The following is a 57,495-nucleotide window of genomic DNA, read 5'->3' as shown; positions in this document are numbered from 1 at the left end:
AAAGATAGCTAATAAAAATAAATTAAGGATATTTTTTACCTCATAATACATTCCCCTATTTAATTTACTCCTACTCAAGGATATCCTCTTCAGGAGTAGGTATCTCTACCTTTCCTCTAAAAATGAATATATCTGTTAATAACACATTATTGTTATTTTCTGTTAGATGATTATTTCTTTAATAAGGTTGAAGACACGTTTTCCTAATGAAACACTCTCTTCGATTATTCAGAACGGACTTGATTAGTTATAAGATTTTTGATATGTATTAATTCTCCATATTCCAAACGTCACTCCCGTCAGAATAAAGACAATACTTACCATTTCCAACACGGAAGGAAATGTAGACTGATAGAAATATGAATAAAGTAAGCCAAAGATTGTTTCAAAAACGATCATCATACCTGCAATGGAGACAGTTAATCGTATAGACGTTTGATTCCATGCCCATGTTGCTACCCATGAAGCAATAACTCCCAAAACAATAATTCCAAGCAAATAATGATAAAAGTAGTCTTTCCCTAAAAGGTTACCGATTATTTGCTGATTTGTTAGCTTACTAATAAGCAGGGCAATAAAAACTAATGTTAGCGTTTGGACACCAACGATAGTGGAGAAAAGGTCAGGAGAAACTTCAGACTCTTTTTTGAGGAAATTAGCATTAGAGATTCCATACCACGTCCACAAGGCAAGAGCTATAATACAACATAGCAACCCAAACAAAACACTACTTTTTGATACAGTTATACTACTTATGTCTCCTTGTTCATTGCTATATAACAAATAGATACCTACTAATATTAAAAATGCAGGAATCACCATTACTTTAAATGGAAATTCTTTATGTAAAAGGTTCCCAACAATACTAATAATTATAGGTAAAGTTCCGATTATCAACGTGGTAATAGTCGCACCGGTATATTTAATAGCTAATACTAGAAAAAAGAAGTAACCTATATTACCAGTGAAAGCATAAAGCATTGCTCTATACCAAACTCTTGGCGGAATATGCAAAGGGTTCTTTTTGTAAATTATAAATAATAAAAGTGAATATAATCCATACATAAGGTAGCGCCCTAAAGTAATTTCCAATGATGAAAAGTTAGAGAGCATACTTGGTATAAGAAATGCTAGCCCCCAAGCTGCTCCTGCTATCATACCAAATATTACACCAAGAATTGGTGAAGCATTATTATTACTCATTTTAGTTTACCTCCCCGCAGCAGTGTTATGACGTCTTTCTCCCTTGTGGTATTTCCCATTTGACCTTGTAATTTACTCTGTCATGCATAGTTACAAATATAAGATATTTTATTGCTATTTGTGCATATAAAAAAGACCTTTCCGTGGAAAGAGCCTTTGAACGTCTGAAATTATCGTTTTGAGAAGTATCCAGTTAAATTCCGAGTATATCGAATACCTCATAAGCCATTTATATCAACGTCTTGCGGAATTGCAAATGGATAAAAACGTATGAAAAAATATCGAAAATGATATTACTTGAACTAATCCGAACCAAAGTAATAGATGTTAGTTGAATACAATATTAACATTTTGATAACTCTCAGGCATAGTAAATGATATTTTCAGTTTTAAGGAATTTCACACAGTCACAGCTATAAGAGGTATTATCTTTTATTTAGAATTAAACCTACTTTGGAGAGGACACTGAAAATCTTACAATACTTTGTTTGCGATAAACATTCAATAAAAAAGGTGGCTAAAATTTCGGAGTTGAAATTTTAGCCATCTTTTTGTTGTCCAATGTAACCATACAAAGACTTTATTTACGATAATTGGATTTTCTTTAGAAGTTTTATTGTTAGAACTTCTTTTGTCTCTTATGCGTCTTCTTCTGGTTAAATAAAAATTCACTTTTTTATTTTCTTGCTCTTTCAATTAACAATTAAAAGTTATTATTATCCTTACCTTCAAGGAGAAACACTTTTAAGCAAAAGAATGCTGTTATTACATTCCATATGCTCTAGTGAATGCTCTACCTACCTCGAACAGTAGACTTTTGTCATCTTGTGTGAACGTAGGTTTATCCATCGGTCCAATCACTTGATATGAGATATTATTGGGATGACTTACATAGTAACTAGCTATGAAGCTGTTGCCATCATTATCTGTACCTACCATCGTTGCACTACCACCATAATCGGAAGATACGTCAACTTTAGTAATTGAACCTCCACCAGGAAGTGACCTATTGTAACTGTACATGTGAAAACTCGGTAATAATTCTTGGGTCAATGTTGCACCACTTGGAATCCCACTAGGACTTTTTAACGGTGGAGCACCAGTGTCTAATACCGGAGGCTGTTTTTCTTCTTTAGGTTCTTCCGTTTTAGCCTTTTCCTGCTTTGGTTTTTCTTGCTTTGGCTCTTTCTTTGCTACCTCTTGTTTAGGCTCTTGTTTCTTTGGTACCTCTTGTTTAGTTTTTTCCTGTTTAGGAATTTCTTCCTTAGGTTTTTCCTGTTTAGGTTTTGACGTGTCATTTTCCGACTTAGAAGCTATAGAAGACGACTTATTTTCCTCATCCTTCTTGTCAACTTTTTCTTCCTTCACCACTACCTTTACAACTACTTCAAATCTTTCAGTTGTTTTGTTGCCATTTTCATCTGTCGCTTCAGCCGTCACATTATAATTATTTTCTTTATCCTTATCTTCTTCAATCTCGAACACTATGTCTAATTCTCCGTCAACTGGGTCTTCTGCAGTAATCAATTTCTTCAATTCTTCCTCTATATCTACTTCTTCCCCTTCAAAATCAATGACATCCTTAACACCTTTAATCACTGGCTTTTGAGTATCTTCAACGACAACTGTCACATCGAAAATTTCATCTTCCAACTCTAACCTATGTTCAGTATTACCAACCGTCATTGTGTCAACCTCTGGGTCTAAGTCAACAAAGTTTGCTTCCTTTGTCTCATCTTCCATATGTATTGTAAATGTTTTATCCCCAATGTCATCTCCGTATTCAACCTTTTGCTCAATTGAAACTTTAGTAGGTTCTTTAGTGTCCAGATCCTCATTTGACTCTTCTGCCTTTCCTTTACTCATAAGAATCCCTACAGTACCTGCAACAATTAATACAACAATTCCAACGATCATCATTAGAACCTTTTTAGAATTTTTATTTGGCGTTCTCGAATTCACATTTTTTCACCTTCTGTTTTTTATATTTGCTTAGCTTTATTTTTGAAATTGGTAACCAAGCCATCGGTATACTATATCGGTTGAATACAAGAAGTTTGAAGTTTCATATAAATTGAGTAAGAAACCAGAAAACAAAATCCTCAGAACTACTAAATAAAGATCCTCTATTTGAATTGTTCTTCTAAATTAACATAATGAGATGTCGTACCAAAAAAGTAAAACCATACTGAGTTATTTAAACTTAATGGTTCTGAACAAAAAGTGAGATATATTGCTCGTATATCCGAAGGTTTAGTTCACGTGTGGTCAAAAAAGATTTTTGTGCATATAAAAAAGACCCTTTCCACAAAAGCGGAAAGAGCCTTTGAACGTCTGAAATTAACGTTTTGAGAACTGAGGTGCACGACGAGCGCCTTTAAGACCGTATTTTTTACGCTCTTTCATACGTGGGTCACGAGTTAATAGACCTGCACGCTTAAGAGTGCCACGGTATTCAGGATCTACTTCAAGCAATGCACGAGCGATACCATGACGGATTGCTCCTGCTTGTCCTGTGTAGCCGCCACCTTTAACTGATACTAATACATTATAGCTATTTACTGTTTCAGTTGCAGTAAGTGGTTGTTTGATTACTTCGCGTAATGCAGCAAATGGAATATAATCTTCTACATCACGGTTATTTATAACGATACGGCCTTCACCAGGTACTAAACGTACACGGGCAACAGAGCTTTTACGACGACCTGTACCATAATATTGAACTTGTGCCAATATAATTCCCTCCCTTTAGTGATTATCCGCGAAGTTCGTAAACTTCTGGTTTTTGTGCTTCGTGTGGATGTTCCGCTCCAGCATATACATGCAATTTCTTGAACATTTGACGTCCTAAAGATCCTTTTGGAAGCATGCCTTTGATTGCAAGCTCAAGCATTTTCTCAGGATATTTTGTACGCATTTCAAGAGCTGTTCTAGATTTAATACCACCTGCATAACCTGTGTGGCGGTAGTAGATTTTATCAGATAACTTTTTACCTGTTAATTCGATTTTTTCAGCATTAATTAAAATTACATGATCTCCAGTGTCAACATGCGGTGTGAAAGTTGGTTTATGTTTACCGCGTAAGATGGACGCTACTTCTGTTGAAAGACGACCAAGAGTCTTGCCTTCAGCGTCTACAACGTACCATTTACGTTCGATTTCGCTGGCTTTAGCCATATACGTAGTACGCATTTGTTACCCTCCAATTTTTAAAAGAAATTCAAAGTTCGTTTTATTTAATCACAATAAGTTCCGGGGCTTATCGTGGGATTAAAAACAATACCATAGGATATAATATCGTTTTTGAGAAGCAAAGTCAAGGATTTTTTAAACACCAGGTGAAGTTGTTAGGAAGAAATTAATCATAAAATACTTCCCACAAATACAAGCCTTGAGCAGGTGCTGTTTTACCAGCAAGCGCACGATCACGACCATTTACGATCGATTCTACTTGTTGAGGCGTAATCTTGCCGATACCTACATCTAATAAAGTTCCTACTAGAATTCGCACCATATTATATAGGAATCCATTTCCGGTGAAGGAAAAAACTACCTCATTTTCATTCTCGACTACTTCAATTTTATAGATGGTTCTAATTCTATTGTCGGTGTCTGTTTTTGCAGAACAAAAACTTGTAAAGTCATGTGCTCCAAGCAAATAGCTAGTTGCTGCTCGAACTAATTCTACATCTAGATCATATGGAAAGTGAGTAGCATAATTTCTTTTAAATGGCTCTCTTACCTTACTCTTATATAGAAAATATTTATATGTTTTTCCAGTCACATCAAAGCGAGCATGAAAGTCTGATGGTACTGAATCAATTTCTACAACAGCTATATCTGCTGGTAGTAAGCCATTTAATGCTTTTAACCATCTCTCAGGAGGAAGTTGCAGTGGTGAATCAAAATGAATAACCTGTCCCCTAGCATGAACACCTGCATCTGTTCTACCAGAAGCAGTTACTTTCACTTCTTCACTCTTATGCATCATTCCCAATGCACGTTCTAGCTCACCTTGAACAGTTCTTGCCTTAGGTTGAATTTGATATCCCGAAAAAGTTGAACCGTCGTAAGAAACAATTGCTTTATAACGTTGCATATATTTCATTCCTTATTATGATCTCAATAAAATTAGTCCACTTGTAAGTATTATCAATACAAATAAAACCATTGTATCCCTAAATTTCCATCTTAACAGTCGATACTTTGTTCTTCCTTCTCCACCACGATAACCTCTTGCTTCCATTGCAATCGCTAAATCCTCGGCTCTTTTAAAGGAACTAATAAATAATGGAATTAATAGTGGGAGTACTGCTTGAATTCTTTCTTTGATTGTCCCACTAGAAAAGTCCACACCCCGAGCCATTTGTGCTTTCATAATTCTATCTGTTTCATCTATTAAGGTTGGGATGAATCGAAGAGAAATTGACATCATTAGAGCTAGTTCATGTACAGGAAACCGTATTTTCTTTAATGGGTGTAATACATTTTCTAACCCATCTGTTAATTCTATTGGTGTTGTTGTAAGGGTTAATAATGATGATACAAATACTAATAAAAAGAAGCGTATAGATATATAAATCCCCTGTTTTAAGCCTTCTTCATAAATATTGACAAATCCAAGGGAATAAATAACTTCTCCTTCTTTGTTAAATAAAATTTGCAATACAAAGGTGAAAAGAACAAGAAATAAAACTGGTTTTAGTCCATTAAAAAGAAATGTAACTTTGATTTTGGTAAGCATAATCAAAAATGCAACAAAGACAAATAAAAATCCATATGTTGCTATATTATTGGCGATGAAAATAATACAAATAAACCCAAATACAAATAGTAATTTTGAACGTGGGTCTAGCTTATGAATAACAGAATCTCCAGGAATATAACGACCAAATATCATTTTTTCCATCATGATGTTTCACCGTGTCGCATCATTTTTTCAATTGCTTCCGCCAGTTCCTCTATCGTTAAACAAGTCTTTCCAATTTTTTTTGCAAATTTCTTTTCAAACATATACTGAAACTTTACAACATCCGGGATATCTAATCCTAATGTAAGCAATTCTTCTGGATCGGAGAAAATATCGCGAGGTTTCCCTTGTTTCCTTACTTGACCTTTATGCATCACAACAATTTCATCTGCATATTTTGCCGCAGTATCCATGCTATGAGTTACTAATATTGTAGAAAGATTCTTTTCTTTATGAAGCTGGTGGAACATTTCCATTATTTCCGTCCGACCTCGTGGATCTAAACCTGCAGCAGGTTCATCCAATACCAATACTTCGGGCTCCATTGCTAGTACACCAGCAATTGCAACTCTTCTCATTTGACCACCAGACAAATCAAATGGGGATTTATGAAGTACATCCTCTGTCAGTCCTACATCTACAATTAATTTTCGTGCACGTGCTTTTGCTTCCTCTTCAGAAACACCAAAATTCATCGGACCAAAACAAATATCCTTCTCCACTGTTTCTTCAAATAGTTGGTGTTCAGGAAACTGGAACACAATCCCTACCTTCTGACGAATAGGGCGTAGCTTTTTTTCCTTTTTCTCAGCATTTATTACACGATCGCCGATGATGACACGTCCCTTTGTCGGTTGTAATAACGCATTTAAATGTTGGAGCAGGGTTGATTTGCCAGAACCAGTATGTCCAATCAATGCCATGAATGTGCCATGTGGTATCGAAAAATCAACATTTTGTATAGCCATCCTTTCAAAAGGGGTATTGGCCTGATATTTATATTCTACTTGTTGTAGTGTAATGTCCATAGCTCATTCACCAACTCAATATCTGTCAGAAAGTTTTTAGGGACTAGAATCCCTCTATCTCTTAAAGCATTTGCCATTTTAATCGGAAAAGGTATATCTAAACCTAATGATATTAACTCCTCTTCTAGTTGGAATATCTCACTAGGTGTACCTTCTTTGTAAAATTGTCCTTTATTCATCACAATAACTCGATCTGCTTTTGCAGCTTCTTCTAAGTCATGAGTTATCGATATGACAGTTAAACCTTGCTCATCCTTTAAATCTTTCACGGTCTTCAAGACTTCTTCACGCCCTAAAGGATCCAACATAGATGTAGCTTCATCTAATATGATTACTTTCGGGCTTAGTGCAATGATACCAGCTATTGCAACCCTCTGTTTTTGTCCACCTGAAAGATGGTGTGGCTCTTGATTAAGAAAATCGGACATGTGTACACGGTTAAGAGCATCCTCTACCCTTAATACCATATCATCATGAAGAATACCGTTATTCTCTAAACCAAAAGCCACATCATCTTGTACAGTTGATCCAACAAATTGATTATCAGGATTTTGAAATACCATCCCTACCACTCTGCGGATATCCCAAATGGTTTCTTCTGTTAATACTTTATTATCAACCATGACAGTACCACTATTGGGAAATTGAAGTCCTAATAATATTCTTGCTAAAGTCGATTTGCCAGAACCGTTATGACCAACAACCGCAAGCCATTCACCTTTTGTAACAGTAAGGGAGACATTCTGTAAAGCAAACGAATCCTGACCTTCATATGTAAAGGAAATATCTTTAATATCGATAATAGACTCGTGTTCACTCATGTTAATTCCCCCTCTGTTAATGTATTAACTATGTATTATTAAAAAAGTCTGTAAATAGAAAAAAAGCCTGCACCTCACTCCGAAGAACTGACAATCAGTTACTATCATTTATCACTAGTATTTCCTAGAGTGTGAGGAGGAGGCGCTTGAGCTAGACAGGATCACACAAAAGCTGATGTATATAAAAGTATGGATGGCTTAATATTAACCCCCCAGTACTCGCACCAGCGGCCCTCAAACAAGCAAACTTTCTGAAATGAATTAGTCTGTCTTTTGACATTTATTGATTCAGTCAATTCTACTTCGAGGAGCTAGGTCTGTACTAGACAAAACCTATGTGCCTATCGTAACGCTCTTTTTTAGCTTTATTCGTTTACATTTTAGTTGTTGAAAAAGGGCAGAAGAAGTCAGTGCGTTACCAACTACCTCGCCCTTCTCTGAAAGAAATATTATACTAACTCGATAACTACCATTGGAGCACCATCACCGCGACGAGGTCCAAGTTTCATGATGCGAGTGTATCCGCCTTGACGTTCAGCGTAACGTGGAGCGATATCTGCAAAAAGTTTTTGCACTGCATCTTGTTTAGTTTCTGCATTAGCAACTTCATTACGTACAAAAGCAGCAGCTTGACGGCGTGCATGTATATCACCGCGTTTACCAAGCGTAATCATTTTCTCCACTACAGAGCGAAGTTCCTTAGCACGAGCTTCAGTTGTTTCGATGCGTTCGCTAATAATTAAATCAGTAGCTAAGTCACGAAGCAATGCTTTACGTTGAGAGCTAGTACGTCCTAGTTTTCTATAACCCATTCTAGTTTCCCTCCTTTGTTGATAAAAAGTACTATACTTTACGCATATAAAAGGTTCATAACCCTTTAATGTTGATGTTTAGGTCAGTCATCTTTTCGGAGGCCTAGTCCAAGATCATCAAGTTTCGCTTTGACTTCTTCCAAAGATTTTCTTCCTAAGTTACGTACTTTCATCATGTCCTCTTCTGTCTTATTAGCCAGTTCTTGAACAGTATTGATTCCAGCACGCTTTAAGCAGTTATAAGAACGAACGGAAAGGTCAAGTTCTTCAATTGTCATTTCTAGTACTTTTTCTTTCTGATCTTCTTCTTTTTCTACCATTATTTCAGCATGTTGAGCTTCATCTGTCATACCAACAAAGATGTTCAAATGCTCAGTTAAGATTTTTGCACCTAATGAAATAGCTTCTTTCGGTCCAATGCTTCCATCTGTCCATACGTCTAGAGAAAGCTTATCATAATTTGTCATCTGTCCAACACGTGTATTTTCCACTTGGTAATTTACACGTGAAACCGGAGTATAGATTGAATCAATAGGAATAACACCGATTGGCAGATCATCACGCTTATTAAGGTCAGCCGGCGTATAACCACGGCCACGTTTAACAGTCATGCGCATACGGAAATTAGCATTTTCTCCTAGAGTTGCAATGTGTAAATCAGGATTTAAAATTTCCACATCACTATCGTGCATAATATCAGACGCCTTAACTACGCCTTCGCCCTGTACATCAATTTCTAAAGTCTTTTCTTCGTCAGAGTAAACTTTCAAAGCTAGTTTCTTTATATTAAGAATGATAGAGGTAACATCTTCAACAACACCTTCAATAGTTGAAAATTCATGTTGAACACCTTCCACTTGGATAGATGTAACAGCAGCACCTGGAAGTGAAGACAATAGAATACGACGCAGGGAATTCCCTAGAGTAGTTCCATATCCACGCTCAAGTGGTTCTACAACGAACTTTCCATGTTTGGCATCATTGCTGATCTCAATCGTTTCAATTTTCGGCTTTTCCATTTCGATCATTCAAATATACCCTCCTTCAAAACGTCTAAGTTCGGAAAGTATCCGAAACTCCCCATGTTACAAACTCATTTGTGCAACAACTGGATGAAGAATAGATCCTTTCGAGCATAAATTAACATATTACCCCATTATAACCAGGTAATAGTAATTTTATACAAGAGAATCATTATACACGACGACGTTTAGGTGGACGGCATCCGTTATGTGGTACAGGTGTTACATCTCTAATAGCTGTAACTTCAAGTCCTGCAGCTTGTAATGCACGAATAGCAGCTTCACGTCCGCCACCTGGGCCTTTAACAGTTACTTCAAGACTTCTCATACCATGTTCCATTGATGTTTTTGCAGCAGTCTCAGCAGCCATCTGTGCAGCATATGGAGTGGATTTACGAGAACCTTTAAAACCAAGAGCTCCAGCTGAAGACCAAGAAATAGCATTCCCTTGTGCATCAGTAATAGTAACAATTGTGTTATTGAAAGTAGAACGAATGTGAGCAATACCATTTTCAATATTCTTTTTCACACGACGTTTACGAGTATTTGTTTTACGTGCCATTTTAATCAGTTACCTCCTTTACCTATTATTTTTTCTTACCTGCAACTGTTTTACGTGGTCCCTTACGAGTACGAGCATTGTTCTTCGTATTTTGACCGCGAACAGGTAATCCACGACGGTGACGAAGACCGCGATATGAACCAATTTCCATTAGACGCTTAATGTTAAGGGATATTTCACGACGAAGGTCACCTTCAACTTTTAATTTGTCAATGATGTTACGAATATTATTTAGTTCATCATCTGTAAGATCGCGTACACGTGTATCCTCAGAAACACCTGCCTCAGCTAGGACCTTAGATGCTGTATTTTTACCAATACCATAAATATATGTTAATGAAATGACTACACGTTTTTCACGTGGAATGTCAACACCAGCAATACGTGCCATAAATGTTGTGCACCTCCTTATTATCCTTGTTTTTGTTTATGTTTAGGGTTTTCGCAAATAACCATAACTTTCCCTTTTCTGCGAATTACTTTACACTTTTCACAGATGGGTTTCACTGATGGTCTTACTTTCATCTTTTAAAACCTCCTTAGTAGTCCGGAGTGCATGATTTATTTAAAACGATATGTGATTCTTCCTCGTGTCAAATCATACGGAGAAAGTTCTACAGTTACTTTGTCACCTGGAAGAATACGAATAAAATGCATACGGATTTTGCCTGATACATGAGCAAGTACCGTGTGCCCATTTTCCAATTCTACCTTAAACATTGCGTTTGGCAATGTATCCACGATTGTACCTTCTACTTCAATTACATCTTCTTTCGCCATCAAGTTGTTCTCCCTTCTCTATAACTTTCAAAACCTCTTCTACTAAAATTTAAACTGCCTAACGTATTTTTCCGTTATACTATAGCCCAATTTGGTAATACTTTAATCACAGCTTTGTTAAAATTTCGTAACCAGCTTCAGTAATTGCAATTGTATGTTCGAAATGGGCACACTTTTTACCATCCACTGTTACTACTGTCCAATTATCTGCCAGTGTTTTAACATAACGACTTCCAGCATTAACCATTGGTTCAATGGCTAAAACCATACCGGGTTTCAAACGGGGTCCTGTGTTAGGCGGACCGTAGTGAGGAATTTGAGGATCCTCATGTAAATTCTGACCAACTCCATGTCCTACATATTCCCTAACAATGGAAAAGCCATTGGATTCAACGTAAGTTTGAATAGCATGAGATATATTAGAAAGACGTACTCCCGGTTTAGCCTCTTCCAAGCCTAGATAGAGAGATTTCTCTGTGACGTCAAGAAGTTTTTGTGTTTCCATATCAATATTACCGACAGAGTAAGTCCAAGCTGAATCACCATGGTAGCCGTTTACTTTAGCACCAATATCGATACTAATAATATCCCCATCTTTAAGAATACGGTCTCCAGGTATACCGTGTACAAGTTCCTCATTAACTGATACACATACGCTGCCGGGAAAGCCATTATACCCTTTAAAAGACGGGTATGCACCATGTTGTTTAATAAAACTCTCAGCAATGGTATCTAGTTCTCTTGTCGTAATCCCCGGTTGAAGTGTTTTGCGTAACTCTTGATGAGTTAAAGCAACAATTCTACCAGCTTCTCTCATGATTTCTAGTTCACGAGGTGTTTTACAAATAATCATTATACCAAACCTTTGAGCAATGAATCAATATCTTGATATACATCGTCGATATCTTGCTGCCCGTTAATATTTGTCAAATACCCTTTTTCGCTATAGAAATCAAGAAGAGGTTGTGTTTGTTTCATATTTACCTCAAGTCTATTTTGAACGGTTTCCTCATTGTCATCAGGACGTTGGTAAAGTTCCCCACCACAACGATCACAAACACCTGTCTCTGTAGGTGGATTAAATACTAGGTGATAAGTGGCACCACAGTTCTTACAAATTCTGCGACCTGTAAGACGTTCCATCAATATATTTTGATTAACTTCAATGTTAATCACATAATCGATTTTTTTGCCAATCTCAGCTAATATACCTTCCAATGCGTCAGCTTGTGCGACAGTTCTTGGAAAACCATCTAGTAAAAAGCCTTGTTTACAATCTTCTTTATTTAGACGTTCACGGACAATGCCAATTGTAACCTCATCGGGAACTAACTCACCTTTATCCATGAATGATTTTGCTTTTAAGCCAAGCTCCGTACCTTCAGCCATTGCAGCGCGGAACATGTCTCCTGTAGAAATATGAGGAATCCCATATTTTTCAACAATTTTATCGGCCTGTGTACCTTTACCGGCACCGGGTAGGCCCATTAAAACTAAATTCATTTGTATGCCCCCGTGCATCGAAATGGATTTAGGAACAATCAGCTTGTTCCCAATTCCATCTTGATTATTTAATGAAGCCTTTGTAGTGACGCTTCACCAGTTGGGCTTCCAGTTGCTTCATTGTTTCGAGCGCAACACCGACTACAATTAGAAGGCTAGTACCTCCAATTTGAGCCGATTGTGGTAGCCCTGCAAATTTAATAAAGAATACAGGTAAAATTGATATAGCAGCAAGGAATATAGATCCAACAAAAGTTAAGCGATAGAGAACCTTTGTTAAGTACTCTTGCGTGTTCTTCCCTGGACGAATCCCTGGAATATACCCACCCTGTTTCTTCAGATTATCAGCAACTTGTTCAGGGTTGAACTGAACAAAAGCATAGAAATAAGTAAATGCAATAGTTAACACAACGAAAATGACCATTCCAATAGGTTGTGTATGATCAAATATAGATTGTATTTTACTTGCTACATTTCCTGAACCGAAAAACGCAGCGATTGTTTGTGGAGTCATCATAAATGCACTTGAGAAGATTACCGGGATAACACCAGCAGCATTAACTTTTAATGGTAAGTGTGTATTTTGTCCACCAACCGGGCTACGACCATCCATGCGTTTAGCATATTGAATTGGAATTTTACGAAGTGCTTGTTGAACAAACACTACACCAACTACTAAAGCGATAGTAGCTAAAACAATTAGTAACAAGATAACAATACGGATGAAAAGTTGATCTCCCGCACCTTCAAGCATTTGTGCGTAAATCTGGTTTACTGCCGTTGGTATACCAGCAACAATTCCTGCAAAGATGATAATCGATATACCGTTACCGACACCTTTAGAAGTAATTTCTTCCCCAAGCCACATTAAGAATGCAGTACCAGCCGTTAAAACAATTGCAATAACAGCATAAGTACCAAAGCTAGGGTTCTCAATAAGTTGCAATCCAAACATTCTATTAAAACCATAGGACATTCCAACTGCTTGGATTATAGCAAGAACAATAGTGAAGTAGCGTGTAAACTGTGCAAGCTTACGTCGACCAACTTCTCCTTGTTTTGCCCATTCCGTAAATTTCGGAACAACATCCATTTGTAACAATTGAATAATAATCGAAGCAGTAATATAAGGCATGATACCCATTGCTAAAATAGAGAAGTTTTGAAGAGCTCCACCACCGAAAATATTCATGAATCCGAGCAGGCTCGCTTGATCCTGCATTTTTAGAACATCTGCGTCTACAAAAGGAACAGGAATGAAAGCTCCAAGACGGAAGATGACTAAGGTTAATAAGGTGAATAAGATTTTTCGTCTAATATCACCTACGCGCATAAAATTGGAGATTGTCTGAAACATAAATTAGATCACCTCAGTTTTACCGCCGGCAGCTTCTATCGCCTCTTGTGCAGCAGAGGAGAATTTGTTCGCTTTTACAGTAAGCTTCTTCTCGATGTTGCCTTTAGCAAGAATTTTAATTCCCGATTTCTCGTTGCGTACAACACCAGTTTCGATAAGAAGTTCTGGAGTTACTTCTGTACCATCTTCGAAGCGATTTAATGCATCTAAGTTAACTACTGCATATTCTTTACGATTGATATTAGTGAATCCACGTTTAGGTAAACGTTGGAACAAAGGAGTTTGACCACCTTCAAATCCTAAACGAACACCACCGCCTGAACGGGCCTTTTGACCTTTGTGACCTTTACCAGCAGTTTTTCCGTTACCGGAACCAGTTCCACGACCTAAGCGATTACGTTCTTTACGGGAACCTTCAGCAGGCTTTAGCTCATGAAGTTTCATCGTTAGCACCTCCTTAATATTCAAAATGGATTATTGTTCTTTAACAGTGACAAGATGGGAAACTTTATTAATCATTCCGCGAATAGCTTGGTTGTCATCATGTTCAACTGTTTGATGCAATTTACGGAGTCCAAGTGCTTTCACAGTTTCACGTTGGCCTTCAGTACGACCAATTAAGCTCTTTGTGAGGGTAATTGCTAATTTATTTGCCATTATGATTCCCTCCTTAACCTAACAGTTCTTCTACTGTTTTATTACGTAGTTTTGCTACGTCCTCAGCACGTTTAAGATTTTTAATTCCTTCGATTGTTGCACGAACCATGTTAATTGGTGTGCTTGATCCAAGTGATTTAGATGTAATATCAGCAATACCAGCAAGTTCAAGGACCGCACGAACAGGTCCACCAGCGATAACACCAGTACCTTCACTAGCAGGTTTAATTAAGATTTGTCCGCCACCGAAACGGCCGATAATTTCATGTGGAACAGTTGTTCCAACGATAGGTACTGAAATAAGGTTTTTCTTAGCATCCTCAATTGCTTTACGGATTGCATCTGGAACCTCTTGTGCTTTCCCTGTACCAAATCCAACATGACCATTTTTATCTCCAACTACAACTAATGCAGTAAAGCGGAAGCGACGTCCACCCTTTACAACTTTAGCTACACGGTTAACTGTAACTACGCGTTCTTCAAGTTCAAGTTTGTTAGCATCGATTTGACGCATCTATTATGTCCCTCCTTTTTCGATTAAAATTCAAGGCCGTTTTCACGTGCAGCATCTGCAAGTGCTTTAACACGTCCATGGTATAAATATCCTCCACGGTCAAACACTACCTTGTTGAAACCTTTTTCAGCTGCACGTTTTGCAACTAGTTCTCCTACTTTATGAGCCGCTTCAACATTGCCTGCAGACTCGATGTTCAATTCTTTATCTAGAGTTGATGCACTAACTAAAGTTACGCCATTCTCATCATCGATCAATTGAGCGTAAATGTTTTTGTTAGAACGATATACGTTCAAACGTGGACGAATTGCAGTTCCGCTTAACTTAGCTCGAACACGCACGTGTCTTTTTTTACGCACTTTGTTCTTATCTTGCTTAGTGATCATTACGAGTCACTCCTTTCAGTGCCTAAGCGGCATTATTTACCTGTTTTACCTTCTTTACGACGTACATTTTCGCCTTCATAACGAATACCTTTACCTTTATATGGCTCAGGTGGGCGTACCGCACGAATGTTAGATGCTAAAGCACCAACCATTTCTTTATTGTAGCCTTTTACGATAATCTTTGTATTTGCTGGAACTTCGATTTCTACGCCTTCTTCAGCTTCGAATTCAACTGGATGTGAATAACCTACGTTTAAAACAAGTTTATTACCTTGTTTTTGTGCACGGTACCCAACCCCAACAAGTTCAAGAGATTTTTCAAAACCTTTAGATACACCTTCCACCATGTTAGAAATTAAAGAACGAGTTGTTCCGTGAAGGGAACGGTGTTCTTTCGCATCAGATGGACGAGTAACTGTAATTACGTTATCCTCTATATTAATTGCCATTTCAGCATTAAATGAATTTGTTAATTCACCTTTAGGTCCTTTAACAGTAACAGTATTTCCGTTTTGAGTAACTGTCACTCCTGCAGGGATTTCGATAGGTTTCTTACCAATACGAGACATTATGTTGCACCTCCGTTCTTCAGAAAAATATTACCAAACGTATGCTAGTACTTCTCCACCAACTTGTTTTGCTCTAGCTTCTTTATCAGTTAATACACCTTGAGATGTAGAAACAAGTGCAATACCAAGTCCGTTTAGTACTTTTGGAACTTCATTCGCTTTTGCATATACGCGTAATCCTGGCTTACTAATACGTTTAAGACCAGTAATAACTCTTTCGTTATTTGCACCGTATTTTAGGAAAATACGAATGATACCTTGCTTGTTGTCTTCAATAAACTCTACATCACGTACAAATCCTTCACGTTTAAGGATGTCAGCAATGTCTTTTTTAATATTTGAAGCAGGAACCTCTAACTTCTCATGTCGGACCATGTTCGCGTTGCGGATACGTGTTAGTAGATCTGCGATTGGATCAGTCATAACCATTTATATTTACCTCCTTCCCAAATTCGGTCTTACCAGCTAGCTTTTTTAACGCCAGGAATTTGACCCTTGTATGCTAGTTCACGGAAACAGATACGGCAAAGTTTAAATTTACGAATAACCGAATGCGGGCGGCCGCATCGTTCGCAGCGAGTGTAACCTTGAACTTTAAACTTTGGAGTACGTTGTTGTTTTACAACCATTGATTTTTTAGCCACGTTTTCGCCTCCCTTTATTTAGCGATTACTTTTGGAACGGCATTCCAAATGCAGTTAATAATTCACGAGCTTCTTCGTCTGTTTTCGCAGTAGTTACGATAACGATATCCATACCACGAACCTTGCTCACTTTATCATAATCAATTTCAGGGAAGATGAGTTGTTCTCTTACACCTAGAGTGTAGTTTCCACGACCGTCAAATGCTTTTTTAGAAACACCACGGAAGTCACGTACACGTGGAAGTGATACGGAAACTAATTTATCTAGGAACTCATACATACGTTCTCCGCGAAGTGTAACTTTTGCACCGATTGGCATACCTTCACGTAAACGGAATCCTGCAATTGAATTTTTTGCTCTTGTTACAACTGGTTTTTGACCAGTGATTAAACTTAATTCTTCGACTGCATTATCCAAAACTTTTGCGTTTTGAACAGCATCGCCGACACCCATGTTAATTACAATCTTTTCAATTTTAGGTACTTCCATCACTGACTTGTAATTGAATTTACCCATTAAAGAAGAAGTAATTTCATTTTTGAATTTTTCCTGTAGGCGGCTCATGTAGTGTACCTCCCTTCATCTAAGAACTATTTATCTAAAGCTTCACCTGATTTTTTAGCTACACGTACTTTTTTGCCATTTACTTCTTTATAACCAATGCGAGTTGGTTCATTTGATTTTGGATCTAGCAGCATCACGTTAGAAACATGAATTGCAGCTTCCTTGCTAATAATTCCACCTTGTGGGTTATCTTGAGAAGGTTTAGAGTGTTTTTTCACAACATTCACACCTTCAACAAGGACACGATCTTTTTTAGGGAAAGCAGCTAATACTGTACCAGTCTTCCCTTTATCCTTACCTGTAATGACCATTACTTTGTCACCTTTTTTAACATGCATTGAATCGCACCTCCTTGAGTGACCGAATCAGATAGTGATGAAAGAGGTTTGTTTCGTCTCTTTCGTCTATTATTACTCCAACTTATAGAACTTCTGGAGCTAAAGATATAATTTTCATAAAGTTGTTATCACGTAATTCACGTGCAACTGGACCAAAGATACGAGTTCCACGAGGTGCTTTATCATCACGGATGATTACACATGCATTTTCGTCGAACTTAATGTATGAACCGTCAGGTCTACGTGCACCTGTTTTCGTACGAACAATTACTGCTTTAACAACGTCACCTTTTTTGACAACGCCACCTGGTGTTGCATGTTTTACTGTACAGACGATAACATCGCCAATATTTGCAGTCTTACGGCCTGATCCGCCAAGGACTTTAATAGTTAAAACTTCACGAGCACCAGAGTTGTCAGCCACTTTTAGACGAGATTCTTGTTGAATCATCTATTTTACCTCCCTTCGGAAAATAAATATCCGAAACATTTTGTTAGATAATGACTGCTTTTTCAACTATTTCTACCAAACGGAAGCGTTTAGTAGCTGATAGTGGGCGTGTTTCCATGATGCGTACTACATCGCCAACTTTTGCTTCATTTTGCTCATCATGAGCTTTGAATTTTTTAGAGTACTTTACGCGTTTGCCGTACAATGAATGTTTCTTATATGTTTCAACCATTACAGTTACAGTTTTGTCCATTTTATCTGAAACAACACGTCCTGTATAAACTTTACGCTGATTGCGCTCACTCATTCTGCAAACCTCCTCTCTGTTTATCGTTTATTAACTTCGAGTTCTCTTTCACGGATCACAGTTTTCATACGAGCGATCGCTTTACGAACTTCGCGAAGACGAGCAGTGTTTTCTAATTGACCAGTAGCTAACTGGAAGCGAAGGTTAAATAACTCTTCTTTTAATGATTTTACATTTTGTTCTATTTCGGCAGTGGTTAAGTCACGGATTTCATTAGCCTTCATTTCGTTCACCACCAATTTCTTCTCGTTTTACAAACTTACATTTAATTGGAAGTTTGTGTGCAGCAAGACGAAGAGCTTCACGTGCAACTTCTTCAGATACTCCTGCAATTTCAAACATAATCTTTCCTGGTTTTACTACAGCTACCCATCCTTCTGGAGCACCTTTACCGGAACCCATACGTACTTCTAGAGGTTTTGCTGTATATGGTTTGTGAGGGAAAATTTTAATCCAAACTTTACCGCCACGTTTCATGTAACGAGTCATCGCAATCCTTGCTGCTTCGATTTGGCGGTTTGTAATCCATGAAGCTTCTACAGCTTGTAGACCGAATTCACCAAATGAAACTTCTGTGCCACCTTTAGCACGACCACGCATTTTCCCGCGATGTTCACGGCGATACTTAACGCGTTTAGGCATTAACATAATTATTTTCCTCCTTCCGCAGATTTTTTCTTTTCTGGAAGGACCTCTCCACGATAAATCCATACTTTAACACCGAGCTTGCCGTAAGTTGTATCTGCTTCAGCATGTGCATAATCAATGTCAGCACGAAGTGTATGAAGTGGAACTGTTCCTTCGCTGTATTGTTCAGATCGAGCAATATCCGCTCCACCAAGACGTCCAGATACCATTGTTTTAATTCCTTGAGCACCAGCACGCATTGTACGTTGAATTGCTTGCTTTTGTGCACGACGGAAAGAAACACGGTTTTCTAGTTGACGCGCAATGTTTTCAGCTACTAATTTAGCATCAAGATCCGCTTTTTTAACTTCAACAATATTAATGTGAACACGTTTGTTTGTAAGTTGGTTTAAAGCTTTACGTAAAGCTTCAACTTCCGTACCACCCTTACCGATAACCATACCTGGCTTAGCAGTGTGGATTGTAATGTTTACGCGATTAGCAGCGCGTTCGATTTCTACGCGTGATACAGATGCGTCAGAAAGTCGTTTTGTTATATATTCACGAACTTTGATATCTTCGTGCAATAGAGTTGCATAATCTTTCTCAGCGTACCATTTTGATTCCCAGTCACGAATGACACCGATACGCATACCGATTGGATTAATTTTTTGACCCACGAATTATCCCTCCTTCTTTTCTGATACCACGATAGTAATGTGGCTTGTGCGCTTGTTAATTTGACTTGCGCGACCTTGTGCGCGTGGACGGAAACGTTTCATTGTTGGACCTTCGTCAACAAATGCTTCAGCCACTAGCAAATTATTAATATCCATATCATAATTGTGCTCTGCGTTTGCAACTGCAGATTTAAGAACTTTTTCTACGATTGGAGACGCCGCTTTTTGAGTTAGTTTCAAAATAGCAATCGCTTCTCCCACTTGCTTTCCTCGAATAAGATCAACTACTAAGCGTGCTTTACGAGGAGCAATACGAACTGTTCTTGCAACAGCTTTTGCTTGCATTAGGATGCCCTCCTCTCATTAGCGTCTTGTTTTTTTATCGTCTGCGGCATGACCTCTATATGCGCGCGTTGGTGCGAATTCACCAAGTTTGTGGCCTACCATATCTTCACTAATATAAACAGGTACATGTTTGCGGCCATCATAGACTGCAATAGTGTGCCCAATAAAGTTAGGGAAAATAGTTGATCGACGTGACCAAGTTTTCACTACCTGCTTTTTATTATCATCGTTAAGTTTCTCCACTTTTTTCATCAAGTGTTCATCAACAAAAGGGCCCTTTTTTAGGCTGCGTCCCATGGTTGAACCTCCCTTCGTGATTGCACTACGGTCCCAGTGAACCGTAGGTCAATCTCGTTATTTTTTACGACGGCGTACGATAAACTTATCGGACTTATTGGATTTCTTACGAGTTTTATATCCAAGAGTTGGTTTACCCCAAGGTGTAACTGGTGACTTACGACCGATTGGTGTACGACCTTCACCACCACCGTGTGGATGGTCATTAGGGTTCATTACAGATCCACGAACGTGAGGACGTTTGCCCATCCAACGTGAACGACCTGCTTTACCTACGTTAACAAGTTCATGTTGTTCATTACCTACTTGACCTACAGTTGCACGGCAAGTAGCAAGAATCATGCGAACTTCACCTGAATTTAGACGAACTAGAACATACTTTGTTCCTTCTTTACCAAGAACTTGTGCAGAAGTACCTGCAGAACGTACTAATTGTCCACCTTTACCAGGCTTTAATTCGATGTTGTGTACTACTGTACCTACAGGAATGTTTGAAAGTGGAAGTGCATTACCAACTTTAATATCTGCTTCTGGACCAGACATAACTTCCATTCCTACTTGTAAGTTTTTAGGTGCAAGGATATATCTTTTTTCACCATCATGATAGTGAATTAATGCGATGTTTGCAGAACGGTTAGGATCGTACTCGATTGTAGCAACGCGTCCTGGTATACCATCTTTTGTGCGTTTAAAGTCAATAATACGATATTGACGCTTATGACCGCCGCCGCGATGACGAACTGTTGTCCTACCTTGGTTGTTACGACCGCCTTTTCTATTAAGTGGCTCTAATAATGATTTTTCCGGCTTATCAGTTGTGATTTCAGAAAAATCTAAGCTAGTCATATTACGACGTCCGTTGGAGGTAGGTTTATATTTTTTGATCGCCATTGTATTCCCTCCTCTACTTTAATTGGTTTTCTTCATATATTAGACTTCGAAAAATTCGATTTCTTTGCTATCAGCTGTCAATGTAACAACTGCTTTACGACGTTTGTTTGTATAACCACCAAAGCGGCCCATACGTTTAAATTTACCTTTATAATTTAACACGTTCACTTTAGCAACTTTCACATCAAAGATGCTTTCTACTGCATCTTTAACTTGTGTTTTATTTGCATTAACGTCTACTTCAAACGTATATTTTTTATCAGCCGTCAGTTCCATAGAACGCTCAGTGATAACGGGGCGCTTAATTACATCACGTGCTTCCATTATCCTAGCACCTCCTCTACTTTTTCAACTGCGGCTTTAGTCATAACCAATGTATTATGTCCAACAACATCAAGTACATTAAGGTTAGCTGCATCTACTACTGTTACTCCAGGGATATTTCTTGCAGAAAGAGCTACGTTCTCGTTTAATACATCTGTAACGAAAAGTGCTTTTTTACCTACTGGTAAGTTAGCAAGTACATTAGCAAATTCTTTTGTTTTTGGAGCATCAAATGATAGAGTTTCCAATACAACTAAGCTTTGTTCAAGTACTTTAGTTGAAAGTGCGGATTTGATAGCTAAACGGCGTACCTTTTTAGGAAGCTTATAGCTATAGCTACGAGGTACTGGTCCAAATACTGTACCACCGCCACGCCATTGTGGTGATCTAATTGACCCTTGACGAGCACGTCCTGTTCCTTTTTGACGCCAAGGTTTACGACCGCCGCCGCGTACTTCCGAACGATTTTTAACTTTTGATGTACCTTGTCTTAATGAAGCTCTTTGCATAAGAACAGCTTCGAATACAACTGCGTTATTTGGCTCGATACCAAATACAGATTCGTTTAAGTCAACTTCTCCGACTTGTTGACCTGTTTGGTTCAATAATGCTACTTTCGGCATTCCAATTGCCCTCCTTTCTTCTACTTATCTTTATTTCACTTTAATTCCAGATTTAATTTCAATAAGAGCTTTCTTAGGTCCAGGAACATTTCCTTTAACTAAGATTAAGTTGCGTTCCGCATCAACTTTAACGATTGGTAGATTTTGAATTGTAATTCTTTCTCCACCAGTACGTCCTGGTAATGCTTTTTGTTTGAAGACACGAGCAGGATCTACAGGACCCATTGAACCCGGTCGACGGTGGTAACGAGAACCATGCGACATAGGTCCGCGAGATTGTCCGTGGCGTTTAATAACACCTTGGAATCCTTTACCTTTAGATATTCCTGATACATCAACTAAATCGCCTTCTGCGAATATATCAACTTTGACTTCTTGACCAACCTCGTACTCATTAACGTTTACTCCGTTGAATTCACGGATGAAGCGCTTAGGAGTAGCTTCTGCTTTCGCAACATGTCCTTTTTCAGGTTTATTAGCAAGCTTCTCACGTTTGTCTTCAAATCCAAGTTGTACCGCGTCATAACCGTCTGTTTCTACAGTTTTCTTCTGAAGAACAACGTTTGGAGCAGCTTCAATTACAGTTACAGGAATTAATTCCCCGTTTTCAGCAAAAACTTGAGTCATACCGATTTTTCTTCCTAAGATTCCTTTGGTCATAAGTCACACCTCCTGAATAATTGTTTTTTATAAATTATAGTTTAATTTCAATGTCAACGCCTGATGGCAAGTCTAATCTCATTAATGAATCTACAGTTTGTGGTGTAGGATTAATGATGTCGATTAAGCGTTTATGTGTACGCATTTCAAACTGTTCACGAGAATCCTTATATTTGTGCACCGCACGAAGGATTGTATATACAGATTTCTCAGTTGGCAATGGAATTGGACCTGAGACATTAGCTCCTGAACGTTTTGCAGTTTCCACTATTTTTTCAGCAGATTGATCAAGAATTCTATGATCATACGCTTTTAATCTGATACGAATTTTTTGTTTTGCCATTACTTTCCCTCCTTTTCGCCTATTTTCGAAATAGACATACTCCATGGAAATTTCCCACACACTCGCCATGGCAAAGCGGCCGGGTGTGTCAGCAACCTCCCACTTCATTGCAGTCAAAGACCAACATTGTCTATTATACAGAAAACACAAAGTCAATGCAATATATTTCTACATCCCTTTGCACTTTCACACTTGTAAGATTATACATAGATATATATGTGAAATCAAGTCTTTGAATAGATTCAGAAAATATAATTTATCGGACCTTACCAAAACTAGTTTTCAACATAAAAAAAGAAGAGGTCATGGATCAACCATTTCCTCTTCTTGTTGTTTATGTTATTACTTTTCGATAGAGCTTACAACGCCTGAACCAACAGTACGTCCACCTTCGCGGATTGAGAATCTTGTTCCATCTTCAATCGCGATAGGAGAGATAAGTTCAACTGTCATTTCAATGTTGTCACCAGGCATTACCATTTCTACTCCTTCTGGAAGATGAACGATTCCAGTTACATCAGTTGTACGGAAGTAGAATTGTGGGCGGTAGTTAGTGAAGAATGGAGTATGACGTCCACCTTCTTCTTTTGATAATACATAAACTTCCGCTTTAAATTTTGTATGTGGAGTGATTGTACCTGGCTTAGCAAGTACTTGACCACGTTGGATTTCTTCACGAGCAACACCACGTAGTAGTGCACCAATGTTATCTCCAGCTTCTGCATAATCAAGAAGTTTACGGAACATTTCTACTCCAGTAACAACAACTTTTCTTGATTCTTCAGCAAGACCGATGATTTCAACTTCTTCACCGACTTTAACTTGTCCACGCTCAACACGTCCAGTAGCAACTGTTCCACGACCAGTAATTGAGAATACATCCTCAACTGGCATCATGAATGGTTTATCGTTGTCACGTTCTGGAGTTGGAACGTACTCATCAACTGCAGCCATTAATTCAAGAATTTTTTCTTCCCACTCAGGCTCACCTTCAAGAGCTTTAAGAGCAGAACCCTTAACAACTGGAATGTCATCTCCAGGGAAGTCATATTCTGATAGTAGATCACGGATTTCCATTTCTACTAATTCTAGAAGTTCTTCATCATCAACCATGTCACATTTGTTCATGAATACAACGATGTAAGGAACACCTACGTTACGAGAAAGTAGAATGTGCTCACGTGTTTGTGGCATTGGGCCGTCAGCAGCAGATACTACTAGAATAGCACCGTCCATTTGTGCAGCACCAGTAATCATGTTTTTAACATAGTCAGCGTGTCCTGGGCAGTCAACGTGCGCATAGTGACGAGTTTCAGTTTCATATTCAACGTGTGAAGTAGAGATTGTGATTCCGCGTTCGCGCTCTTCTGGAGCGTTATCGATTGCATCATAACCTTTAGCTTCTCCACCACCAGCTTTTGCTAGAACAGTTGTAATAGCAGCTGTTAAAGTTGTTTTACCATGGTCAACGTGACCGATTGTACCAATATTAGCATGTGATTTGGAACGATCAAATTTTTCCTTACCCAATTGTAATTCCTCCTTAAAATAAGAAAATAGTAAGTATAGGAGTACGCTTTAAAATAATAGTTTCATTTTAAAGCGCCTCAATGCATATCTAATAGTAGTTATACTTTATTCACGCCATAAAATCAATTATTGACCGCTATTTTTTTTGATAATCTCTTCAGCAATTGATTTTGGTACTTCTTCATAATGATCAAAGTGCATAGAGTAAACTCCACGACCTTGAGTATTTGAACGAAGTGATGTTGCGTATCCAAACATTTCTGCAAGTGGTACGAACGCTTTAACAACTTGAGCATTACCACGAGCTTCCATACCTTCAACGCGTCCACGACGTGAAGTAATATCACCCATAATATCTCCAAGGTATTCCTCAGGGATAACAACTTCAACCTTCATTAATGGTTCTAATAATGCAGGGTCACACTTCTTAGCAGCATTTTTAAGTGCCATAGAAGCAGCAATTCTAAACGCCATTTCGTTAGAGTCTACATCATGGTATGAACCATCATAAAGTTTTGCTTTAACGTCGATTAGAGGGTAACCGGCAATTACACCGTTTTCTAATGCATCTTCAAGACCTGCTTGAACAGCTGGGATGTATTCACGAGGAACAACACCACCGACGATAGCATTTTCGAATTCGAAGCCTTTTCCTTCTTCGTTTGGAGAGAACTCGATCCAAACGTGTCCGAATTGTCCACGTCCACCGGATTGACGTACGAATTTACCTTCTACTTGTGCAGAAGAACGGAAAGTCTCACGGTAAGAAACTTGTGGAGCACCTACATTTGCTTCTACCTTGAATTCGCGTTTCATACGGTCAACTAAGATATCAAGGTGAAGTTCACCCATACCTGAGATAACAACCTGACCAGTTTCAGGATTAGTTTCCGCACGGAATGTTGGATCTTCTTCTTGAAGTTTTGCAAGAGCTTGCCCCATTTTATCTTGGTCAGCTTTTGATTTTGGTTCAATCGCAACCGAGATAACTGGTTCAGGGAATTCCATAGACTCAAGAATTACTAGATCCTTTTCATCACATAGCGTATCACCTGTACCTGTATCCTTCAAACCTACTGCAGCTGCAATATCTCCACTGTAAACCATACTGATTTCCTCGCGGTGATTTGCGTGCATTTGTAAGATACGTCCAACGCGCTCACGTTTACCCTTAGTAGAGTTTTGAACGTAAGAACCTGAACTTAGAGTACCAGAGTAAACACGGAAGAAAGTTAGACGACCAACATATGGGTCAGTCATTACTTTAAATGCTAATGCTGAGAATGGTTCGCTATCATCTGCATGACGAGCTACTTCTTCTCCTGTGTCTGGAATAATACCTTTGATAGATTCGATATCCGTAGGTGCAGGTAAGTAATCGATAACTGCATCAAGAACTTTTTGTACACCTTTGTTTTTAAACGCAGTACCGCAAAGCACAGGATAGAACTGAACTTTTAATGTAGCTTGACGGATTGCTGCTTTTAATTCTTCAACAGAGATTTCTTCTCCCTCAAGGTATTTCATCATTAAGTCTTCATCGAAATCAGCTACTGCCTCAATCAGGTTACCACGAAGTTCTTCAGCTTGATCCTGTAGATCTTCCGGAATTTCACCTTCAACAGCGTCAAGAGCAGCATCTCCTTCATAGAACCATGCTTTCATCTCAACAAGGTCAACCATTCCTGTGAATGTATCCTCTGCTCCAATCGGAAGTTGGATTGGATGAGCGTTAGCTTGCAAACGATCATGTAGAGTTTTTACAGAATATAAGAAGTCTGCACCGATTTTATCCATTTTATTAACGAATACGATACGTGGAACTCCATAAGTTGTTGCTTGGCGCCAAACTGTTTCAGTTTGTGGTTCAACACCAGATTGTGCATCTAATACTGTTACAGCACCATCAAGAACACGTAAGGAACGTTCAACTTCAACTGTGAAGTCTACGTGTCCTGGAGTGTCAATGATGTTAACGCGATGACCTTTCCACTGTGCAGTTGTTGCTGCAGAAGTGATTGTAATACCACGTTCTTGCTCTTGCTCCATCCAGTCCATTTGTGAAGCACCTTCATGCGTTTCACCAATTTTATGAATGCGCCCTGTATAGAAAAGAATACGTTCGGTAGTAGTTGTTTTACCAGCATCAATATGAGCCATAATACCGATATTACGTGTCTTTTCTAAGGAGAACTCTCTAGGCATAACGTCTTTCTCCTTCCTGGGATGAGTATTAATTTATTTATAGTTAGCAAACTATTACCAACGGTAATGAGCAAATGCTTTGTTTGCTTCAGCCATTTTGTGTGTTTCTTCGCGTTTCTTAACAGAAGCACCGTTATTATTAGCAGCATCCATAATTTCAAATGCTAAACGTTCTTCCATTGTTTTTTCACCGCGTAGACGAGAATAATTAACTAACCAACGAAGTCCAAGAGTTGAACGGCGTTCTGGGCGAACTTCAACTGGTACTTGATAGTTTGCACCACCAACACGACGAGCTCTTACTTCTAGTACAGGCATGATATTTTTCAATGCTTGATCGAATACTTCCATTGGATCTTTACCTGTACGATCTTTGATAATATCAAAAGATGAGTATAGGATAGTTTGTGCTTTACCTCTTTTCCCGTCAATCATTAACTTGTTGATTAAACGAGTAACAAGTTTGGAATTATATATAGGATCTGGTAAAACATCTCTTTTTGCTACAGGACCTTTACGTGGCATCCGACTTCCTCCTTTCAAACAAAAGTTTCTAAATTATAATCTTATTTTTTCTCTTTTGGACGTTTTGTACCGTATTTAGAACGGCTTTGCGCACGCTTATCAACACCAGCTGTATCAAGCGCACCACGAACGATGTGATAACGAACACCCGGTAAGTCTTTCACACGTCCACCACGGATAAGCACAACACTGTGCTCTTGTAGGTTATGACCGATTCCTGGGATATAAGCAGTAACCTCAATCCCGTTTGTCAAACGTACACGCGCATATTTACGAAGTGCAGAGTTTGGTTTTTTCGGAGTCATTGTACCAACACGAGTACAAACACCACGTTTTTGTGGAGATGAAACATTAGTGTTTACTTTTTTAAAGCTGTTATAACCTTTGTTAAGTGCTGGTGAGTCAGAAGTAGATACTTTAGACTTTCTACGTTTACGCACTAATTGGTTAATAGTAGGCATATTTCTTCCTCCTCTCATACATTGTTAAAGCCCACACATCCAGGTGGTTCTTTTTAAAGCAAAAAACAAGTTTCTGCAGTATTCATTACTACAAAAACGCCTTTAACGGATAATAGCAACAGCTGTTGCTCTAACATCAATACCACATGCTTTCCCTAGCTTTTGCATCGAGTCGACCATCGTAATAGGTATACCCTTCTCTTCAGCTAAAGTCTTAATATCCTTCGTAATCCTAGGTTCAGCATCTGAAGCCAGAATTACTTCTTGCGCATGCCCTGATTTAAGAGCTCGTACAGTTTGCTTTGTTCCTACAATTATTTTCTCAGCCTGTGACACTTTTTCATAAGACATATTCATATCCTCCAAAGTAACAGGTTATTGATAGGAGCACCTTGAATATATTAACATCTTGATTTTTTAATGTCAACAAGAAATGAAAAATATTATATACGCCGGTGAAAGTACCGGCGTATATAATTATTACTCTACAACTTCCTCTTCATTAGGAGTAACGGTAATAGCTTTTCTATACCGTTGCATTCCCGTTCCAGCTGGAACCAGCTTACCGATGATAACATTTTCTTTCAAGCCCAGTAACTCATCACGCTTACCTTTGATAGCAGCATCTGTTAATACCCTTGTAGTTTCTTGGAAGGATGCGGCAGATAAGAATGAATCTGTTTCAAGTGAAGCTTTCGTAATACCAAGTAATACCGGTCTACCTGTAGCAGGTTGATTTCCTTCAAGAAGGGCTTTTGTATTCGCATCTGTAAATTGATGTACATCAAGTAATGTACCAGGTAATACATCTGTATCACCAGCATCCACAACACGAATCTTACGAAGCATTTGGCGAACCATTACTTCTACGTGTTTGTCACCAATTTCAACCCCTTGCATACGATAAACCTTCTGCACTTCAATTAACAAATATTCTTGAACAGCAGCAACGTCGCGAACTCGAAGAAGTTCTTTAGGGTCAATAGATCCTTCAGTCAACACTTGACCGTGAGTAACTTCATCATTTACAGCCACTTTCAATCGCGCTGTATATGGTGCTGTATATGTTTTTGTCTCAATATCCCCTTGAATAACAATTTCTTGTTGTCGGTCACGGCCCTCCGTAATAGAAGTCACTACACCACTGATTTCAGAGATAATAGCTTGACCTTTAGGGTTACGAGCTTCAAACAATTCTTGGATACGTGGAAGACCTTGAGTGATATCGTCTCCAGCAACCCCACCTGTATGGAACGTCCTCATCGTTAACTGTGTACCTGGTTCACCGATAGATTGTGCTGCAATAATTCCAACAGCTTCTCCAACGTCAACGACTGTACCAGTCGCTAGATTACGGCCGTAACATTTCTTACATACACCATGTCGTGTGTTACAAGTAAATGCAGAGCGAATCCATACTTCTTCCAATCCTGAGTTAACAATCTGTTTCGCTAAGTCCTCATCGATTAACTCATTTTCCTTAACGATAACTTCTTCTGTCTCAGGGTGATAAACTGTTTTTCTTGCATAACGACCAATTAAGCGTTCTTCTAGTGCTTCGATGATTTCTGTTCCATCTTTAAGGGAAGAAATCTTCAAGCCTCTATCTGTACCACAGTCATCCTCACGAATAATTACATCTTGAGCAACATCCACAAGTCGACGTGTTAAGTATCCAGAGTCAGCAGTTTTCAGTGCAGTATCAGCAAGACCTTTACGCGCACCGTGAGTGGAGATAAAGTATTCTTGAACTGTTAGACCTTCACGGAAACTTGATTTGATAGGTAACTCAATAATACGTCCAGCCGGGTTAGCCATTAGACCACGCATACCAGCTAGTTGCGTAAAGTTAGATGCGTTACCACGAGCACCAGAATCACTCATCATGTAAATCGGGTTCAAGTTATCCAAAGTCTTCATTAGCTTGCTTTGGATATTATCTTTCGCAGCACTCCATATGGAAATTACACGATCATAACGTTCTTCTTCTGTAATTAATCCACGTTTAAACTGCTTCATTACATTATCAACTTTAGCTTGCGCTTCTGTTAATATTTCTTCTTTTTCTGCTAAAACCACAATATCAGAAACACCAACAGTAATACCTGCTTTAGTAGAGTACTTAAATCCAAGGTTTTTCATTCTATCAAGCATCTTGGACGTTTCCGTTATATGGAATCTCTTGAAGATTTCCGAAATAACATTACCCAAGAACTTCTTACTGAATGGTTTTACTAAAGGTTGTTCTTTAATGTGTTCAGCAACATTTACTGTTTTTTCAACAAAATAATTATCCGGAGTGTCTCCCTCAAGATTTTCATTTGTTGGTTCATTTATATAAGCAAAAGAAGGAGGTAAGATTTCATTAAAAATCAACTTCCCGACAGTTGTTATTAAAAACTTACTGTTCTGCTCATCTGAAAAGCGTTCATTATTTAAAGAACTAGCAGGAATTGCTACCCTACTATGTAAGTGAACATAGCCATTTTGGTAAGCAAGAATTGCCTCGTCACGATCTTTAAATATTTTCCCTTCCCCATCAGCACCTTTACGTTCTAGAGTTAGGTAGTAGTTACCTAAAACCATATCCTGTGAAGGTGTAACAACAGGTTTACCATCTCTTGGGTTTAGGATATTTTGTGCAGCAAGCATTAATAGACGAGCTTCTGCTTGAGCTTCTGCAGATAATGGAACGTGAACAGCCATTTGGTCTCCATCAAAGTCAGCGTTGTACGCAGTACACACAAGTGGATGTAGTCTAATAGCTCTACCTTCAACCAGTGTTGGTTCAAACGCCTGGATACCTAATCTATGGAGCGTTGGTGCCCTGTTTAGTAATACAGGGTGCTCACGAATGACATCTTCTAGCACATCCCATACTTCTGGTTGCACTCGTTCAATTTTTCTTTTCGCACTCTTAATATTATGTGCAAGACCCTTTTCAACTAGTTCTTTCATAACAAAAGGCTTGAAAAGTTCTAATGCCATTTCTTTAGGAAGTCCACATTGGTACATTTTTAAGTTTGGACCAACTACAATTACGGAACGTCCTGAATAGTCAACACGTTTACCTAGTAAGTTTTGGCGGAAACGACCTTGTTTACCTTTCAACATGTGAGAAAGAGACTTAAGTGGACGGTTTCCTGGACCTGTAACAGGTCGACCTCTACGGCCATTATCAATAAGAGCGTCTACTGCTTCTTGAAGCATACGTTTCTCATTTTGAACAATAATGCTTGGAGCGCCTAAGTCTAATAATCTCTTGAGACGATTATTACGGTTAATTACACGTCTATATAAATCATTTAAATCAGAAGTAGCAAAGCGTCCACCTTCTAATTGAACCATCGGACGTAATTCAGGAGGAATAACCGGCAGTACATCCAATACCATCCAATCAGGATGGTTACCAGAGTGTCGGAATGCTTCTAAGACTTCAAGACGTTTAATAGCACGTGTACGGCGCTGTCCTTGTGCTGTTTTTAATTCTTCTTTTAGAATCTCTACTTCTTTCTCAAGATCGATATCTTGAAGAAGCTTTTTAATCGCTTCTGCACCCATTCCGGCTTGGAACTTAGTGCCATATTTTTCTCTATATGCGCGATATTCTTTCTCAGATAAAAGTTGTTTTTTATCTAATGTAGTATCCCCTACATCTGTCACCACGTATGATGCGAAGTAGATAATTTCTTCCAAAGCACGTGGGGACATGTCTAGGACAAGCCCCATTCTGCTTGGAATACCTTTAAAGTACCAAATATGGGAAACAGGTGCTGCAAGTTCAATATGACCCATACGTTCACGTCTAACCTTCATACGAGTAACTTCGACTCCACAGCGATCACAAACGACACCTTTATAACGGACGCGCTTGTACTTCCCACAGTGACATTCCCAATCCTTTGTTGGACCAAAAATTCTCTCACAGAACAAACCGTCTTTTTCCGGTTTTAATGTACGATAGTTAATAGTTTCTGGCTTCTTAACCTCTCCATAAGACCAAGAGCGGATTTTATCCGGTGAAGCAAGACCAATTTTCATATACTCAAAATTATTTACATCCAGCAAGGGGCCTACCTCCCTTTTCGTCTACAGGTTTTTCCCTTATTGCTAATTTAACCATTATTCTTGTACAGTTGCTGTCTCTTCTACTTTTGCTTCTGGAGCAATATTGAGTGTATCAGCTTGATGAGTATCATCCTCATCATCTAGATCACGCATTTCAATTTCCTGCTCATCACCTGAAAGGATTTTAACATCCATACCAAGACTTTGAAGTTCTTTAATTAATACTTTGAACGATTCAGGAACACCTGGTTCTGGTACATTTTCACCTTTCACGATTGCTTCATATGTTTTAACACGTCCAACGACGTCATCCGACTTAACAGTTAGGATTTCTTGAAGGGTATATGCAGCACCATATGCTTCAAGTGCCCACACTTCCATCTCTCCGAAACGTTGTCCTCCAAATTGCGCTTTCCCACCAAGTGGTTGTTGCGTAACTAATGAATATGGACCAGTTGAACGAGCATGAAGTTTATCATCAACCATGTGTGCTAGTTTAATCATATACATTACACCAACAGATACACGGTTATCAAATGGTTCTCCACTTCTTCCGTCATACAACAATGTTTTAGCATCAGAAGCCATTCCCGCTTCTTTAATTGTTTCCCAAACATCCTCTTCAGTTGCACCATCAAATACAGGTGAAGCCATATGGAGACCCATTTGTCTCGCCGCCATCCCTAAATGCAACTCGAGTACTTGACCAATATTCATACGAGAAGGTACACCCAATGGGTTTAACATCACATCTACCGGAGTGCCATCAGGCATATACGGCATATCTTCCTCAGGTAAAATTCGAGAGATAACCCCTTTATTACCATGACGACCAGCCATTTTATCTCCTTCAGAAATCTTTCTCTTTTGTACGATATAAACACGTACAAGTTGATTAACTCCTGGAGGAAGTTCATCTCCATCTTCGCGATTAAATACCTTCACATCCAGTACAATACCGCCTCCGCCGTGAGGTACTCTTAAAGAAGTATCACGAACTTCGCGAGCTTTTTCACCGAATATCGCATGTAGTAGACGTTCTTCAGCAGTTAATTCTGTTACCCCTTTTGGAGTTACTTTACCAACTAACAAATCACCATCTTTAACTTCTGCACCAATTCGGATGATTCCACGTTCATCAAGGTTTCGAAGAGCATCATCACCAACATTCGGTATGTCGCGAGTCATTTCTTCCGGTCCAAGCTTTGTATCACGAGCTTCAGATTCGTATTCCTCAATATGAATGGAAGTAAATACATCATCCTTCACAAGGCGTTCACTCATAATAATCGCATCTTCATAGTTATAACCTTCCCATGTCATAAATGCGATTAACACGTTTCTTCCAAGAGCAAGCTCACCTTTATCCATTGAAGGTCCATCGCCAAGGATTTCTCCTTTTTTAACACGATCTCCAACACTTACAATCGGACGTTGGTTGTAACAAGTACCTTGGTTAGAACGGATGAATTTCTGCATGCGATACTTACGCAAGTCACCTTTAACCTCTTGACCATCAATTTCTTTTATATCTCTAACCCAAACTTCTCTCGATTCTACATGTTCGACGATTCCATCATGTTTACAAATCACTGCTGCACCAGAGTCTTTGGCAGAAACATACTCCATTCCTGTCCCAACAAGCGGCGCTTCAGGTTGCAATAAAGGTACTGCTTGACGTTGCATGTTCGCTCCCATTAGAGCACGGTTTGAGTCATCGTTTTCCAAGAACGGGATACATGCCGTCGCCGCAGATACTACCTGTTTTGGAGATACGTCCATGTAATCGATTCTATCTCTTCTCATAACGGTGTTTTCTCCACGGAAACGAACAATTACTTCTTCCTCTAAGAATTCACCTTCGTCAGAGAGTAGGGCGTTTGCTTGTGCAACTACATAGTTATCTTCTTCATCAGCAGTTAAATAATCTATTTGTGAAGTTACTAACCCAGTTTCAGGATCAACTCTGCGATATGGCGTTTCAATAAATCCGAAACGGTTAACTTTCGCATATGTTGATAATGAGTTAATTAGACCGATGTTTGGTCCCTCAGGAGTTTCAATCGGACACATTCTCCCATAGTGAGAATAGTGAACGTCACGCACTTCCATTCCTGCACGCTCTCTCGTTAAACCACCTGGCCCTAACGCGGAGAGACGACGCTTATGCGTTAACTCTGCTAACGGGTTTGTTTGGTCCATGAACTGAGATAACTGTGAACTACCAAAGAATTCTTTAATAGACGCAATAACAGGACGGATATTAATCAGTTGTTGTGGTGTAATAGTATTAATGTCCTGAATAGACATACGTTCACGAACAACTCTTTCCATTCTAGAAAGACCAATTCTAAATTGGTTTTGCAATAATTCCCCAACAGAACGCAATCTACGGTTACCTAGATGATCAATATCATCTGTATCACCTACATCGTATAGTAAATCAAAGAAATAACTAATAGATGAAATGATATCAGCAGGTGTAATATTTTTTACACTTTCATCAACATAGGCATTACCGATTACATTAATAACCTTATCATCCTCGTTCGGTGCGTAAATCTTAATTGTTTGAACAACAATATCTTCTTCCAATACACCATTTTGAGGATTATGAGTTGTAAACCCAACACCCTTTTCAAGATGTTCCAATAATCTATCAAGTGTCCTACGATCCAGCACTGTACCTTCTTCAGCGATAATTTCACCAGTCTCCGGATCAGCTAGTGTTTCTGCTAAACGTTGACCAAAAAGGCGGTTTTTGATATGTAGCTTTTTGTTAAGCTTATAACGCCCAACATTTGCTAAGTCATATCTTTTTGGATCGAAAAACCTTGATACTAGCAAACTTTTGGCATTTTCAACTGTTGGTGGTTCACCAGGTCTTAAACGCTCATAAATTTCTAGTAAAGCTTTATCTACATTTTCTGTATTATCCTTCTCGAGTGTGTTTCTTAGATACTCATTATCACCAATCAAATCGATGATTTCTTGATCAGAGCCAAATCCGAGCGCACGCAAAAGAACCGTAATTGGTAACTTTCTTGTACGATCAATCCGGACATACACTACGTCCTTTGCATCTGTTTCATACTCCAGCCAAGCTCCACGGTTAGGAATAACAGTGGCTGTATAGCCTTTCTTCCCGTTCTTATCAAATTTCCCGCTATAATAAACACTTGGGGAACGAACGAGCTGCGATACAATTACACGTTCTGCACCATTAATAATGAAAGTACCCATTTCTGTCATTAATGGGAAATCACCCATAAAGACTTCTTGGTCTTTTACTTCACCTGTTTCTTTATTAACAAGACGAAGCTTAACTCGTAATGGCGCCGAATAAGTTGTATCACGTTCTTTTGATTCTTCTACAGAATACTTTGGTTCGCCGAGACTATAATCAATAAAGTCCAAAGAGAGATTTCCGGCAAAATCCTCTATTGGGGAGATGTCTTGAAACATTTCCTTTAAGCCCTCATCAAGAAACCATTGGTAAGAAGAAGATTGGATTTCGATAAGGTTCGGCAGCTCTAAAACTTCACTAATACGCGCAAAGCTCCTGCGCTGGCGATGCCGCCCGTACTGAACTAGTTGACCTGTCAACTGATTCACCCCTCAAATCATGCGTTTTAATGATGGCATTCCCTCTAGAAATTCTAGAAAAAATGTATTATCATAAGACAAAAAGAAAAAGGGTTTTTCTTTGAAAACCACATTTTTCACATAACGAACTATTATTTTATAATCTTTTCCAACTTTACCAACTTACATACAAAATAGATGAAAATTAGCAAAAGATAGGAAAACACTATATTCGCATTTTACAATGCTACCACAAGAGTAGTTGGAAGTCAATCTTTTAATGACCTCAAGATATAATAACCTTTTTTCTTCGCAACAGTTTCAACGTTGCCAAAAACTTCTTCCATTTTATGTTGCGCAGATGGAGCACCTTGCTTTTTTTGGATAACAACCCACAATTGACCACCAGACACCAAATGAAGATAGCTTTGTTCCAAAATTTGATGGACAACCACTTTACCTGCTCGAATAGGCGGATTCGTAACGATTGCAGCAAACCCACTCTCATTAACACGACTAAAACCTTCACTCTCGTATATCTCAACGTTCGTCAGGTTATTTAATTCCGCATTTTCTTGAGCAAGTGATATTGCCCTTAAATTCACGTCTATCATATGGATTTGTCTTTCGGGAAAATCCTTAGAAATAGAGAGCCCAATTGGCCCATATCCACAACCAACATCAAGCACAGGACCAGTTACTGAAGGTTCAACAAATGTGTCCGTTAATAATCTAGAACCAAAATCGACCTCAGCTTTCGAAAAGACACCTTGGTCTGTTTTAAAACGAAACGAATGATCCCTTAGCACAGTAGCCCAAGACTGCGGATTACTTTTCACTTCTGGATTTCGAGCATAATAATGTTCCACCAAAAGAGCATCCCTCCCTTGTTCATAGGAATTTACTCAAACACAAAATAACCTATTTTGATAACAAGAGCAAGTATTAATAACTAGTCAAAAAAAGCCCGCCAATAGCAGCGAGCTTTTTATTCACTAAAATAATTACTTAACTTCTACGCTAGCTCCAACTTCTTCAAGTTTAGCTTGAATTTCTTCAGCTTCTTCTTTAGATACGCCTTCTTTAAGAGCTTTAGGAGCGTTATCAACTAATTCTTTAGCTTCTTTCAAGCCAAGACCAGTGATTTCACGTACAACTTTGATAACTTTAATTTTTGATGCACCAGCGCTAGCTAGTACTACTTCAAATTCAGTTTGTTCTGCAGCAGCTTCGCCACCAGCAGCACCTGCAACAGCAACTGGAGCAGCAGCAGTTACACCAAATTCTTCTTCGATAGCTTTAACAAGATCGTTTAATTCAAGAACTGTCATTTCTTTGACAGCTTCAATGATTTGTTCTTTAGTCATGATTTATTTCCTCCGTTATAATTTAGTTTTTAATATTTTAAGTTAACGTAACGATAGTTTTAAAACAGGATTACGCGCCTTGCTCTTCTTTTTGATCAGCAACTGCTTTAGTAGCAAGTGCCAAGTTGCGAATTGGAGCTTGAAGAACGCTAAGCAACATAGAAAGCAATCCTTCGCGAGATGGAAGTTCTGCAAGAGCTTTAATCTCTTCTACTGTTGCGATATTTCCTTCGATTACACCAGCTTTAATTTCTAATGCTTCATTTTCTTTAGCGAAGCTGTTTAAAATTTTAGCAGGAGCTACTACATCTTCCGTACTGAACGCAATCGCGTTTGGACCAACTAATGCTTCGTTTAATCCAGAAAGTTCAGCAGCATCAGCAGCACGGCGAGCCATTGAGTTCTTATATACTTTGAATTCAATACCAGCCTCACGAAGTTGTTTACGAAGTTCTGTTACTTGCGCAACACTTAGACCACGATAATCAACAACAATAGTTGAAACACTTGATTTAAGCTTGTTTGAAATTTCTTCAACGACTTGTTTCTTTTGTTCGATTACTTTGCTCATTTTTACACCTCCTGAGTATCCGGATGGACATTCATACCAGTACGTAAAAGAACCTCCATACTTTTTTAGACATGGAGGTTCCTTGCGTTCAATCAATTCACAAATCGATCATATATCGCAATTACCTCGGCAGGAAATTAAGCTCATTTCAGCACCTGCTGTCTACGGTATAAATGTTATTTTTTCAACAGCAGTAATTATATCAAATAACTGCTTGTATGTCAACACTAAATTAATTAAACAGTAGAAGGATCCACTTTAACACCAGGGCCCATTGTAGAAGTTACAGTAACATTCTTCATATATGTGCCTTTAGCTGCTGAAGGTTTAACTTTAACTAGTGTTTCATGGATTGTTTTAAAGTTTTCAACCAATTTTTCTTGGTCAAATGATACTTTACCAATTGGAACATGAATGATACCCGCTTTATCAACGCGGTATTCTACTTTACCAGCTTTGATTTCATTAACAGCTTTCGCTACATCAAATGTAACAGTTCCTGTTTTCGGGTTTGGCATTAAACCTTTTGGTCCAAGAGTACGACCTAGTTTACCTACTTCTCCCATCATATCTGGAGTAGCAACGATTACGTCAAAATCAAACCAACCTTGGTTGATCTTATTAATATATTCTGCATCACCAACATAATCAGCACCAGCAGCTTCTGCTTCTTTTAATTTTTCACCTTTAGCAAAAACTAAAACGCGTTGAGTTTTACCTGTACCATTTGGAAGTACTACAGCTCCACGGATTTGTTGGTCCGCTTTCTTAGGGTCAACTCCTAAACGGAATGCTGCTTCTACAGTTGCATCAAATTTAGTGAAGTTTGTCTTTTTTACTAGTTCAATTGCTTCGCCAATAGCATAAGCTTTTGAACGATCTACAAGTTTTAAAGCTTCTAAATACTTTTTACCTTTTTTAGCCATTTTTATTTCCTCCTGTATTGTGGTTTTAGCGGAATAACCTCCCACGTATTGAAAAGCGCAAGGCGGCTGTTCAGGGGCGACAGGCAAATGTTCTTCAGCCAAGGAAGTTGTTTTTTAACTTCATTGGCTGAAGGTTATTTGACCCCAAGCCCCTGCCGACTGGAGCTAGACAATCGAAAAGCGAAGACGCCTTGCTCAGCCACGACAAGCAAATGTTCTGAGGCATAAAAGTCAGATCTTCGACTTTTATTGCCTCAGGTTATTTGACCTCGAGGGGCTAGGCGTCAGAGCTAGACAATCGAAAAGCGCAAGAGTGCGCTCATTAGTAAGGGAAGGCTGGGTTAAGCAGCCTCCCCTTACTGTTACAAGATCTGATTAATCTTCGATTGTGATTCCCATGCTACGCGCAGTGCCTTCTACCATCAACATAGCTGCTTCAACGCTAGCTGCGTTAAGGTCAGGCATTTTTGTTTCAGCGATTTCACGTACTTTATCACGTTTAACCACTGCAACTTTCTTTTTATTCGGTTCACCAGAACCAGAATCGATACCAGCTGCTTTTTTAAGTAATACTGCAGCAGGTGGAGTTTTTGTGATGAATGTAAAAGAACGATCTTCAAACACAGTAATTTCAACTGGAATAATTAAACCAGCTTGATCTGCTGTACGAGCGTTAAACTCCTTACAGAATCCCATGATATTTACACCTGCTTGACCAAGAGCCGGTCCAACTGGTGGAGCTGGATTTGCTTTGCCCGCAGGAATTTGTAATTTAACAAGTTTAATTACTTTTTTAGCCACGAGACACACCTCCTTAAGTCCGTGATGTGGTAATAGGGTTTTACCCTCCCACTCATAATATAAAAACACACCATTAAATCTATCGTTCAGGTCACCCTAACGAGACTTACTGACCTAAAAGATATTACCACTTTTCAAAATGGATTTCAAGCTGTTTCCATTTATATTTTATCAATTTGTTCAAAGTCAAGCTCTACAGGTGTTTCACGTCCAAACATATTAACCATAACCTTTGCCTTTCCTTTTACCTGATCAAGCTCTTCAATCTTACCAGTAAAGTTAGCAAACGGTCCTTCTTTAACAGTTACTGTTTCACCTTTTTCAAACTGTACATCTACACGTTTTTCTTCCATTCCCATACGTTTGAGAATAAAAGAAATTTCTTCAGGTAATAACGGAGTCGGTTTTGAACCAGATCCTGATGAACCGACAAACCCTGTTACACCCGGTGTATTTCGTACAACATACCAAGAATCATCAGTCATAATAATTTCAACTAAAACATAGCCCGGGAATACTTTCTTTTTTACTACCTTTTTCTTACCATTTTTTATATCTGTTTCTTCATCTTCTGGGACGATTACTCGAAAGATTTTATCTTGCATACCCATTGATTCTACGCGCTTTTCAAGATTTGCTTTCACTTTATTCTCATAGCCAGAATAGGTATGAACGACGTACCAGTGCTTTTCCATTTAATAGGACTCTACGTCCTTCCCTCCCAACAAACTCTTTTTTAGCCAAACGAAAAAACCCGTTAACCGGGCTTTGAAGACATTTTTTACTATAATTCCCATTATACCATGAGAACGGGCATAATATACAAGTTAATATGTTAATTATAGCTTTATACTTTTCTATATACCTAATAAAAATTCAATTAATCGAGAAAATACCAAATCAGTTCCTGTAAAAAACAAAGCTAAAATTGCAACAGTAATAATAACAGTAATAGTATAATTAGTTAACTCTTTCTTCTTTGGCCAACTTACTTTTCTCATTTCTGAGCTTACATTGCGAAAGAATTGGGTTATGCTTGCCATAAATTGAACCTCCAAGTGTTTTACATATATAAATGAAGTCGTTATTTTGTTTGTTTATGAATTGTGTGTTTATCGCAGTGTTTGCAAAACTTCTTCAATTCTAATCGTTTTGAAACCGCTTCATTATTAATAGTTGTAGAGTAATTTCTTGAACCACATTCTCCACAGGCTAATGCTACTTTTCCCTTCACATTAATACACCCGCTTTATAAGATTATATCTTTTCAAAAATATCACGGATGCCTGTCCCTGTCAATAAGTGGTTAAGAATCATTTACTTAATTCACGAATTTCCAAATAGCGTTCCAATTTCTTTTTCACTCTTTGTAAAGCGTTATCAATTGACTTTACATGACGATCTAACTCATCTGAAATCTCTTGATAAGTACGACCATCTAGATAAAGCGCAAGGACTTTTCGCTCTAAATCACTTAGTAATTCCATCATTTTTCCTTCTATATTGCTAAGTTTCTCGCGGTTAATTAATAACTCTTCCGGGTCTAAAAATTTTGCACCTGAAATAACGTCCATTAATGTCCGGTCCGATTCTTCATCAAAAATAGGCTTGTCCAATGAGACATATGAGTTAAGTGGAATATGTTTTTGGCGGGTTGCGGTTTTGATAGCGGTGATGATTTGTCTAGTAATGCATAGTTCAGCAAAAGCCTTAAAAGATGCAAGTTTATCACCTTTAAAGTCTCGAATTGCTTTATAAAGACCAATCATTCCTTCTTGCACTATGTCTTCTCTGTCTGCTCCTATAAGAAAGTATGATCTTGCTTTTGCTCTAACAAAATTGCGGTATTTGTTAATGAGGTAGTCTAGTGCTTCACTTTCTCCTTCATGAATCAGTTCGACCAATTCTTCATCTTCTAGTAAATCATATCTGATGCCATCGTCCATTCTGATATCTGAGATCACAGTAATCCCCCACTTATAAACCATCGATATAATCATTATACATGACAGAATTTTCTAACGTCAACCTATCATTTCTCCCCACGCCGCCATTTCTCAAATGTTGCAGCTATTCCATCACTTAGTTGGATCCTTGTTGCAGATATTTGTTCTTTTGTTTTTTCAATACTACATTCGATTTCTTGATCGACAGATTGCACTTCTATCAATAGTTCTCGAGCCGAAATCCTTAAAGCTCCTTGACCAAATACTGCCCACTGTTCTGTATAATCAGAAGTTGCTACATAAATTTGAGTCTTAATATTATTTAATTCTTTTGCTAGCTTCTCAATACGCTCATCTGCAGTTTCTTCTGCCTTTGTAAATATCACTTCAACATTATATTTTTTATATTTTTTCTCTATCCCTTTTACCTCATAGGCATCAAAGACAATAATTACTTTTGATCCTGTATATCCTTGATAATCCGCCATAATTTCTATTAATCGATCTCTTGCATTCGCAAGATTTCTGTTTTTTAATTCTATTAATTCCGGCCATGCTCCAATAATGTTGTAACCGTCAACGAGTAGGATGTCCATTATGATCCCTCAAGTGGGTTCCGTTTACGATACACTTCATACATAAGTAGGGCTGCTGCTACGGAAGCATTTAGAGATGTAACATGTCCTGACATTGGAAGGTGGACTAGGAAATCACACTTTTCTCTTACTAAACGACCAATTCCCTTTCCCTCACTCCCTATTACAAGGGCCATCGGCATTGTAACATCCATCCTTCGATAATCTTGACTTCCTTTTGCATCTGTACCGAAAACCCAAATTCCACGTTCTTTTAATTCTTCAATTGTTCTAGCGATATTTGTTACTTTCACGACCGGTATATATTCAATGGCTCCTGTAGATAATTTCGCTACGGTTGCAGTTAATCCAACCGCTCTACGCTTCGGAATGATAATTCCATGTACACCTACTGCATCTGCTGTTCTAAGTATGGATCCAAGATTATGGGGATCTTCTAATTCATCAAGTATCAAGAAGAATGGATCTTCCCCTTTTTCTGCAGCTAGGTTAAACATATCATCTACCTCTGCATATTGATAAGCGGCTACTTGAGCAATTACGCCTTGATGGTTTTCCTTCGAGAGTTGATCTATTTTTTGTCGAGGGACATACTGAACAAGCACATCATTTTGTTTCGCAAGCTTTAAAATTACTTGCATTTGACCCTTTTGCGCCCCTTCAGCAATCCAAATTTTATTAATATCACGCTCTGACTTAAGTGCTTCTATAATCGGGTTCTTTCCTGCAATCCATTCTTGGCTCATACTAGCTTCACCCTCTCATTATCTATGAAATCAATAGCTGCTTGTAAAATCTCATTTAATCTTTCCTTGTTATTTGACAAGTATACCCAACCAAGCACAGCTTCAAAGGCAGTACTATAGCGGTATGTTTGTACATCTGTATTTTTCGGAATAGTACCCGACTTAGCATTTCTTCCCCGCTTCATTACGTGTTCTTCCTCTTCTTTTAAAAAAGATGTATCCACCATATATTTCAGGATTTTCGCCTGTGCTTTCGCTGAAACATATTTAGTTGCTTCACGGTGTAGGCGGTTTGGCTTTGTAATACCGTGGTTCAATAGGTGGTGCCGTACAAAAAGATCATATACGGCATCACCTACATAAGCTAACGCTAGGCCATTCATTTGTTTGTAATCAGCTTCCACCATTTTTTAGCCTCGCTTCCATCGAGTACCTTGTCTTGTATCTTCTAGTATAATATTTAGTTCTTTTAGTTGATCACGGATCTCATCTGCTCGTTTAAAATCACGATTCTTTCTAGCTTCTAAACGTTCTTCAATAAGGCGGTCAATTTCTTCGTCTAGCAATTCTTCTTTTTCTAGTTGTAAACCTAATACCGAAAATAGTGTTTCAAATGTATTCATGAAGGTCGAAATTACGTTCGTTGACGTATTTTTTTCTATTAAGTAATAGTTTGCCTGCTTTGATAACTCAAACAAAACAGAGATTCCATCTGCAGTGTTAAAATCATCATCCATTTTTGTTTCAAATTCATGTATTAATTCGTTAATCTTTTGAATCCATGCATCATCATTTTCTGCCAGATTTGCACTCACATCTAGTCGATGTTTTAAATTCTGGTAAGATGTTTTCAAACGTTCCAGTCCTGCACCTGCGTTTTGTAGCAATTCATCCGTATAGTTGATCGGATTTCGATAGTGTACTGCTAACATGAAGAAACGCAGTACTTGTGGATCAATTTGTTTAATAATGTCATGAACAAGGACAAAGTTACCTAACGATTTTGACATTTTCTCATTATCGATATTGATGTAACCATTATGCATCCAGTATCGAGCGAACTCCTTCCCAGTTAATGCTTCCGACTGTGCAATTTCATTTTCATGGTGTGGGAATGTTAAATCTTGACCACCTGCGTGAATATCAATGGTGTCACCTAAATATTTTCTTGCCATAGCAGAGCATTCAATATGCCAGCCTGGTCTACCCAATCCCCAAGGACTATCCCATGATATTTCACCTTCTTTGGCAGCCTTCCATAGCGTGAAATCAAGTGCATCTTCTTTCTTTTCTCCCGCTTGGATCCTAGCACCTACCTTCAAATCATCTACAGATTGATGAGAGAGCTTACCATAGCCTTCAAATTTCCTAGTACGATAATAAACATCGCCTTCCGATTCATATGCATAATCTTTTTCGATTAAAGTTGCGATAAAGTCAATAATTACATCCATATTTTCCGTTACTCGAGGATGTAGATTTGCTCGCTTGCATCCTAATGCAGTTACATCTTCAAAAAATGCTTCAATAAACTTTTCTGCAATAGTTGGTACATCGGATTGAAGTTCATTAGCTGCTTTAATTAACTTATCATCTACATCTGTAAAGTTAGAAACATAGTTCACATCATAGCCCCTATATTCTAAATACCGGCGAACAGTATCAAAAACAATTGCTGGTCTTGCATTCCCTATATGAATATAGTTGTATACGGTAGGGCCACATACATACATTTTCACTTTTCCTTCTTCTATTGGAACGAACTCTTCTTTTTTACGAGTTAGTGTATTATAAATTTTTATTGTCATTATATACAGCTCCCTTCTCTATTTCCTTCTGTAACTGTATTATTTGATTTTCCAATGCTAAGAACTTATCTAGCATTGGATCTGGTAAGTCACTATGGTTTAGATCCTTACCTATTTTGACACCATCTTGTATTACAATTCTACCTGGTATCCCCACAACGGTTGAGTTATTTGGTACGTCTTTTAACACAACAGAACCCGCTCCTACTTTCGAGTTCTCCCCTATCGTAATATTTCCAAGCACTTTTGCACCAGTTGCTATTAGGGCATTATCCTTCACTGTTGGGTGACGTTTCCCCTTTTCTTTACCAGTTCCTCCAAGGGTTACACCTTGGTACACTGTTACATTATTGCCAATTATACATGTTTCCCCAATCACAACTCCCATTCCATGGTCAATGAAAAATCGGCGACCAATGGTTGCACCAGGATGAATTTCAATTCCTGTAAAAAAACGAGCAATTTGGGAGATGATCCTTGCAATAAAATACATTCTCCGTTTATAAAATGCATGTGCAATTCTGTGTGCCCAAATAGCATGTAAACCCGAATAGGTTAAGATTACTTCTAAACTGCTACGTGCTGCAGGGTCTTGATCAAATACCGTGTCTATATCTTCTTTTATTCGCTTAAACAATTCCCCTCACCCCGATATATATAGGCTCCATTAAACACTCATCTGCTAATTCTCCGCTGCAAACAACATAGTAGAAAAAATAAATGATAATAAAACAAAGACGCCTCTGTATAAAACAGAGACGCCTTAGCGCGGTTCCACTCTGGTTGGATTCTTAATACTAGAGAATCCCAGCTCCTTCTTGATAACGACAAGAGTACCGCTTGCACCTACTGGAATCAATCGTTCGGTGTAAGACTCTGAGGTGCAATTCAATAAAGCGAGAGGCCGGGACCGCTCTCAGCCAATGGCGGTTCTCTCTGTTCAGCATCGTTTATCTACTTCTCCTCATCCACGTTTTCCTAATATATAACAATAATATATTACATTTTCACTTATTTGTTAATCATCAAACGATCAAGACGAGATTTAACTTTTTCTTTACCAAGTAATTCGATAGAGTTTGGAAGTTCTGGACCATGAGTTTGGCCTGTTACTGCTACACGAATCGGCATGAATAATTTCTTCCCTTTTTGCCCAGTAGATTTTTGTACTGCTTTTATTGCTTTTTTAATTTCATCTGCAACAAAATTCTCCAGTGCATCAATCTCTTGATAAAACGCCGATATCACTTCCGGAACTTGTTCTTCGTCTAGTACTGCTTGTGCTTCTTCATCATAGTCTACTTCGTCCGTAAAAAACAACTTAGAAAGTTCCACAATTTCTGCACCATAGCTCATTTGCTCTTGATAAAGTGCAATTAATCTCGTTACCCAGTCACGCTCTTCTTCTGTTAGGTTCTCACTAACAATACCAGCTTTCACTAAATGTGGGAGTGAAAGAGCCACTACATCTTCAAGTGCAAGCTTCTTCATGTATTGATTATTCATCCATTGAAGTTTTTGCTTATCAAACAAAGCAGGAGATTTCGATAACCGCTTCGCATCGAAAATCTTAATAAACTCCTCCTTAGAGAAGATTTCTTCTTCTCCTTGTGGAGACCAACCAAGTAATGTAATAAAGTTAAATAATGCTTCAGGTAAATATCCTAATTCAGCATATTGCTCTATAAATTGAATGATAGACTCATCACGTTTACTTAGTTTCTTACGGCTCTCATTTACAATCAATGTCATATGGCCGAAAATTGGAGGTTCCCAATCAAATGCCTCATAAATCATTAATTGTTTAGGAGTATTAGAAATATGATCATCACCACGGAGGACATGACTAATTTTCATCAAATGATCATCAATTGCAACAGCAAAATTATATGTTGGAATGCCGTCTTTTTTGACAATGACGAAATCGCCAATCCCATCAGATTCAAAGGAAACTTCATCCTTCACCATGTCCTGGAATGTATACACTTTACCTGTAGGTACTTTAAAGCGAATACTAGGTGTTCTACCTTCTGCTTCTAGTTTTTCTTGTTGCTCTTTTGTTAAGTTAGCACATTTTCCTGAATAGCGAGGCATGACACTGTTTGCTATTTGCGCTTCTCTTTCCGCTTCCAGTTCTTCCTCTGTGCAGTAACATTTATATGCTAAACCACGTTGCAGGAGGTCATCATAATATTTCTTGTATATATCATTTCGCTCAGATTGACGGTATGGACCATAACCTCCATCCTTATCAACACTCTCGTCCCAATCTATTCCAAGCCATTTTAAATACGTTAACTGGCTTTGCTCTCCGCCTTCAATGTTTCTTTTTTGGTCTGTATCCTCAATTCTAATGACAAATGTTCCCCCTAAATTGCGGGCAAACAAATAGTTAAATAATGCTGTACGTGCATTACCAATATGTAAATGTCCTGTTGGACTCGGTGCATAGCGCACTCTAACATCGCTCGACATAGAACTTCCTCCTCAACAATCTCCATTCATTCTACCTATTTTACAATAATTCATTTTCCTTTTGTAGCAAAACAACTGCTTGAGATGCAATTCCTTCTTCACGCCCTACAAACCCGAGTCGTTCTGTAGTCGTTGCTTTCACATTTACTTGCTCCATACTCGCTTCCAGTAATTCGGCAATCCGCTCCTGCATTTTCTCAATATGTGGAGCCATCTTAGGCTTTTGTGCCATAATAATACAATCAATATTTACTAGTTTATACCCCTTATTTCTAACAAGCTTCCAAACGTGTTGTAAAAGCTTTGCTGAATCGGCATCCTTAAAATTAGGATCTGTATCAGGGAAATGTCGCCCAATATCACCTTCTCCTATTGCACCGAGACATGCATCCGCTACAGTATGTAAGAGAACATCTGCATCAGAATGTCCAATTAGGCCTTTTTCATAAGGAATCTCAATTCCACCAATGATTAATGGGCGATTCTCGGCAAACGCATGCACATCAAAGCCGTTCCCAACTCTAAACATAGTTTGTTTCTCCCTTCAAAACACAACGATATCATTATTTTATCTTTGTCTTTTTTCTAGTATTGCATTTGCAAAAAACAAATCTTCAGGTGTAGTCAATTTTATATTATCATAGTCACTTTCTACAATTTTAACTGGATATCCTATTCTTTCAACAAGAGATGCTTCATCCGTGCCTAAAAAGTTTTCATCTCTTGCTTTCTTGTGTGCTTCATGCAAAACAGAAAAACGAAAAGCTTGTGGGGTTTGCACCTGCCACAAGCTGGATCGTTCTAACGTTTCGACCACTTCCAGACCTTCTACCCTTTTGATTGTATCTTTGACTGGGACTGCTGCAATTGCAGCACCACTCATTGATGCCGTTTCCACAAGGGTTTTTATAGTAGCGTGGGTTATAAATGGGCGAGCTCCATCATGAACAAGAATAATTCCATTTTGATCAGCGACTTGAAGTCCATTATATACACTATATTGGCGTTCACTACCACCGTATACGAGTTCTACTTTTGTTAAATTCCTCGTTAGTAATTCTTCAAAGAATTGTTGATCACGTGAATCTATAACAAGAATGATTTTACTACATTCTGGGTCTGATATAAATACATGTAATGTATGAAGAATAATGGGGCTACCCGCTAACTCTAAACGCAATTTGTTAAAGCCAGCCCCCATCCGTTTCCCTGACCCTGCTGCTGGAATAATTACTTGATAGCTCATTAAAACTTGTTCCCCTATCTTATAAAGCTTTTTCTAATAATTTCGGCTTAGCAAAAATCATTCGTCCTGCCGAAGTTTGTAGTACACTTGTGACGATTACATCTAATCGCTTACCAATATAATTTCTACCTTCCTCGACAACTATCATTGTGCCATCATCTAGATATGCGACACCTTGATTATATTCTTTCCCATCCTTCATTACTTGTACATTTAACTCTTCGCCAGGAAGGACTACAGGCTTCACTGCATTCGCAAGGTCATTTATATTTAGAACGTTCACATTTTGAAATTCACATACTTTATTTAGATTAAAGTCATTTGTTACAACTGTTCCATTCATTAATTTCGCCAGTTTCACCAATTTACTATCTACTTCTTGTATGTCCTCAAAATCGCCTTCGTACATTTCCACTTGAATCTTTAACTCTTTTTGAATTTTATTTAATATATCTAATCCTCTACGTCCCCTATTACGCTTAAGGGCATCCGATGAATCTGCAATATGTTGTAGTTCTTCCAATACAAATTGTGGAATGATGATAACACCATCTAAAAATCCTGTTTGGCAAATATCTGCTATTCTCCCATCAATAATGACACTTGTATCGAGGATTTTAAAATGTGTGGAATCTTTCACTTCTTCTGTACTTTCTACACCACGCTTTTTATTAGCACGATTAATAGAAAAAAGACTTGTTAACTCATCACGTTTCTTAAAGCCCACTTGGAATCCAAGATAGCCCAGGAGTAAAGTTAATAATATAGGTATAAACGTATCTAAAATAGGTATTGCCATTTGATTTATCGTTAAGCCTGCCAAAAAGGCAATTAGTAAACCAAATGCTAATCCCATACTCCCAAAAAGAATATCCGTTATAGGAGCTTTTACTATTCGATCTTCTAACCATTTTACTGCATTTACAATGTAATCTATCGCCCAGAAGAAAATTAAATAAAAAATAATTCCACCTAAAACGGCTGATACGTAAGCATTATTAATAAAATTAAGATGATCAAACTTAACTAGTTTTAGTAAATCCGGAATTAAAAATATACCTAGCGTACCGCCTAGTATAAATACACATATTTGAACTATGCGTCTTAACATACATTCCTTCACCTCCTATTATAATTATAAACAATTACATAACTTTAAAACCGTGACATAATTAAATATTTTATAAATGTAATATCAATTACATTTTCTTCCACTATTTACAATATATTTGTATTTACATCATAAAAATAGCAATAACTAACACCAATGTCAATTTATTTAATGTGAAGTAATACACATTGATTATTCAAAAGCCATTTGTAACGCTTCTGCGATATTATGAACACCAATAATTTGAATTCCTGCAGGAGCTGTCCAGCCTCCCATATTATTGGCAGGTATGATTACTCTCTTAAACCCTAACTTTGCTGCCTCTTGTACACGTTGTTCTATTCTAGAAACACGTCGTACCTCTCCAGTTAAGCCTACTTCACCAATGATGCAATCTGTTGCTCGTGTTTCTTTATCTTTATAGCTCGACGCAATACTAATTGCTACGGATAGGTCAATTGCTGGTTCGTCCAATTTCACTCCACCCGCAACCTTTAAATATGCATCATAATTTTGTAATAGCAAACCTGCCCGTTTTTCTAATACAGCCATCAACAAAGAAACGCGATTATGATCAATACCTGTTGCCATTCTCCGCGGCTGTCCATAACTCATCGGCGATATTAAAGCTTGGATTTCTACTAGAATTGGCCTAGTGCCCTCCATCGATGCTACTACTGTAGATCCAGATGCACCTTCTGACCTTTCTTCGAGAAATATTTCCGATGGGTTCATAACTTCCTCTAATCCACTCTCTTTCATTTCGAAGATGCCCATTTCATTTGTGGATCCAAAACGATTCTTTACCGCACGTAAAATCCGATACGTATGGTGTCTCTCTCCTTCAAAGTACAAAACAGTATCTACCATATGTTCTAATAAACGGGGGCCCGCAATGGAACCTTCTTTCGTTACATGCCCTACTATAAAAATAGCAATTCCTTTTGTTTTAGCTATTCTCATTAATTCAGCAGTACATTCCCTTACTTGGGATACGCTCCCCGGAGCAGAAGTGACTTCAGGATGGTAAATGGTTTGTATAGAATCGACTACAACAAAAGATGGTGATAGTGATTCAATCGTTTCATGAATGAATTCTAAGTTTGTTTCAGCATAAATGTATAACTCAGGTGACGAGACATCTAGCCTATCCGCTCTCAGTTTCGTTTGTTTTACCGATTCTTCACCTGAAATATAGAGGACTGTTTTATTCGTATTTGCTAATTGGGATGATACTTGGAGAAGTAATGTGGATTTTCCTATTCCTGGGTCACCTCCAATTAATACAAGGGATCCAGGTACTACACCTCCACCTAATACTCGATTTAATTCCTTTAGTTTTGTTGTAACACGAGGCTCTTGTCTTGTTTCAATAGTTGTAATAGGAGTTGCTTTTGACTGTGTTCCTGGTTCTGTATGTTGAAAGGATCTTTTAGGCTGTTTCCCGACTATGTCCACCTCTTCAACCATCTTGTTCCATTCTCCACAACCAGGACAGCGGCCCATCCATTTTGCAGATTCATAACCGCATTCTTGGCACATAAATTTAGTCTTTTTTTTGGCCATTGCTTTTTCACCTTCTCAAACCTGTTATGAAAATAATGGGATACACACTAGAAAGGTGTATCCCATTTTATATTTATGACATTGCTTCTTCTTGTTTTGTTTTGACCGTAAACTCTCCATTTTCAACTCCGATGACAACATGTTGACCAGTTGATATGCTGCCTTTCAGTAGTTCTTCTGATAGACGGTCTTCCACAAACTTTTGAATTGCTCTTCTTAATGGTCTTGCACCGTATTCCGGATCAAAGCCTTCATCTGCGATTTTCGCTTTTGCTTCGTCCGTAATTTCTAAATGTATATCTTGGTCTTTTAATCGTACCATTAATTCATTCGCCATTAATGTGACGATTTCTTGTAAATGTGGCTTTTCTAAGGCATGGAAGACAATAGTTTCGTCAATTCGGTTTAAGAATTCTGGACGAAATGCCTTTTTCAATTCTTCCATTACTTTGGATTTCATATCTTTGTAGTCTTGTTCCCCGTCTTGTATGCTGAAGCCAACATATTTATTACGTCTTAATGCTTCCGCTCCAACATTAGATGTTAGAATGAGTACTGTGTTACGGAAATCAACCGTTCTTCCTTTAGAATCGGTTAAACGCCCATCTTCTAGCACTTGTAGTAAAATATTAAACACATCTGGGTGTGCTTTTTCAATTTCATCTAGTAATATAACAGAGTACGGCTTACGTCTAACTTTTTCCGTTAATTGGCCACCCTCTTCATACCCAACATATCCTGGAGGTGAACCTACTAGTCTGGAAGTCGAATGCTTCTCCATGTATTCTGACATGTCTATTCTAATTAATGCATCCTCGTCTCCAAACATAGACTCTGCTAATGCTCGAGCAAGTTCCGTTTTTCCAACGCCAGTAGGTCCAAGGAAAATAAATGACCCTATTGGTCGCTTCGGATCTTTTAGTCCAGCCCTTGCTCTCCGTACTGCTTTTGCTACTGATTTTACTGCCTCTTCTTGCCCAATTACTCTTGAGTGTAAGATTTCTTCTAGTTTTAATAATCTCTCTGTCTCAGTGGATGCAAGTTTTGAAACTGGTACACCGGTCCAACTTGATACCACACTTGCGATGTCTTCTGTTGTTACTTCGGTATTTTCTTGCCCTTGTTTTTCTTTCCAAGTTTTCTTCGTTGCTTCTAATTCTTCACGAAGACGTTGCTCAGAGTCACGTAATGATGCAGCTTTTTCAAATTCTTGGCTCTGAACTGCTGCGTCCTTTTCTTTCCGTATAGTCTCTAATTTTACCTCGAGCTCTTTTAGGTTAGGTGGTGTCGTATAAGAACGAAGACGAACTTTTGATCCAGCCTCATCTATTAAATCGATTGCTTTATCTGGTAAAAATCGATCTGAAATGTAACGATCAGAAAGGGTAACTGCTGCCTTAATGGCATCATCTGTAATAGAAACACGGTGATGTGCTTCATATCTGTCTCTTAATCCTTCTAAAATTTGAATAGATTCCTCAATTGTCGGTTCGTCAACCTGTATTGGTTGGAAACGACGCTCTAGTGCAGCATCTTTTTCAATATATTTTCGATATTCATCTAGAGTTGTAGCACCAATACATTGTAGTTCTCCGCGTGCTAATGATGGTTTCAATATATTGGATGCATCAATTGCACCTTCTGCACCACCCGCACCAATCAATGTATGAAGTTCATCAATAAATAGAATGATATTTCCTGCTTGGCGAATTTCATCCATTACCTTCTTTAGACGATCTTCAAATTCACCACGGTATTTAGTTCCGGCAACGACCGTACCCATATCAAGGGTCATCACTCGCTTATCACGTAATGTTTCTGGAACTTCATTATTGATAATTTGTTGTGCGAGTCCTTCCGCTATCGCTGTTTTACCAACACCTGGTTCTCCAATAAGTACAGGGTTATTTTTAGTACGTCTACTCAACACTTCTATAACACGCTGAATTTCTTTATTTCTTCCAATTACAGGATCTAGACTGCCTTCACGTGCAGTTGCAGTTAAATCACGTGCAAGTCCATCAAGTGTAGGAGTGCTTGCGTTTGACGCTCCAGATCCCGAATGATTATTAGCTTCACTATTACCTAATAGCTGCAATACTTGTTGTCTAGCTTTATTTAGGCCAACTCCTAAATTTGTTAATACACGCGCTGCTACTCCCTCTCCTTCACGGATAAGACCAAGGAGAATATGCTCTGTACCAACATAGGAATGACCTAATTTTCTAGCTTCATCCATCGATAATTCTATTACTTTCTTTGCTCTCGGAGTATAATGAATGTTTTGGGAATTCTCATCCCCACGACCAATAAGCTTTTCTACTTCTTTTTGAATTTTATCTGGACTGAGAGAAAGACCATATAGAGCTTTTGCGGCAATTCCTTCCCCTTCTCTAACAAGTCCGAGTAAAATATGCTCTGTACCAATATTGCCGTGTCCAAGGCGAATTGCCTCTTCTTGAGATAATGCTAATACCTTTTGTGCTCTCTCTGTAAAACGGCCAAACATCATAATATTTCCTCCTCACTGTCTCTTTTATCTAATTTCAGACGCTCACGAATTAATGCTGCTCTTTTTATATCTCGCTCAGCAGGTCGAAGAGGTCCACCTGCATATAGTTGTAAAAATCCCGGTTGCGTTAAAATCATCAATTCATTTAAAATGTTCTTCGACAAATGATTGATATATCCTGCATCTATGCCCAATCTTACGTCAGATAAACATTCAGCAGCCTCTTTTGTTTCAATAATTCTACTGTTTGCTAATATCCCGTAAGAACGAAACACCCTATCTTCTAATTGTATGTTAGATGTTTTTACTAATGCTTCTCTAGCCGACCTTTCCTGTGCAATTATTTGTCTAACTACACTCATTAAGTCGCCAACGATATCTTCCTCTGACTTCCCTAGAGTGACTTGATTGGAAATCTGAAATATATTTCCAAGAGCTTCTGAACCTTCTCCATAAATCCCTCTTACAACAAGTCCTAATTGATTAATAGCTGGAATAATTCGGTTCATTTGTCTTGTCAAAATTAACCCAGGAAGATGGACCATTACGGAAGCGCGTAATCCAGTTCCAACATTTGTTGGACAACTAGTTAAGTATCCTAATTGTTCATCAAAAGCATAATCAATTTTCTCTTCTAATACATCATCAATGGCGTTCGCACGCTCTAATGCAGCCATTAATTGAAAACCTGGAAAGATACATTGAATCCTAATATGATCTTCCTCATTAACCATAATGCTAATATCTTCCTGTTCAGAGAGAACAACGCCACCATTTGAGGAATTCTCCGCTAATTGAGGACTAATTAAATGTTTCTCTACAAGCACCCTTTTTTCCAATGCTTTCATTTCATCGATTTCTAAAAGCTCCATATCCCCATAAGGATAAAAAGCACCTTGACGCGTCACTTCCTGTACTTTAAGAAGTATTTCCCTAGCTTCCTCATTGCTAAACAATATAGTAAATTTATGATTGCGTAAATTCCTTGCTAACCGAATTCTAGAGCTTAGAATAATATCAGAATCTGGTCCTTCTGCACTCATCCATGAGCTAACAGCTTTATGAAGAAACTTTTCTAGACTCATTACCTATTTCCCTCCTCATTTTTCAAATTATTTTCGAGGGATCGGATTTGATCTCGAACTTCTGCAGCTTTCTCAAATTCTTCATTTTCAACGAGCGTTCGTAATTCTTCCTTTAAGTTTTGTATCTCTTTCTTTATATGAATAGAGCCACCAATTCTTTTGGGAACTCTTCCTCCGTGCACCGTATTCCCACTTTGCACTCTTTGTAATATAGGTGAAATTTGCCGGCTAAACGCCTTATAACAATGCGGACAACCAAAACGGCCAACCTTGATAAATTGTTGGAACGTCATTTCACAAGCATCACATTGAGTGATTCCTTGAGTAAGTGGTTGTGATTTTGCTTGTTGTAAAGCCGGATCAAGGTTTAGAAAACCAGCTAACAAATCATTAAATGAAAAGCCAGAAGTTCCCGCTGCGAAAAATAACTCTCCTTTTTCTTTAGCGCATTTTTCGCAAAGCTGAATTACTGTCTTTTCCCCATTTACTATATTAGTAAAATGTAAAGTAGCCGGCCTTTCGTTACATTCCTGGCATATCATCTCTCTCACCTAACCTTCTTAAATTTATATTTGCTATATTTTACTGGATCTTCAGCGTAATGTGCTTCCCTACTCGCTACTCATCCATACAACGCTATTGATATTTAATGGATTGGAGCATAGCCTTCAACATTCGAGCTCGTAATTCATCCCTCATCGGAAGATCGATATATATAACGGAGCGATCCATAACAGTTAGCATTAACTTTGCTTCATTCTTAGTAATGACTTCTTCCTCTAATAAGCGAAAAACTACGTCTTGAGCATTTGTTTGTGAAATATTTCTTCCGATTAATGCTATTAATTGATCAATCAAATGTGCTTTATTATGTGTCTGCACTTTTGATATGCGAATGTATCCACCGCCACCACGTTTACTCTCTACCATATACCCTTTTTCAATCGTAAACCTAGTATTAATAACATAATTAATTTGTGATGGAACACATTGAAATTTATCTGCTATTTCACTTCTTTTAATCTCAATAATCTCACTATCACTTAACTCAAGCACCTTTTTCAAATAGCTCTCAATCACATCGGATATATTCCGCATTGAAAAAGCCTCCTATACGCATGATTGACTTTGACTATATTTGACTTAATTATACAAGAGAGAGCATCTAATTGGCAATTATCACACATAGTATTATTTTAACCACACCTACAAAATCAAAACCATATACGGAGAAATAAATGATGATAAAGTCGATATGTGAGTTTGATTTAATTTTTATTCTTAAATGAATGTTAGAAGAAAGGTAGACTTTTACTTCTGGAGGAACTTGTGGGGATCCTGATGGGAATCTGAGCTAGAAAATGATTGCTTTTGGGTGTGTTTTTATTGGAAAATTGCACTTCCTTTGATTATTAAAGAGTGTAACTGACTACTTTCTGGATCAGTGAATTATTGTAACTTGGAGAGCAAATAAGTAGAACCAGAATTTAGTGTTTGGGGATTCTGAAGGAATCTGATTACCTTCTGGAGGGGTTTTTTATCGTTTGGGAATCAGATAAGGATTCTTATTACCTTTTGAGAAGACTTTTTATCTTTTGGGAATCAGATGACGTGTCTGATTACCTTGTGGAGAGATTTCACTCTTTTGGATAATCAGAGGGAGGGTTTGATTCCCATTCTAAAGAAGTTTTTCATATTTAGGGAATCATACAGAGGGTTTGATTCCCTCCTGAAGGGTTTATTCTACCTTTTGGGAATCATAGCACCCTTTTGATTCCTTTCTTAAGTTATTTTTTTCTTTTTGGGAATCATAAAGCGGTTTTGATTCCCTTCCTGAAGGGATCCTTATCCTTTTGGGAATCATACAATGACTTTGATTCCCTTCTTGAAGGGATCACCTTCTTATCGGGAATCAAACATAATTTCTCTCTACTGAATAGTGATTGTAATTAATCATTTCCTAATTATTGTATCTGTTCTACTTAAATAGATCCAAATTTTCATTTTCCAATTTATTTGGGGTTTATTCAACTACAATAGTTACCTCTTTTGCTTTTTTTCTTACTATTGGTTACTATTCCGTCGTAATAGAGACCTTTTCTCCTTTTTTACTTGTTTTTGTTCACTATTCAGGCATAATAGTGACCTCTTTTGCTGTTTTTTTAGTTCTTGGGCACTATTCGACCTCAATAGTGACTTCTTCCATTCTTTTTCTTTTTTTTGGGCACTATTCCCTCAAAATAGATACCTTAATTCGATACATCCATTAATTTGGGCTTTATTGTATGACTGATTTTCTTCATTCCATTTTACCAAACACAAAAAAAGCCACCTTCCTCAGAAGATGACTTTCGTTTGCCTGGCAACGTCCTACTCTCACAAGGGTGAACCCTCACTACCATCGGCGCGCGAGCTTAACTTCCGTGTTCGGGCTACGAATCACGATGACCGGCGAATCTCGGCGTCATCGGCGCTCGCTCGATTTAGATTCCTTCCAGAAGGAATTTGTTCTCTTTGGGAATCATAAATAAGAATGTTCTGTTCTCTGCATTATCATATGAAGACAGTTTTTTATAATTATTTAATATCTTGTTTTCATACAAGCATAATGAAGACACTTTCGTAAAATTTAAGATGGATTTGTCTTCATATGAGCATTATGAAGACATTTTTTACACTTTTCTCAAAATATTGTCCTCATACGGCTGTTATGAAGACACTTTTATTAAAATTATAGGTTTTTTGTCTTCATATCATCAGTATGAAGACACTTTTGAGTATTTTAAGAGAAATTTGTCTTCATATCTTCATTATGAGGACAGTTATTCCTGTTTTTCTAGAACTTTGTCTTCATGCCATTAATAATTACCATGAAACACAAAAAAGCCACCTTCCTCAGAAGATGACTTTCGTTTGCCTGGCAACGTCCTACTCTCACAAGGGCGAACCCTCACTACCATCGGCGCGCGAGCTTAACTTCCGTGTTCGGGCTACGAATCACGATGACCGGCGAATCTCGGCGTCATCGGCGCTCGCTCGATTCTCATGGGCATAGCCCATTGCGAGTCTCTCTCCCTTGATTCCTTGATCTTCTTGGTCCTCCTGATTCTCGCCTTACTTTGCATATACTGCGTTACTCTTATACCTTCGGTATAACTAAAAAATACAAAAAAGCCACCTTCCTCAGAAGATGACTTTCACTTGCCTGGCAACGTCCTACTCTCACAAGGGCGAACCCTCACTACCATCGGCGCTGAAGAGCTTAACTTCCGTGTTCGGGATGGGAACGGGTGTGACCTCTTCGC

General features: G+C 38.2%; 68 protein-coding genes, 1 rRNA gene and 2 other annotated features. All 69 genes read right to left on the bottom strand.

Annotation, left to right across the window (positions count from 1 at the left end; all coding sequences use genetic code 11):
- Positions 1-243: 243 nt before the first annotated feature.
- Positions 244-1,203, bottom strand: coding sequence for a DMT family transporter (locus ACFPM4_RS14370; protein WP_382352999.1), 960 nt, complete (start codon positions 1,201-1,203; stop codon positions 244-246).
- Positions 1,204-1,968: 765 nt separating this feature from the next.
- Complete coding sequence (locus tag ACFPM4_RS14365) at positions 1,969-3,165, bottom strand: hypothetical protein (protein WP_382352996.1); 1,197 nt, start codon at positions 3,163-3,165, stop codon at positions 1,969-1,971.
- 378 nt (positions 3,166-3,543) lie between these two features.
- Entirely contained in the window at positions 3,544-3,936 is a 393-nt protein-coding gene (rpsI, locus tag ACFPM4_RS14360) for a 30S ribosomal protein S9 (RefSeq protein WP_144924420.1), read from the bottom strand.
- A gap of 22 nt (positions 3,937-3,958) precedes the next feature.
- Entirely contained in the window at positions 3,959-4,396 is a 438-nt protein-coding gene (gene rplM / locus ACFPM4_RS14355) for a 50S ribosomal protein L13 (protein WP_144924423.1), read from the bottom strand.
- A gap of 166 nt (positions 4,397-4,562) precedes the next feature.
- Positions 4,563-5,303: a tRNA pseudouridine(38-40) synthase TruA gene (gene truA / locus ACFPM4_RS14350; protein ID WP_382352992.1), complete on the bottom strand. Its 741-nt coding sequence runs from the start codon at positions 5,301-5,303 to the stop codon at positions 4,563-4,565.
- Positions 5,304-5,318: 15 nt separating this feature from the next.
- Complete coding sequence (locus ACFPM4_RS14345) at positions 5,319-6,116, bottom strand: energy-coupling factor transporter transmembrane component T family protein (RefSeq protein WP_382352989.1); 798 nt, start codon at positions 6,114-6,116, stop codon at positions 5,319-5,321.
- Positions 6,113-6,982, bottom strand: a complete 870-nt coding sequence (locus tag ACFPM4_RS14340) for an energy-coupling factor ABC transporter ATP-binding protein (protein WP_382352986.1) — start codon at positions 6,980-6,982, stop codon at positions 6,113-6,115. Before ACFPM4_RS14340 ends, ACFPM4_RS14345 begins: the two co-directional genes overlap by 4 nt.
- Positions 6,958-7,803, bottom strand: coding sequence for an energy-coupling factor ABC transporter ATP-binding protein (locus ACFPM4_RS14335; protein WP_382352983.1), 846 nt, complete (start codon positions 7,801-7,803; stop codon positions 6,958-6,960). The genes ACFPM4_RS14340 and ACFPM4_RS14335 overlap by 25 nt, the downstream gene beginning before the upstream one ends.
- Before the next feature lie 449 nt (positions 7,804-8,252).
- A complete protein-coding gene (rplQ, locus tag ACFPM4_RS14330; protein WP_144924438.1) occupies positions 8,253-8,615 on the bottom strand; it encodes a 50S ribosomal protein L17 in 363 nt (120 codons plus the stop codon).
- 83 nt (positions 8,616-8,698) lie between these two features.
- A complete protein-coding gene (locus ACFPM4_RS14325) occupies positions 8,699-9,643 on the bottom strand; it encodes a DNA-directed RNA polymerase subunit alpha (protein WP_144924441.1) in 945 nt (314 codons plus the stop codon).
- Between the two features lie 166 nt (positions 9,644-9,809).
- A complete protein-coding gene (rpsK, locus tag ACFPM4_RS14320) occupies positions 9,810-10,199 on the bottom strand; it encodes a 30S ribosomal protein S11 (RefSeq protein WP_144924460.1) in 390 nt (129 codons plus the stop codon).
- A gap of 25 nt (positions 10,200-10,224) precedes the next feature.
- The gene (gene rpsM / locus ACFPM4_RS14315; protein WP_144924463.1) at positions 10,225-10,590 is read right to left on the bottom strand and encodes a 30S ribosomal protein S13; all 366 of its coding nucleotides are present in this window, start codon (positions 10,588-10,590) and stop codon (positions 10,225-10,227) included.
- Positions 10,591-10,610: 20 nt separating this feature from the next.
- On the bottom strand, positions 10,611-10,724 hold the full coding sequence (gene rpmJ, locus ACFPM4_RS14310; RefSeq protein ID WP_003156543.1) for a 50S ribosomal protein L36: 114 nt from the start codon (positions 10,722-10,724) through the stop codon (positions 10,611-10,613).
- 36 nt (positions 10,725-10,760) lie between these two features.
- Positions 10,761-10,979, bottom strand: a complete 219-nt coding sequence (infA, locus tag ACFPM4_RS14305) for a translation initiation factor IF-1 (RefSeq protein ID WP_144924465.1) — start codon at positions 10,977-10,979, stop codon at positions 10,761-10,763.
- 106 nt (positions 10,980-11,085) lie between these two features.
- Complete coding sequence (gene map / locus ACFPM4_RS14300) at positions 11,086-11,832, bottom strand: type I methionyl aminopeptidase (RefSeq protein ID WP_144924467.1); 747 nt, start codon at positions 11,830-11,832, stop codon at positions 11,086-11,088.
- A complete protein-coding gene (locus tag ACFPM4_RS14295; protein ID WP_144924469.1) occupies positions 11,832-12,482 on the bottom strand; it encodes an adenylate kinase in 651 nt (216 codons plus the stop codon). The genes map and ACFPM4_RS14295 overlap by 1 nt, the downstream gene beginning before the upstream one ends.
- Positions 12,483-12,546: 64 nt before the next feature.
- Positions 12,547-13,839, bottom strand: a complete 1,293-nt coding sequence (secY, locus tag ACFPM4_RS14290) for a preprotein translocase subunit SecY (RefSeq protein WP_144924471.1) — start codon at positions 13,837-13,839, stop codon at positions 12,547-12,549.
- Positions 13,840-13,842: 3 nt separating this feature from the next.
- The gene (gene rplO, locus ACFPM4_RS14285) at positions 13,843-14,283 is read right to left on the bottom strand and encodes a 50S ribosomal protein L15 (RefSeq protein ID WP_144924473.1); all 441 of its coding nucleotides are present in this window, start codon (positions 14,281-14,283) and stop codon (positions 13,843-13,845) included.
- A 30-nt stretch (positions 14,284-14,313) separates the two neighbouring features.
- Positions 14,314-14,496, bottom strand: a complete 183-nt coding sequence (gene rpmD / locus ACFPM4_RS14280; protein ID WP_144924475.1) for a 50S ribosomal protein L30 — start codon at positions 14,494-14,496, stop codon at positions 14,314-14,316.
- Positions 14,497-14,509: 13 nt separating this feature from the next.
- Complete coding sequence (gene rpsE, locus ACFPM4_RS14275; RefSeq protein ID WP_144924477.1) at positions 14,510-15,010, bottom strand: 30S ribosomal protein S5; 501 nt, start codon at positions 15,008-15,010, stop codon at positions 14,510-14,512.
- Between the two features lie 23 nt (positions 15,011-15,033).
- Positions 15,034-15,396, bottom strand: a complete 363-nt coding sequence (gene rplR, locus ACFPM4_RS14270; RefSeq protein WP_144924479.1) for a 50S ribosomal protein L18 — start codon at positions 15,394-15,396, stop codon at positions 15,034-15,036.
- Positions 15,397-15,428: 32 nt separating this feature from the next.
- Positions 15,429-15,965, bottom strand: a complete 537-nt coding sequence (gene rplF / locus ACFPM4_RS14265) for a 50S ribosomal protein L6 (RefSeq protein ID WP_382352974.1) — start codon at positions 15,963-15,965, stop codon at positions 15,429-15,431.
- 30 nt (positions 15,966-15,995) lie between these two features.
- Entirely contained in the window at positions 15,996-16,394 is a 399-nt protein-coding gene (rpsH, locus tag ACFPM4_RS14260) for a 30S ribosomal protein S8 (protein WP_144924483.1), read from the bottom strand.
- A gap of 29 nt (positions 16,395-16,423) precedes the next feature.
- The gene (gene rpsN, locus ACFPM4_RS14255) at positions 16,424-16,609 is read right to left on the bottom strand and encodes a 30S ribosomal protein S14 (RefSeq protein ID WP_144924485.1); all 186 of its coding nucleotides are present in this window, start codon (positions 16,607-16,609) and stop codon (positions 16,424-16,426) included.
- Between the two features lie 25 nt (positions 16,610-16,634).
- Positions 16,635-17,174, bottom strand: coding sequence for a 50S ribosomal protein L5 (gene rplE, locus ACFPM4_RS14250; RefSeq protein ID WP_144924487.1), 540 nt, complete (start codon positions 17,172-17,174; stop codon positions 16,635-16,637).
- 26 nt (positions 17,175-17,200) lie between these two features.
- Positions 17,201-17,512 carry a 50S ribosomal protein L24 gene (rplX, locus tag ACFPM4_RS14245; RefSeq protein WP_144924489.1) on the bottom strand — a complete coding sequence of 104 codons (312 nt, stop codon included), beginning with the start codon at positions 17,510-17,512 and terminating at the stop codon, positions 17,201-17,203.
- A gap of 82 nt (positions 17,513-17,594) precedes the next feature.
- Entirely contained in the window at positions 17,595-17,963 is a 369-nt protein-coding gene (rplN, locus tag ACFPM4_RS14240; protein ID WP_144924492.1) for a 50S ribosomal protein L14, read from the bottom strand.
- A gap of 43 nt (positions 17,964-18,006) precedes the next feature.
- On the bottom strand, positions 18,007-18,270 hold the full coding sequence (gene rpsQ / locus ACFPM4_RS14235; protein WP_144924495.1) for a 30S ribosomal protein S17: 264 nt from the start codon (positions 18,268-18,270) through the stop codon (positions 18,007-18,009).
- A 20-nt stretch (positions 18,271-18,290) separates the two neighbouring features.
- Complete coding sequence (gene rpmC / locus ACFPM4_RS14230; RefSeq protein ID WP_144924497.1) at positions 18,291-18,494, bottom strand: 50S ribosomal protein L29; 204 nt, start codon at positions 18,492-18,494, stop codon at positions 18,291-18,293.
- Positions 18,484-18,918 (bottom strand): 50S ribosomal protein L16, encoded by a 435-nt coding sequence (gene rplP / locus ACFPM4_RS14225; RefSeq protein WP_144924500.1) that lies wholly within the window; start codon positions 18,916-18,918, stop codon positions 18,484-18,486. The genes rpmC and rplP overlap by 11 nt, the downstream gene beginning before the upstream one ends.
- Before the next feature lie 2 nt (positions 18,919-18,920).
- On the bottom strand, positions 18,921-19,577 hold the full coding sequence (gene rpsC, locus ACFPM4_RS14220; RefSeq protein WP_144924503.1) for a 30S ribosomal protein S3: 657 nt from the start codon (positions 19,575-19,577) through the stop codon (positions 18,921-18,923).
- 3 nt (positions 19,578-19,580) lie between these two features.
- Positions 19,581-19,922 (bottom strand): 50S ribosomal protein L22, encoded by a 342-nt coding sequence (gene rplV / locus ACFPM4_RS14215; RefSeq protein WP_144924506.1) that lies wholly within the window; start codon positions 19,920-19,922, stop codon positions 19,581-19,583.
- Positions 19,923-19,940: 18 nt separating this feature from the next.
- On the bottom strand, positions 19,941-20,219 hold the full coding sequence (gene rpsS, locus ACFPM4_RS14210) for a 30S ribosomal protein S19 (protein ID WP_144924509.1): 279 nt from the start codon (positions 20,217-20,219) through the stop codon (positions 19,941-19,943).
- Between the two features lie 57 nt (positions 20,220-20,276).
- Positions 20,277-21,110 carry a 50S ribosomal protein L2 gene (rplB, locus tag ACFPM4_RS14205; RefSeq protein WP_144924512.1) on the bottom strand — a complete coding sequence of 278 codons (834 nt, stop codon included), beginning with the start codon at positions 21,108-21,110 and terminating at the stop codon, positions 20,277-20,279.
- A gap of 39 nt (positions 21,111-21,149) precedes the next feature.
- Positions 21,150-21,434 (bottom strand): 50S ribosomal protein L23, encoded by a 285-nt coding sequence (gene rplW, locus ACFPM4_RS14200; RefSeq protein WP_144924515.1) that lies wholly within the window; start codon positions 21,432-21,434, stop codon positions 21,150-21,152.
- A complete protein-coding gene (rplD, locus tag ACFPM4_RS14195) occupies positions 21,434-22,057 on the bottom strand; it encodes a 50S ribosomal protein L4 (protein ID WP_382352962.1) in 624 nt (207 codons plus the stop codon). Before rplD ends, rplW begins: the two co-directional genes overlap by 1 nt.
- Before the next feature lie 30 nt (positions 22,058-22,087).
- Entirely contained in the window at positions 22,088-22,717 is a 630-nt protein-coding gene (gene rplC / locus ACFPM4_RS14190; protein WP_382352959.1) for a 50S ribosomal protein L3, read from the bottom strand.
- A 34-nt stretch (positions 22,718-22,751) separates the two neighbouring features.
- The gene (gene rpsJ / locus ACFPM4_RS14185; RefSeq protein WP_044747018.1) at positions 22,752-23,060 is read right to left on the bottom strand and encodes a 30S ribosomal protein S10; all 309 of its coding nucleotides are present in this window, start codon (positions 23,058-23,060) and stop codon (positions 22,752-22,754) included.
- Positions 23,061-23,402: 342 nt separating this feature from the next.
- Entirely contained in the window at positions 23,403-24,590 is a 1,188-nt protein-coding gene (gene tuf, locus ACFPM4_RS14180) for an elongation factor Tu (protein WP_382352956.1), read from the bottom strand.
- A gap of 126 nt (positions 24,591-24,716) precedes the next feature.
- On the bottom strand, positions 24,717-26,795 hold the full coding sequence (gene fusA, locus ACFPM4_RS14175; RefSeq protein ID WP_382352953.1) for an elongation factor G: 2,079 nt from the start codon (positions 26,793-26,795) through the stop codon (positions 24,717-24,719).
- Between the two features lie 54 nt (positions 26,796-26,849).
- Entirely contained in the window at positions 26,850-27,320 is a 471-nt protein-coding gene (gene rpsG / locus ACFPM4_RS14170) for a 30S ribosomal protein S7 (protein WP_144924534.1), read from the bottom strand.
- A 41-nt stretch (positions 27,321-27,361) separates the two neighbouring features.
- Complete coding sequence (gene rpsL / locus ACFPM4_RS14165) at positions 27,362-27,781, bottom strand: 30S ribosomal protein S12 (protein WP_144924537.1); 420 nt, start codon at positions 27,779-27,781, stop codon at positions 27,362-27,364.
- Positions 27,782-27,883: 102 nt separating this feature from the next.
- Positions 27,884-28,132 (bottom strand): 50S ribosomal protein L7ae-like protein, encoded by a 249-nt coding sequence (locus ACFPM4_RS14160; RefSeq protein ID WP_382352949.1) that lies wholly within the window; start codon positions 28,130-28,132, stop codon positions 27,884-27,886.
- A 129-nt stretch (positions 28,133-28,261) separates the two neighbouring features.
- Positions 28,262-31,849: a DNA-directed RNA polymerase subunit beta' gene (gene rpoC / locus ACFPM4_RS14155; protein ID WP_382352947.1), complete on the bottom strand. Its 3,588-nt coding sequence runs from the start codon at positions 31,847-31,849 to the stop codon at positions 28,262-28,264.
- A 54-nt stretch (positions 31,850-31,903) separates the two neighbouring features.
- A complete protein-coding gene (gene rpoB, locus ACFPM4_RS14150) occupies positions 31,904-35,455 on the bottom strand; it encodes a DNA-directed RNA polymerase subunit beta (protein WP_382352944.1) in 3,552 nt (1,183 codons plus the stop codon).
- Between the two features lie 248 nt (positions 35,456-35,703).
- Positions 35,704-36,306, bottom strand: coding sequence for a class I SAM-dependent methyltransferase (locus ACFPM4_RS14145; protein ID WP_382352941.1), 603 nt, complete (start codon positions 36,304-36,306; stop codon positions 35,704-35,706).
- A gap of 132 nt (positions 36,307-36,438) precedes the next feature.
- Positions 36,439-36,801, bottom strand: a complete 363-nt coding sequence (rplL, locus tag ACFPM4_RS14140; RefSeq protein WP_382352938.1) for a 50S ribosomal protein L7/L12 — start codon at positions 36,799-36,801, stop codon at positions 36,439-36,441.
- A 70-nt stretch (positions 36,802-36,871) separates the two neighbouring features.
- Positions 36,872-37,372 (bottom strand): 50S ribosomal protein L10, encoded by a 501-nt coding sequence (rplJ, locus tag ACFPM4_RS14135; protein ID WP_382352935.1) that lies wholly within the window; start codon positions 37,370-37,372, stop codon positions 36,872-36,874.
- A 37-nt stretch (positions 37,373-37,409) separates the two neighbouring features.
- Positions 37,410-37,558: a sequence feature (ribosomal protein L10 leader region), on the bottom strand.
- A gap of 50 nt (positions 37,559-37,608) precedes the next feature.
- Complete coding sequence (rplA, locus tag ACFPM4_RS14130; protein ID WP_382353002.1) at positions 37,609-38,343, bottom strand: 50S ribosomal protein L1; 735 nt, start codon at positions 38,341-38,343, stop codon at positions 37,609-37,611.
- Between the two features lie 330 nt (positions 38,344-38,673).
- Entirely contained in the window at positions 38,674-39,099 is a 426-nt protein-coding gene (gene rplK / locus ACFPM4_RS14125; RefSeq protein ID WP_144924562.1) for a 50S ribosomal protein L11, read from the bottom strand.
- Positions 39,100-39,260: 161 nt separating this feature from the next.
- A complete protein-coding gene (gene nusG, locus ACFPM4_RS14120) occupies positions 39,261-39,794 on the bottom strand; it encodes a transcription termination/antitermination protein NusG (protein WP_144924565.1) in 534 nt (177 codons plus the stop codon).
- 162 nt (positions 39,795-39,956) lie between these two features.
- Entirely contained in the window at positions 39,957-40,142 is a 186-nt protein-coding gene (secE, locus tag ACFPM4_RS14115; protein ID WP_382352930.1) for a preprotein translocase subunit SecE, read from the bottom strand.
- Positions 40,143-40,183: 41 nt separating this feature from the next.
- The gene (gene rpmG / locus ACFPM4_RS14110) at positions 40,184-40,333 is read right to left on the bottom strand and encodes a 50S ribosomal protein L33 (RefSeq protein WP_144924571.1); all 150 of its coding nucleotides are present in this window, start codon (positions 40,331-40,333) and stop codon (positions 40,184-40,186) included.
- Positions 40,334-40,412: 79 nt separating this feature from the next.
- The gene (gene sigH, locus ACFPM4_RS14105) at positions 40,413-41,045 is read right to left on the bottom strand and encodes an RNA polymerase sporulation sigma factor SigH (protein ID WP_144924616.1); all 633 of its coding nucleotides are present in this window, start codon (positions 41,043-41,045) and stop codon (positions 40,413-40,415) included.
- A gap of 86 nt (positions 41,046-41,131) precedes the next feature.
- Positions 41,132-41,641, bottom strand: a complete 510-nt coding sequence (locus ACFPM4_RS14100) for an NYN domain-containing protein (RefSeq protein ID WP_382352927.1) — start codon at positions 41,639-41,641, stop codon at positions 41,132-41,134.
- Complete coding sequence (gene rlmB, locus ACFPM4_RS14095; protein WP_382352924.1) at positions 41,641-42,387, bottom strand: 23S rRNA (guanosine(2251)-2'-O)-methyltransferase RlmB; 747 nt, start codon at positions 42,385-42,387, stop codon at positions 41,641-41,643. Before rlmB ends, ACFPM4_RS14100 begins: the two co-directional genes overlap by 1 nt.
- Complete coding sequence (locus tag ACFPM4_RS14090; protein ID WP_144924579.1) at positions 42,384-42,794, bottom strand: Mini-ribonuclease 3; 411 nt, start codon at positions 42,792-42,794, stop codon at positions 42,384-42,386. The genes rlmB and ACFPM4_RS14090 overlap by 4 nt, the downstream gene beginning before the upstream one ends.
- 3 nt (positions 42,795-42,797) lie before the next feature.
- The gene (gene cysS, locus ACFPM4_RS14085; protein WP_382352921.1) at positions 42,798-44,195 is read right to left on the bottom strand and encodes a cysteine--tRNA ligase; all 1,398 of its coding nucleotides are present in this window, start codon (positions 44,193-44,195) and stop codon (positions 42,798-42,800) included.
- Positions 44,176-44,832, bottom strand: coding sequence for a serine O-acetyltransferase (gene cysE, locus ACFPM4_RS14080; RefSeq protein WP_382352918.1), 657 nt, complete (start codon positions 44,830-44,832; stop codon positions 44,176-44,178). Before cysE ends, cysS begins: the two co-directional genes overlap by 20 nt.
- Before the next feature lie 114 nt (positions 44,833-44,946).
- Positions 44,947-45,175 (bottom strand) — a binding site (T-box leader).
- Between the two features lie 31 nt (positions 45,176-45,206).
- Positions 45,207-46,670 (bottom strand): glutamate--tRNA ligase, encoded by a 1,464-nt coding sequence (gene gltX, locus ACFPM4_RS14075; protein ID WP_382352915.1) that lies wholly within the window; start codon positions 46,668-46,670, stop codon positions 45,207-45,209.
- A gap of 40 nt (positions 46,671-46,710) precedes the next feature.
- Complete coding sequence (gene ispF / locus ACFPM4_RS14070; RefSeq protein ID WP_382352912.1) at positions 46,711-47,199, bottom strand: 2-C-methyl-D-erythritol 2,4-cyclodiphosphate synthase; 489 nt, start codon at positions 47,197-47,199, stop codon at positions 46,711-46,713.
- Positions 47,200-47,238: 39 nt separating this feature from the next.
- Positions 47,239-47,916: a 2-C-methyl-D-erythritol 4-phosphate cytidylyltransferase gene (ispD, locus tag ACFPM4_RS14065; RefSeq protein ID WP_382352909.1), complete on the bottom strand. Its 678-nt coding sequence runs from the start codon at positions 47,914-47,916 to the stop codon at positions 47,239-47,241.
- Between the two features lie 19 nt (positions 47,917-47,935).
- The gene (locus ACFPM4_RS14060; RefSeq protein ID WP_144924598.1) at positions 47,936-49,027 is read right to left on the bottom strand and encodes a PIN/TRAM domain-containing protein; all 1,092 of its coding nucleotides are present in this window, start codon (positions 49,025-49,027) and stop codon (positions 47,936-47,938) included.
- A 192-nt stretch (positions 49,028-49,219) separates the two neighbouring features.
- Positions 49,220-50,593, bottom strand: a complete 1,374-nt coding sequence (radA, locus tag ACFPM4_RS14055) for a DNA repair protein RadA (RefSeq protein WP_382352905.1) — start codon at positions 50,591-50,593, stop codon at positions 49,220-49,222.
- Between the two features lie 73 nt (positions 50,594-50,666).
- Positions 50,667-53,105, bottom strand: a complete 2,439-nt coding sequence (clpC, locus tag ACFPM4_RS14050; protein ID WP_382352902.1) for an ATP-dependent protease ATP-binding subunit ClpC — start codon at positions 53,103-53,105, stop codon at positions 50,667-50,669.
- The gene (locus tag ACFPM4_RS14045) at positions 53,102-54,190 is read right to left on the bottom strand and encodes a protein arginine kinase (protein WP_382352899.1); all 1,089 of its coding nucleotides are present in this window, start codon (positions 54,188-54,190) and stop codon (positions 53,102-53,104) included. Before ACFPM4_RS14045 ends, clpC begins: the two co-directional genes overlap by 4 nt.
- On the bottom strand, positions 54,190-54,732 hold the full coding sequence (locus ACFPM4_RS14040) for a UvrB/UvrC motif-containing protein (RefSeq protein WP_144924610.1): 543 nt from the start codon (positions 54,730-54,732) through the stop codon (positions 54,190-54,192). The genes ACFPM4_RS14045 and ACFPM4_RS14040 overlap by 1 nt, the downstream gene beginning before the upstream one ends.
- Positions 54,733-54,826: 94 nt before the next feature.
- Positions 54,827-55,288 carry a CtsR family transcriptional regulator gene (locus tag ACFPM4_RS14035; protein WP_382352896.1) on the bottom strand — a complete coding sequence of 154 codons (462 nt, stop codon included), beginning with the start codon at positions 55,286-55,288 and terminating at the stop codon, positions 54,827-54,829.
- A 2,105-nt stretch (positions 55,289-57,393) separates the two neighbouring features.
- Positions 57,394-57,495: ribosomal RNA gene (gene rrf / locus ACFPM4_RS14030) — 5S ribosomal RNA — on the bottom strand; the annotation flags it as partial.

It is taken from the genome of Lederbergia graminis (assembly GCF_042655485.1).
Classification (GTDB): Bacteria; Bacillota; Bacilli; order Bacillales; family Bacillaceae_C; genus Lederbergia; species Lederbergia graminis.
Note: the sequence above shows the minus strand (reverse complement) of the source record. Positions and strands in the feature narration are given on the sequence as shown.

Excerpts from the sequence above, each read along its gene's own strand:
- rplN (WP_144924492.1), bottom strand. The coding sequence starts at position 17,963 with ATGATTCAACAAGAATCTCGTCTAAAAGTGGCTGACAACTCTGGTGCT.
- rpsG (WP_144924534.1), bottom strand. The coding sequence starts at position 27,320 with ATGCCACGTAAAGGTCCTGTAGCAAAAAGAGATGTTTTACCAGATCCT.
- ACFPM4_RS14345 (WP_382352989.1), bottom strand. The coding sequence starts at position 6,116 with ATGATGGAAAAAATGATATTTGGTCGTTATATTCCTGGAGATTCTGTT.
- rplF (WP_382352974.1), bottom strand. The coding sequence starts at position 15,965 with ATGTCTCGTATTGGTAAGAAACCTATCGAAATCCCTGCAGGAGTGACA.
- rplR (WP_144924479.1), bottom strand. The coding sequence starts at position 15,396 with ATGATCACTAAGCAAGATAAGAACAAAGTGCGTAAAAAAAGACACGTG.
- truA (WP_382352992.1), bottom strand. The coding sequence starts at position 5,303 with ATGCAACGTTATAAAGCAATTGTTTCTTACGACGGTTCAACTTTTTCG.
- rpmD (WP_144924475.1), bottom strand. The coding sequence starts at position 14,496 with ATGGCAAATAAATTAGCAATTACCCTCACAAAGAGCTTAATTGGTCGT.
- rplD (WP_382352962.1), bottom strand. The coding sequence starts at position 22,057 with ATGCCGAAAGTAGCATTATTGAACCAAACAGGTCAACAAGTCGGAGAA.
- rplM (WP_144924423.1), bottom strand. The coding sequence starts at position 4,396 with ATGCGTACTACGTATATGGCTAAAGCCAGCGAAATCGAACGTAAATGG.
- rplO (WP_144924473.1), bottom strand. The coding sequence starts at position 14,283 with ATGAAACTTCATGAGCTAAAGCCTGCTGAAGGTTCCCGTAAAGAACGT.
- secY (WP_144924471.1), bottom strand. The coding sequence starts at position 13,839 with ATGTTTCAGACAATCTCCAATTTTATGCGCGTAGGTGATATTAGACGA.
- ACFPM4_RS14335 (WP_382352983.1), bottom strand. The coding sequence starts at position 7,803 with ATGAGTGAACACGAGTCTATTATCGATATTAAAGATATTTCCTTTACA.
- infA (WP_144924465.1), bottom strand. The coding sequence starts at position 10,979 with ATGGCGAAAGAAGATGTAATTGAAGTAGAAGGTACAATCGTGGATACA.
- radA (WP_382352905.1), bottom strand. The coding sequence starts at position 50,593 with ATGGCCAAAAAAAAGACTAAATTTATGTGCCAAGAATGCGGTTATGAA.
- rplJ (WP_382352935.1), bottom strand. The coding sequence starts at position 37,372 with ATGAGCAAAGTAATCGAACAAAAGAAACAAGTCGTTGAAGAAATTTCA.
- rplC (WP_382352959.1), bottom strand. The coding sequence starts at position 22,717 with ATGACCAAAGGAATCTTAGGAAGAAAAATCGGTATGACTCAAGTTTTT.
- rplP (WP_144924500.1), bottom strand. The coding sequence starts at position 18,918 with ATGTTAATGCCTAAACGCGTTAAGTATCGCCGTGAACATCGCGGGAAA.
- rpsQ (WP_144924495.1), bottom strand. The coding sequence starts at position 18,270 with ATGAGTGAGCGCAATCAGCGTAAAGTTTATACAGGACGTGTTGTTTCA.
- ACFPM4_RS14370 (WP_382352999.1), bottom strand. The coding sequence starts at position 1,203 with ATGAGTAATAATAATGCTTCACCAATTCTTGGTGTAATATTTGGTATG.
- rplE (WP_144924487.1), bottom strand. The coding sequence starts at position 17,174 with ATGAGCCGCCTACAGGAAAAATTCAAAAATGAAATTACTTCTTCTTTA.
- rplL (WP_382352938.1), bottom strand. The coding sequence starts at position 36,801 with ATGACTAAAGAACAAATCATTGAAGCTGTCAAAGAAATGACAGTTCTT.
- ACFPM4_RS14090 (WP_144924579.1), bottom strand. The coding sequence starts at position 42,794 with ATGGTGGAAGCTGATTACAAACAAATGAATGGCCTAGCGTTAGCTTAT.
- ACFPM4_RS14295 (WP_144924469.1), bottom strand. The coding sequence starts at position 12,482 with ATGAATTTAGTTTTAATGGGCCTACCCGGTGCCGGTAAAGGTACACAG.
- ACFPM4_RS14040 (WP_144924610.1), bottom strand. The coding sequence starts at position 54,732 with ATGATATGCCAGGAATGTAACGAAAGGCCGGCTACTTTACATTTTACT.
- rplX (WP_144924489.1), bottom strand. The coding sequence starts at position 17,512 with ATGCATGTTAAAAAAGGTGACAAAGTAATGGTCATTACAGGTAAGGAT.
- clpC (WP_382352902.1), bottom strand. The coding sequence starts at position 53,105 with ATGATGTTTGGCCGTTTTACAGAGAGAGCACAAAAGGTATTAGCATTA.
- secE (WP_382352930.1), bottom strand. The coding sequence starts at position 40,142 with ATGGCAAGCATAACCCAATTCTTTCGCAATGTAAGCTCAGAAATGAGA.
- rpsS (WP_144924509.1), bottom strand. The coding sequence starts at position 20,219 with ATGGGACGCAGCCTAAAAAAGGGCCCTTTTGTTGATGAACACTTGATG.
- rpsE (WP_144924477.1), bottom strand. The coding sequence starts at position 15,010 with ATGCGTCAAATCGATGCTAACAAACTTGAACTTGAAGAACGCGTAGTT.
- rpsH (WP_144924483.1), bottom strand. The coding sequence starts at position 16,394 with ATGGTTATGACTGATCCAATCGCAGATCTACTAACACGTATCCGCAAC.
- gltX (WP_382352915.1), bottom strand. The coding sequence starts at position 46,670 with ATGTCGAGCGATGTTAGAGTGCGCTATGCACCGAGTCCAACAGGACAT.
- cysS (WP_382352921.1), bottom strand. The coding sequence starts at position 44,195 with ATGACAATAAAAATTTATAATACACTAACTCGTAAAAAAGAAGAGTTC.
- rplW (WP_144924515.1), bottom strand. The coding sequence starts at position 21,434 with ATGGAAGCACGTGATGTAATTAAGCGCCCCGTTATCACTGAGCGTTCT.
- ACFPM4_RS14100 (WP_382352927.1), bottom strand. The coding sequence starts at position 41,641 with ATGGACATCCTACTCGTTGACGGTTACAACATTATTGGAGCATGGCCG.
- rplB (WP_144924512.1), bottom strand. The coding sequence starts at position 21,110 with ATGGCGATCAAAAAATATAAACCTACCTCCAACGGACGTCGTAATATG.
- ACFPM4_RS14035 (WP_382352896.1), bottom strand. The coding sequence starts at position 55,288 with ATGCGGAATATATCCGATGTGATTGAGAGCTATTTGAAAAAGGTGCTT.
- rlmB (WP_382352924.1), bottom strand. The coding sequence starts at position 42,387 with ATGAGCCAAGAATGGATTGCAGGAAAGAACCCGATTATAGAAGCACTT.
- rpsL (WP_144924537.1), bottom strand. The coding sequence starts at position 27,781 with ATGCCTACTATTAACCAATTAGTGCGTAAACGTAGAAAGTCTAAAGTA.
- ACFPM4_RS14160 (WP_382352949.1), bottom strand. The coding sequence starts at position 28,132 with ATGTCTTATGAAAAAGTGTCACAGGCTGAGAAAATAATTGTAGGAACA.
- ACFPM4_RS14340 (WP_382352986.1), bottom strand. The coding sequence starts at position 6,982 with ATGGACATTACACTACAACAAGTAGAATATAAATATCAGGCCAATACC.
- rpmC (WP_144924497.1), bottom strand. The coding sequence starts at position 18,494 with ATGAAGGCTAATGAAATCCGTGACTTAACCACTGCCGAAATAGAACAA.
- rpsM (WP_144924463.1), bottom strand. The coding sequence starts at position 10,590 with ATGGCACGTATTGCTGGTGTTGACATTCCACGTGAAAAACGTGTAGTC.
- ACFPM4_RS14045 (WP_382352899.1), bottom strand. The coding sequence starts at position 54,190 with ATGAGTCTAGAAAAGTTTCTTCATAAAGCTGTTAGCTCATGGATGAGT.
- ispF (WP_382352912.1), bottom strand. The coding sequence starts at position 47,199 with ATGTTTAGAGTTGGGAACGGCTTTGATGTGCATGCGTTTGCCGAGAAT.
- sigH (WP_144924616.1), bottom strand. The coding sequence starts at position 41,045 with ATGGACGATGGCATCAGATATGATTTACTAGAAGATGAAGAATTGGTC.
- rpsK (WP_144924460.1), bottom strand. The coding sequence starts at position 10,199 with ATGGCACGTAAAACAAATACTCGTAAACGTCGTGTGAAAAAGAATATT.
- rplQ (WP_144924438.1), bottom strand. The coding sequence starts at position 8,615 with ATGGGTTATAGAAAACTAGGACGTACTAGCTCTCAACGTAAAGCATTG.
- ACFPM4_RS14060 (WP_144924598.1), bottom strand. The coding sequence starts at position 49,027 with ATGTTAAGACGCATAGTTCAAATATGTGTATTTATACTAGGCGGTACG.
- map (WP_144924467.1), bottom strand. The coding sequence starts at position 11,832 with ATGATTATTTGTAAAACACCTCGTGAACTAGAAATCATGAGAGAAGCT.
- rpsJ (WP_044747018.1), bottom strand. The coding sequence starts at position 23,060 with ATGGCAAAACAAAAAATTCGTATCAGATTAAAAGCGTATGATCATAGA.
- nusG (WP_144924565.1), bottom strand. The coding sequence starts at position 39,794 with ATGGAAAAGCACTGGTACGTCGTTCATACCTATTCTGGCTATGAGAAT.
- fusA (WP_382352953.1), bottom strand. The coding sequence starts at position 26,795 with ATGCCTAGAGAGTTCTCCTTAGAAAAGACACGTAATATCGGTATTATG.
- rplV (WP_144924506.1), bottom strand. The coding sequence starts at position 19,922 with ATGCAAGCAAAAGCTGTTGCAAGAACAGTTCGTATTGCTCCTCGTAAA.
- ispD (WP_382352909.1), bottom strand. The coding sequence starts at position 47,916 with ATGAGCTATCAAGTAATTATTCCAGCAGCAGGGTCAGGGAAACGGATG.
- rpmJ (WP_003156543.1), bottom strand. The coding sequence starts at position 10,724 with ATGAAAGTAAGACCATCAGTGAAACCCATCTGTGAAAAGTGTAAAGTA.
- ACFPM4_RS14325 (WP_144924441.1), bottom strand. The coding sequence starts at position 9,643 with ATGATCGAAATGGAAAAGCCGAAAATTGAAACGATTGAGATCAGCAAT.